This is a genomic window from Flavobacterium sp. PLA-DH12 (assembly GCF_059511845.1).
In genome coordinates this window covers 57672-115342 of sequence record NZ_JCAMPD010000010.1, presented here as the reverse complement: position 1 = coordinate 115342, position 57671 = coordinate 57672, and the positions used below count along the sequence as shown (strand labels likewise).

The window sequence follows — 57671 nt, the reverse complement described above, 5'->3', positions numbered from 1 at the left end:
TCCGGCGTAAGATTGAAAATCTAAAACTCCAGAGCTAAATTCAGTGCGACGAAGCTGAGCGTTTATTCGAGCCAAAAGTTCTTCAAATAAAAAGGGTTTTGCGAGATAATCATCGGCTCCTGCTTTTAATCCTCTTACTTTTTCTTGCGGAGTATCCAGCGCGCTTAAAATAAGTATTGGAACAATTATTTTTCGATTTCTTAAAACTTCACAGACTTCAAAACCAGAAATATCCGAAAGCATAATATCAAGAATGATAATATCATAAGCATTTTCCATTACTTCGTTAATGGCATCAAAACCTTTGCTTACATTTTTTACCTGATATAATTGTTCTTCGAGTCCTCTTGTAATAAAAGAAGCAACCCTCGGATCGTCTTCGACTAATAATACTTTATTCATTGTTTTTGAAGTAAATTAGGTAATATAATATTCGTTAGAAGTTTTCTTTTCAATCGTCTTCTGATCGTTTAATTCTAAAAGTGTATTCTCTATCATCAAAGACATTGCATCCAACGGAAGATCATTTGGCTGCACACCAAAAGGCTCTTCCAATTCGTCGGCAATTGCTTCTAATGCTACAAAAGTGTAAGCAATAAAAACGATAACAAACGGTGTAATCCATCCCAAAGTTTCAACGAAACCAAACGGAAGAATAAAACAGTAAATATAAACCGTTCGATGCAACAATACACTATATGTGTAGGGAATAGGAGTGCTGGCAATTCTTTCGCATCCTCCAACAATATCAGAAAGTTTATTTAAGTTTTCTTCAAATGCCAATTGCGCCAGACCATCAATTTTGCCTTCTTCTTTTGCTTTTTTTACCCATAATCCCAATTCTCTTAATATTATAATGGGCTTAAAATGAACGTCTTTTAGCTGTTCTTTAAAATCTGAAGAAAGCAAACGATTTAAATCGGCTGTAGCATCAGTATTTCTTAACTGATGTTTTAATGCATAAACAAAAGCACTTAATAAATTAATAAAGTTTTGACTTTCAGATTTGTTGTCTTTGGAATTTAAAAGTGTAATGCTTTGTCTTGCAAGAGATCTGGTGTCGTTTAATAAAGCGCCCCACAGTTTTCTTCCTTCCCAAAAACGATCATAGCTGACATTGTTTCTAAAACCGAGAAATATCGCAAGTGCAATTCCGAACAGAGTAAAAATTGCCGGATTTATATGCAGATTATATTCGAGCAGAAAAGATTTGTAATAGACAATAAGAAAAGAAAACAAAAAGAGTAAAAGTAATCGTGGAAGCAGCTGAGGCAAAACAGAACCTTTCCACTCGAAAAGCATTTTGAACCAGTTTTCTTTTTTCTTAATAATCATTATGCAGGATAAATTGATGCATTAAAAGTAATTAAAAGTATTTATTCACGTGAGTTTTTTGAGAATAAATCTTCTAATTAAAAACGCTAAAAAATTACTCATTCCGTAGGAATGTCTGGTTGTTTGATTTTTTTTCAAAATCCATATCGTAAATCAGGTGTCCCTACAGGACACAATGGCAATGCGTTTTTTTTTCTACCGATCAGATATTCCTAGCGGAATATTTTATTTTAATACATAATTGATTCAGCTAGATTAATGAGTTCATTTTGTGTTTTCATATCAGAATCATTAGCAAATAGAATGATTCCAGAGTTAGTTTCTGGAGAAAAAACAACATAAGAACTAAAACCTAAACTTCCGCCTGTATGCGAAATTCGTATTGGGCCATTTTCAGGTTTGGTTATTTTCCAGTTTAGCCCAATTGCACCTTTGCTAATATCTCCAAAAGTTGGCTGATGGCTCAGTTTGGCATCTTCATTTTTTTCATTTAAATGATATTTGATATATTTCAGCATATCTGAAGTCGAGGAAGCGATAGAAGCGGCGACCTGCATATCCTCCCAATCTATAAAAGGCATTTTTCTTCCTTTAGCATCATATCCAAACGCCATTGAAGCTGGTATTTTATTCTCGCCCAATAAAACGGTATTTTTCATTTTGAGCGGATCTGTGAATTGCTTTTTTAGCAATGTTGCAAATTTTTCTCCGTAAACCGTTTCCATAATATGTCCCAATAACTGAGCTGCTGTATTGCAATGTCTAGCCAATGTTCCTGGAACCGTATCTAATTTCACTTGGTGCAAATCGGTATAAAATTGCTGTCTGCTATATTTTCTGTGCAAAGCATCCAATATATAAGCAATAGAATCTGGGTTGGCTTTTGCAAAAAGATCTTTGTTGTCGGGCATCCAGTTTGGAAGGGCAGAAGTTAGATTGGCAAGGTTTAAAAGCGTAATTGGTGTTCCTTTAAATTGAAGATTTGGATAATCCTGTTTCAAATATTTTCGAATGTCATCTGTCAGATTTACTTTTTTGTTTAGAACAGCTCTTGCCAGTAAAGTTGAAGAAAATGTTTTACTGTTTGAAGCCAGCTCATAAAGTGTATTTGAGGTCGGAAGAACTTGTTTTTCTTTTTGGGTTGAGCCATAATTATAGTAATACTCTTTTCCTTCTTTGATAATTCCTATAGAAAGACCAACTCTACTATTATTGGACATGAACGGAAGAACAGATTTATTGACAAGCGAATCCAATTTGGTTTTTAATAGATTGTCTGCAGGAACTGAACCTTTTTGAGAATAAGCCATTACATTACATAGAATTAGGCTTAATGTGATTAGAAAATTTTTCATTTTAAAGAAGCTGATTTTTATGTTAGTGGTAATTCGATTATTTACATTAAAGCTTTGGCGGAACCAAATTGTCTAAATCTGAAAGACGGTAGAATTTAAGATCATTTAGTTTCATGTATCTGCAGATAAATTCTAAAGTTTCTATTTTGGTCTGATAGTTTTCGGTTATTTCCTTAACAGGTTTGTGACCGCATAGAATTAGAATTTTATTGTTCTTTTTGGCATAATCTAATAATTCTAATAAATAAGGAATGCTAAAATGGATGTGGCTGTTATCTATATCAAAAGCGAATACAATTTTTGAGTTATTAAAATAACTGTCTTGTTTTTCTGGAAGTTCACCACCAAATGCTCTTCCTCTAATAATTTTAAATAGTGGAGACAATGCCTGATCTAGAGAATCTGATCTTTCGCCATAAGGATAAGCAAAAGAAGTAACGTTGAATCCTTTTTTCTTCATAGAAATAATCATAGGATCGATTTCCTGCTTCATGTATTCTTTAACTCCATACTTTTGCGTAAATTTAACAGCGTTGTAATGATGGTAACCATGTCCTGCAATTTCATGTCCGTATTTTTGCATTTCAAGCAATGTTTTAATTTCAGGTGCTCCAATAGAATCTATTCGGCAGACATTAAAAGTAGCTTTCCAAGAATATTTACGTAAAGCTTGATCTGCTTCCGACCATTCGTCGACATAAGCATCATCAAAAGATAAAATGACACCCGCTTTGTAGGCTGGTTTTGCGACTGGTTTTGCTTTTTTATTTTCACATGAAAACAAAGAGAATAACAATAAAAGTAGTAGGGTTTTGGGAAAAAATATCTTCATAGATTTCAGATTTCTAGTGAATTAAACTTAGAATATAATTCAAATCAAATATAAAGAAATTTCTTAATAAGCGATTATTGGGGTAATCTAAATGATTAAAAAGTGAAAGGATATTTTAAGTTCTGAAAAAATAAGAGTTGTTCGTTATTTTACAATTTTCCGTTTTTGCGATTCTCGTACTTTGTCAAAAAATATATTAAAAATGAAAACAAAACTTATTTTAAGCGGATTGTTGATGCTTACCTTTTGGTGTAATGCACAAACTAAAGAGTCTAATTTGAAAGAAGCCAGAAAGGCAATTGAAGCCAGTAATGCGATTTTTGCAGATCTCGCCAACAAAAACGACGGCTCTATTTTAACAAGGTATACAGAAGATGCCTGTCTGTTTCCTCCAAACGGAGAACCAATGTGTGGTGCGGCACAAATCGCTAATTTTTTTAAAGCTGCTCCGCAAGTGCATGTTAAGTTCACCATTCAGCATCTTTATGGAGACGGAAAAACGTCTGTAACAGAGGAAAGTTTTTATGAAATGACTAATCTTGAAGGTAAGAAGTTAGACGAAGGAAAAATAATTGTAATCTGGAAAAAGACAAAAGACGGTTGGAAAATGCATCGCGATATGTTTAGCAGCAATCGTCCGTCAAAAGCTTAGAAACCAATATTTACGGCCTGCTGAAAATCGGAACCATTTTGGATAAGTGAATTTCTTGATGAAGAAGGCGTGATTCCGGTAAATTTCTTGAATTCTTTTATAAAATGCGCTTGGTCGTAATAACCGCATTCATAAGCTATTGTAGTCAGCGATTCTTGGGTGTGAAGCACCATTTGAAGGCTTTTGTTAAACCGAACAACAGCGGTAAATGCAGCTGGACTTAGACCAATATTGGCTTGATAGAGTTTTTGAATGTATCGTTCTGATAAGCCTGAATCTTTTGCTAAAGCAGTTATATTAAAAGGTTGGCTATCGGTTAAAATCTGATGGCTTAACGCTTGTACAACTGTTACTTTTTTTAATCGGGTTTCGTTCTTTTTCAGCTGTTGCAGAAAATGAGATTCTAAAAGACTAATCTTGGAGGTAAGTTCTCTTGCCTCCATTATTTTATGATATAAATCTCTGTTTTCGCCCAAAGCTACATCGTACATATCGGTAGCATAATTGGTAAATTCAGACAAAGGATCTGAGAAAAACAATGCGCTCGCGTGCGGATAAATACGTACAATCAATACCGAAGTGCCTTTTGCAACTGTAAGACGTGTTGGCAACGTAAGATGTCCAAGCAATTCTACGGATGGCGTATCTTTTCGTTTTCCGTTTATAATTGTCGCCGCAGCGCCTCCTGAAATATTGATAATTAGATCGACATAACCACTTGGATAGAAAACTTCGTTATCGAGATTCTTTTCTATAGTAACAACCGTATAGTTTTTTATATAAGGCGCTAATAGTGGCGAAGGCAAAATCTGCATTGGATTCTAGAATTTTATTTCGGTATTAATTTGTTGATTAATAGTGGATTCTAAATTAATAATAAATTCAATATCAACAGAAGCTTGTCGAATTTTTATCTTAAATTTAAGATGAAACATTGGATACTTAAAAATGAAAACAATTACTATCAAGAGAGTTTACATCTATAAAGAAAAAGACGATACGTATCGAATATTGATTGATCGTTTGTGGCCACGAGGAATTAAGAAAACAGATTTGGCTATTGATGAATGGAACAAAGAGATTGCACCTTCGCCTAAATTGCGAATATGGTTCGATCATAAAAAAGAACGCTTTGACGAATTTTCTAAATTATATATAGAAGAATTAAAGTCTAAAACTGAAGAAGTAGAGCATTTAAGGAAAATTGCAGAACAACAGCCATTAACTTTATTGTATGGCGCAAAAGATCCCGAGATTAATCATGCTGTTGTGCTGAAAGAATTTTTACAAAAGTCATGAGAATCATTTATCAATAATCACCCATTTCTCGAACTTTCCGTGATGACTTATTGAAATATCTCGCAGCATATTGTTCATTTTCAAATAAGGAATGCCGTTTTCGTCTTTTACAATTTCTTTATTTTCAACTTCAACTACATTATTTATATTTTCTTGATCATCCACTGCGATTGTATGAATACTTTCTAAAGAAAATATAGTTTTAGTATAATACACATTTTCATTACAACTGACTTTTCCAAAAGCCAAACTAGCACTTAAAGTATCCAATGAACAGGAAAGCTTTTTTGGACTGTATTCCCGAATTTTAGTCTTACGATTATAAATTTTATAAGCTGCTTCTTTCATGCTCCATAAAAGCCAAACCATCGTTTCGGGTTGGTCAAAATCTTTTATGTATTGTTGCTCATTTGCAGTAAAAAGCTTTTCAACAAAACCTTTGCGCTGCCAACGACTTTCAACACGTGACTGCGCAAGATCTATTACATCATTGCCAATCATTTTTGGGCGAGTTTCGTTTCAATAATTTCTAGGGCAGTTTTCACGTCAAGCATACGCTCCATATCGGCATTATCGATTACGATATTAAAATTTTCTTCAAGATCTAGTACAATATCAACTAGATTGGCTGAGTTTATATTGAGATCCTTTATAAAATCGGTTTCTTCGGTTAAGTTATCATAAGCTTCTTGATTGGTAACAAAAGGCTTTATAATTACTTTTAATCTTGCGGTAAGTTCTTTTCTATCCATTTTAGTTTTCAAATTTTTTAAATAGTATACAAGCGTTTACATCGCCAAAACCAAAACTGGCTTTAGCAATTATTTTTGGGCTGACTTTAATTGTTTTTAAAAGTACTTTTGAAGAATCAATAATCGCTACAATTTCAGGATGAAGATCGTCGCAGTTTTTATTTCCAAATATAAATCCTTCATGAAGCTGTAGAACCGAAGCAACACTTTCAATACTTCCTGAAGCGCTTAAACAATGTCCCGTCAAACTTTTTAGAGAATTAATATACGGAAAATCAGAACCACTTCTTTCTAGTGCTTTTGTCCAATTTTCAATTTCCAGACTATCTTTTGTTGTGGCTGTTAAATGACCATTTATAGCGTCAATTTCATTTGGGCTGATTCCTGCATTTTCGATAGCCGTTTTAATGCATCTTTGTACGGCTATACTATTAGGAGCTGTCATGGTTCCGCCGTCTCTTTGCCCGCCAGAATTGACATTTCCGCCCAATATTTCGGCATAAATTGTAGCTCCACGTTCCAATGCAGTTTCTAGATCTTCAATGACAAAAGCTCCGGCACCGCTTCCAGGAACAAATCCTGCAGCAGAAGCACTCATAGGTCTTGAGCCTTCTTCGGGTTTGTCATTAAATCTAGAAGAACAGACACGTAGCGCATCAAAACCGCCCCAAATATAAGGCCCGCTGTCGGAAGTGCTTCCTGCCAGAATACGTTTTGCCTGTCCAGATTGTATACGGTCGTAAGCCATTAAAATAGCTTCTGCACCAGTAGTACATGCCGATGAGTTGGTCGTAACCTGATTTCCTAATCCGATTTTACCGCCCAGATAAGCACTAACGCCGCTATTCATGGTTTGTGCCACAACTGTACTTCCTAATTTTCGGGTTTGGAATTCATCAATTTTATAAATGCTTTCGCGAAATTTGTCTATTCCAGAAGTTCCCGATCCAAAAATAGCTCCGCTGTTCCAATCTGGATTTTCATTTATTGGCAACCCAGCATTGTTCCAAGCTTCCATGCCAGCGATTACGCCATATAAAATTCCTGTGCTGTTAAATCCGCGAAGTTCTAGTTCTGTAAAATACTGCAATTTTAATTCGTCAGATATTTGAGGCTGACCTGCAATCTGACAAGAGAATTGCAATTCTTCTAGCTGTGCATCATGGCGAATTCCCGAAATGCCATTTTGCAGCGCATGAGTAAACGCAGAAATGCCGACACCGTTTGGCGCCGCGACTCCAAGACCTGTTATTACCACTCGTTTTTTCATAATTTCTTTGTTATCATTCCTGCTAGAACACCACGGCAAACTTCTTGTCCCGCTTCGTTTTTCATAACTGCATTGCATTTTAATTTTCCAAAACGGAAAAACAATTTCTCAGAAGTAACTGTTACTTTTTCATTTGGATAAACAGGTTTTAAAAACTCCATATCGGCAGACGTAAAAGCAATCACGGTATTTTCGCCTAAATCATTTCCTAACAAAAATATTCCAAGACAAACCATTCCAATTTGCGCCATTGTTTCGGTCAGAATTACACCTGGAGTTACAGGATTATCTTTAAAATGTCCTTTGTAAAAATCGAGATCTTCGTTGTATGTATAGGTTCCTGTTACGCTGTTTTCATCAGCATGAAGCAGTTCATCGACAAACAAAAAAGGTTTGCTGTACGGAAGTTGTGCTATTATATCAGTTAATTTCATAAGCCTTCAAATTACCATTGCAATAAAACTCTTTGTGCTGAGAATCCTGGACCAAAACTCAGCATTAAACCTTTTTCTCCCTTTTTCGGATTTCGATTCATGATGTTTTCTAAAACATACAAAACTGTAGCGCTCGACATATTTCCGTATTCTCGGAGAATTTCTTTAGTATCATCAATATTTTTCTCCAGTCCTGCAAAAAGCGATTCGACCGTTGTTACAATTTTTTTTCCTCCTGGATGAAATATCATATGATCAATATCTTTAATTTCGAGATTATTCTGTTTAAGAAACGGATGAATTATATCGCCAAAATGAGAAGCAATTGTATCTGGAACTTCAATATCGAGAACCATTTGCAGTCCGCCGTTAGTGAGTTTGAAACCCATCATATGCTCAGCGTCATAAAAATGATACATCTGTTCATCAATAATTTCTGGCCCTGAATCTTCTTCTTTAGAAGATAATAAACAGCAGGCTGCGCCATCTCCAAAAATAGCTGCGCTTACAATATTTGGCATCGAAAAATCATTCAGCTGGAAAGTTGCCGTTGGCGATTCTACTGCAATTACCACAGCACGTTTGCCTGGATTTGATTTCAGAAAATTCTTTGCATAAATAATTCCTGATATTCCGGCCGCACAGCCCATTTCGGTAACGGGAAGGCGAACAATATCTTGTCGTAATTTCATTTTATTAATGAGATAGGCGTCAAGCGAAGGAATCATGATTCCGGTACAGCTTACCGTAATAATATAGTCTAAACTCTGCGGATTCCAGCCTGTTTTTTCTAATGCTTTTTCTAAAACCTGATGTCCCAGAACAATCATTTCGCGACTGTAAATATCATTTTTTTCTTCGAATGAAGTAGCGGTAAAAACCTCAGAAGGTTCCATGATTGAATAGCGTTTGTCTACAGAAGCTCCTTCAAAAATCTTTTTTACTTTTTTGACAAAACGTTCTTCCTGACCTTCGAGCCATAGATCGACTAGCGGAAGTATTTCTTCTGTGGTACGGGAATATTGCGGAAGCTGTTTTACAGCTGTAATGATCTTTACACTCATATTTTTGTAATTATCCACTGGTAGCGAAAAGCCCATTTCCAGTTTATGGAGTAGTTTTTTAAATTTAATTTTTCGGATAAATGCTCCAGTTCGTTCTTTTTGAATCCTTTCAAAATAGAAATCAATCCGTCGTTGCGTGACATATCGTTGAGATTGAAAACAACACCAATAAGTTCAAATAATCGGTAAGCAATTTTACTTCGATGAAGATCGTTTACCACAATGCCTATAACAGTATTTTTGTTTAGCGTATGCATTACTTCTGCAATTTGGTTTGTTGTAAAATGATGCAGTGTTAATGTACACAAAACAATATCGTATTTAAGTTGATTAAAATCGTCACTAAAAATATCCATACAGCGGTATTCTATGTTCGGAAAATCTTTAGAAAGCTTTTTAGCATAATCAATCGTAAAAGCATTGGCATCGACACCAATAAGTCTAAAATTCAGGTTTTGCTTTTTTCCGTATTTAGATAGCATTCGCAACATATCTCCATTTCCGCAACCTATGTCGGCAATAGTAATAGTTTGAGCAGTATCGGCTTTTTTTAAAAGCTGCTTTATGCCATGCAGCGTAAGCTTATTACCGCCAAGTAATTGATTGATAGAAGCAATTTGATCTAAAGCGCCACTGAGTTCTTCGCCTTCAAGCGAAAAATCGTCCATTATTTCAATTTCTTCTGTTCTATATTTAGTGTCTACACTCATTTATTCAACTGTTATTGGTCGGCCGTGTGTTTGTTTTATTATAAGAGAAAGTAATGATGGAGCCGAAGCTGCAATTGTGGTCATTGCATGTGTGAAATTTTTGAATGTTAAAGCTTTGGCTAATATTCGTCCAAAGAATAATCTTTTGCTGAAATGCTTTTTCCATTCCTGAATGTATTTTTTCTCCAATTCGTGTCTGGATTTTATCTTTCCATAATAAAACTCAAGTATTAGCTCAGAAGCAATTTTAGCGCTATGAATAGCCATTGCCATACCGTTGCCACACATTGGATGAATGAGTCCCGCAGTATCGCCAATCATTAAAATATGGTTTTCTACAGGTTTTTTTTTATCAAAAGAAATCTGGCTTATAGTCAGAGGTTTTTCAAATAGGGAAGTGCTATTTTCAAATATAGCTTTCAGTTTCTTGTTTTTATAAAGAACCGATTTTTGGTAATCCTCAATATTCTTATATTTTTTAAAAGTCTCAAAATCGGCTAAGTAGCAAATGTTTATAATGTTGTTTTCAACTTTTGAAACTCCGCAATAACCGCCTTGAAAATTGTATAAGCCAACAAGACTTTCATCAAAATTTCCAGTGTAATGTCCTTTTACGGCTAACCAAGGTGATTTTTTAGAAATAAATGCTCTAGATAAATCCTGATCGATATTGGATCTTTTGCCATAAGCGCCCAAAACGATTTTTGCTGTAAGAATCTGTTCGGAAGTGTTTACCGTAAAAATATCATTTTGAAAAGAAATATGAGTAACTGTTTCTGTTAGAATTGTACAGCCTTTTTCTTTTGCTTTTTGAAATAGAAAATGATCCAATTCGAAACGGCTGATTCCAAAACCGCCCAACGGAAGTCTGGTCTTTGCCGTTTTTCCGTTTTGTGCCGTAAATTCGAAATTTGAAATCGCAGTAGGCTCAAGTTTCTTAACATCTACATCAAGCCAGAATAGATACGGAAGAATTTCATTAGAAATATATTCACCGCAAACTTTGTGTTTTGGATAGGCATTTTTTTCGATAAGAACAACCTTTAATCCTTTTTTGGATAAGTGCAAAGCGCCTGCCAGACCAGCAAGACCGCCTCCAATAATAAGTACATCAGGATTTGTTCTCATACTACCAATTTAGTTATTAATTTGGAAAGAACTTTATTAAATTCGATAAGAAATTAACAAAATTTCAACCTTTGTCTTAAAAGAGTAAAAATGTTTGGGCAGAGAAAATCCAGAAGAAAAATCATTTAAAAGATAATCTTTACTTTTGCCAAAAAATAGCAGCATTTATAAATGACGATACAGGATTTAGTTGGAACTTTTTCTATTTCAGGAAGTAATCAGGATGAAAGTAATGAAATTACATACAAAGGTGTTTTGACTCTAACTTTGGATAAAAACAACCGAATAAAAGCAGACTGGATTATCAATAGTTCTAAGCAAAAAGGAACGGGTTTTTTTAAGGATAATATTTTAGTGATCAATTTTAGTTATAAAGGAGATGACAATAAAACCTATAAAGGAGTTGCGGTTTACAGATGCATCACAAAAGATGTTCTAGACGGATTCTGGTCAGAAAAACATGGAAATCCGCTTTATTTAGGAAGTGAGCATTGTTTGAGAATGGAAACTACTGAACGATTAAATTAAAGAAAACTAGAAGTCAACTTTGTCAAAGTTCAAAACTTTGACAAAGTTTAGTGTTAAAAGTTTATGCTGGATTTGCTACTGTCTTGTATTTTTTGTTATAAAGAATAATAAAACCAATCCATATTACTAGTAAAACCGCAATTAAAATAAGTTCTCTCTCATGCAAGCCATCACGGAAGAAATTGTTTAATGAATGTACTCCTGCAACCGCTAGCAAAGAACCTGTAGAAGAATATACTTTTCCGATTCCCCATGTTCCAAAGAAAATAATTCCAAGGAAAATCATATTGTTTGGTGTTGTTTCTAGATTTAAATGCCAAGCAAACCAAAGAACGGCAATAATTACGATAGAAGTAAATTTAGGAAGTGATTTTAGCTGTTCTTGCAAAAATCCTCGCCATCCTATTTCTTCCAAAAGTCCATAAACTAAAACAGTAAACATTAATAAAATTGGGAATTTGCCAATTGTAACATAATATACACCAGCGATTAAAACTGCTGGAAGTATCCAATATACAGCAAAAGGAAATATTGCGTTTTTGTATATTCCTTTTAAGGACATCGGGTTATGCAAAGAGAATATTTTTATAGCAGCCAGAGCGCCTAAAGCTGGTCCAACTCCGCGTAGCAGAATCACTAAATACGGATTTTCGATTCCGGATAATAAATTGGTTTTTACAGCTGCATATCTGCAGATTACTGCGATTACATAAAAAACTATAATAGCTCCAAAGTTGATTTTATTTTTCATGGTTTAAATTTGTTTGGTTTAGTGAAGCAAACTTATGACGCATAAATGAAAATAAAATTGACTTTGGGTAAGAAATCATTTTTCCATAACTCTTTTTCGAATTCGGCTTAAACTTTCTGCTGTTAATCCGAGATAAGAAGCGATGATTTTTAAAGGTGTTCTCTGAAAAATTTCTGGTCTTCCCTCTATAAGTTTTAAATAACGCTCTTGTGGGGAAAGTGTCAAAAGATTAATCTGTTCTTGCTGTTTGCGTACGTAGAGCATTTCAGAAATGGCTTTTCCAATTCGTAAACCTGTTTCAGATCTTTGATACAATTCATTTAAATCTGAATGAGAAATAGACCATAAAGTTAAATCTTCCAAAGCTTCAGATTTAATAACAGATGGCTGCTGATTTAGAAAAGACATATAATCGCTTATAAAACTATTTTCATACAATAAATTAATGCAAATATCTCTTTTGCCGTCCCAAACAAATAATCCTGCCGATCCTTTAATGATGATGTTAAGGTATTTCTCGACACCATGATAATCTTTTATGATTTCTGATTTCTCAAATTCACGGACTTTAATTTTCTCCGAGAATCCTTTCCAGATAGTCATATCGGCAGTAAAATAATTTTCGAAAATTCTTTTTACTTCTTCAGGAGAGGGACTTTGTGGCATCTTATTAAATTATCAGTTTTGAAATGCCAATATAAGTTTTATCTTTCAAAAGAAAAACAGCTGGGTTATCCTGTTATTTATATTTTTTAGAAGACTGTTAAGACAACTTTGTCAAAGTTCAAAACTTTGACAAAGTTTGACATTTATAACCACAATAATTGTCATTTCGACGAAGGAGAAATCTTCGCAAGAAACTCCGTTCCTATTGTTGGCAATCTTTGTCGAGCTACTTGTGGAGATTTGCTTCGCCAATTCGCTATCGCTCGAGTCTCCTTCGTCGAAATGACAAAAATGCTTAAACGAGCTCTATAGTTTATCTTTTGGGAAGGCTCATTAAATTAAAGAATTTGGCTGTAACTCATTATCGTATTTTTCAGGATCTGATGCAGCATATTCATTCTCAGGCTCTGGAATAACGTGAATTTTAGAATCACTAATCGAAATTACAGCCGAACAGACATAAATGCCAATTTTCCCTTCGTTGTATTTAAAATCCAATAAAGTCAGTTTTACAATGTCATTTATCGAAAGTTCGTAATAATTTCCATAACGGATAATCTTAAAAGAAATTTGTTTTTCTTCTCCAATTTCAAACTGATTGGTCTGAATGTTTTCGAAGATAAAATTATTCTTTACGTCTTTTTCATTAAATCCCCAAGCTCTAAATTGAACGAAACCATTCATAAAATCAATCGAAATATAATATCCCGTTCCTTCTTTGTCACATTCTATCACAAAACCTGTTTTTCCCATTCCTTCAACAGATAATGTTCCTTCCCATACAAAATCGTTTGATGGTTTTTCGAAGCCGTAAATTTCATAACCGCTTCGGCATCCAAATCGCCATTTGTTTTCATTTTCCAAAACAAAATCGGCAGTTGGATTTCCTAGAATTGGTAGGGGATGAGGAAGGTCTTTTTGAAATATGGTTTTCTGATATAATTTTTCCCAATAATAATAACTTTTCAATAAAAGACGTCCGTTTTTATCAACATCGAGTTCTTTTGGTGGCGGAATCACACGATGTGTATTGACATTTCCGTCGGCAAAATAGAAATTATAAACCAAGAAATGTTTGCCATCTTTGACTACTCTAGCAGCATAGTTTCCTTGCGGCATCAGAACATTATTATGAAATGCCGAATATTCTCCTCTAAACTCAGGCGAAGACCAATAACGAACTTTAATATCTTCCCTAATTGATCCCAAAAGATAATGTGTTCCCTTTATCTCGAAAACGCACGGACATTCGACATCATCATAAACATACGGAATATGAAGCGGTTTCTGCAGCACATAACCTTCTTTTTCTCTTTTTGCCACACCAATACAGCCTCTTCGGTATGTTGGTCCAGAGGCGCTTCGGGCACAGATTAACAAATAATCTTCTCCTTTGTATTGGTATTTGAACGGGTCACGAAAGCTAATCCATTGTCGCGGATTATTATTCTTTCCTTCATAATGTGGTGCTTCACTTTTAAACGGAAGTCCGTATAAATTTTCCTTTTTCCATGTAAGTAAATCGGTAGAAATTGCACGTCCTACTTTTTGCTCGATTCCTTTATCCTGACGTTTAAGTCCTGTGTAATACATTTCATAACCTTCGCTATCCGATTTTTTGCTGATGTGCATTGTCCATAACATATCATCGTCCCATTCTCCTGGATCGCCAACAAATAAGGCATTTTTTACTCGTTTCCACGAAAGACCGTCTTTAGAAACGGCATGAGCGATATAATCGTGATTGGGAATGATTAAATGAAATAAATGATGAATTCCTTTTTCATCTATAAACACATCAACATCTCCAATTTCCCAGTTGCTAAATCCCGAACCTGAATACATTTTATTACTTATTTTAAACTGTTAGTATATTTTTTTTGCCACGAATGCCACGAATTTTCACGAATTCTAATTTGAAGAACTTTGCCAAAGTTTAAAACTTTGACAAAGTTGTAGTTGTGATATGTCTTAGATTTTTGCATAATTAAAAATTCGTGAAAATTTGTTCAATTTGGGGCTTATTTTTTATGCTCAACGAATGAATTATTTTATGACTTTATAGTGTTTTAAACCTTCCAAAATTCCTTCTGAAGCCGAAGTTTTTGCAACATAAATACTTTTTGTTGTTTCGTAATCTGCCAGTTCTGCGCTTCGGTTACCAACAATAATTCCTTTAACAGGACCTCTAAACATATCGACATCATTTCCTGAATCTCCAGCGGCAATTACATTACTGAGCGGAATAGACCATTTTCGGCATAAAAACTTAATCGCATTTCCTTTTGATGCTCTTTTCGGAATAAAATCTAGAAATTGCCCGTGACTCGGAATAATATTCACTTTATACCAGCCTGTTCCTAAAACCGCAATTAATTCATCATGATTGTAGTTTTCTTTGTCATAGTAATAAGAGATTTTATACGGATTCTGTGCTTCTTCTTCCTGAAGTTTAATCCATTTAATTGCTTTTAGTTTATTGACAATTTCTTCTCTTTTCCATCTTCCAGAAAGAAATTTTGCCCAACCTTTATCCAAAATATAATCTTTTCCGTTGGTGTAATAAATTTCGGTTCCGACAGAACAGATGATGAAATCGGGCAGGGGAAATTCTTCTTCGTCGATGACTTTTTTCACTAAAGCTAAATTTCGCCCAGAGGCCATAGCAAAAGCCATTTTATCGGTACGATTAACAAGGTGCGCTTTTAGTTCTTTTAAACCTGGATTTGCCAGTTTTGGTTCAATTAAAGTTCCGTCAATGTCAGAAACTAATAAATGATCGATTTTTCTTTTTAATCTCTCGATGTTGATATTTGGATAATGCTGTTTTTTAATTCCAGCTCCCGAAGAAAGGGAAAGGTTTTCTTTTACAAGATCTACATATTGATTGACGTGACTCAGCCAGCTGTAGTATTTCTGGATATTGATGGCTCCATTATTCGAATAATATTTCCATTTATTTTCATCGGTTAAAATATTACGAAGCGCTTTTTTAATCTGACTTTCATCTTGCGGATTGACTAATTCTCCGTTTTGACAGACTGGAATAATTTCTGAAGGTCCTCCGTTTTTAGTTACCACAACAGGAAGTCCAGAACTAGCCGATTCGATAACAGTTAATCCGAAGTTTTCATGTAAAGCTAAATTCACAAAAACGCCTCTTTTTTCTGCGGCATAACGATAAATAATTGATACTTCATTTTCGACATCATGTTTTTTCGGAATGGCCATTTTTCCATACAAATCGTATTTGTCCATCAAAAGAAGCAAATCGGTTAAGACGTTCTTTTCAGATTCGGGCATTTTGGCAATGTCTTTTCGAATACCCGCAAAAATGACCAGATTGGCAATGCTTTGAAGTTCTTTGTCTTTTCCGTAAACTTCAATTAAAGTGTTCAAGTTTTTATGTCGGTCAGGCCTCGAAAGTGCCAGAATAATTGGCTTGTGCGGATTGGTTAGAAATTTCGAAATGCTTTCCTGAACCCAATATTTTCGTTGTATTTCTTCCATGTTTTTCTCAGAATCATTTTCCTGATAGTAATAAGGAACAAATTTTCGGGTATCAATTCCGGGAGAGATGGCGTGGTATTTTCCTAGCTCGAAGTTTTTGTAGGCTTTGTAGGTTTCAATTTCCTGTTCGGTAGAAGTAACAATAAATTCAGCGAGTTCTAGTGTTCTTTCTTCTGCCGCAATTCTGGTGCTGAATTTGAATTTTTTTTCGAGTTCTTCTTCTGTTTCTCCGCCTTCGATTAATTTTTTCTTTTTATAAAACCCTAATGAATGTCCGGTGTGAGCAAAAGGAATATTTAAAACAGCTGATAATTCGGCGGCGGCGTAACCCGCATCGGCGTAGTGGGAATGAATCCAATCTGGGAAAATATTATATTGTTTAATATGTTGCATTGCACCATTTACAAAAAGATCAAGCCCTTCCCAAAGCTGTTCTTTTGCTTTGTATTTTTTTCCTAAAAACGGAATTCTTCTAATGTCTAGTTTGTCATTTATAATCTCAACAGGCACAGCATATTCAGGCGAAAGAGCAGGATCATCGATTAATCTTGTAAAAAGATGAACATGTTCTACATCTTCATGCTGCGATAAAAATTCGGCTAATTCGTAAATATATTTGGTCTGGCCTCCGTTGTCTGCATCTCGTCCGATTTCTAAACCAGAACCTTTTAAAAGTCCGTGAATATTGATAAGAGAAATTCGTAATTTTTTCATCATTCTTCCTTAAATTATTTGAAATCACAAGTTACTGCGCCCATATTGATTAGGAAGAAATAATTCCATTTTAAATTTACATATTTCCCATGTTTGAAAGCAAAAAGGAATGATTTAAGTATAAAAAGGAGAAGGTTTTGTATAAAAGCAATTTTTTCAATTGCCTCCAGCTTTAGCTGGAGGTCGTATTGAATATTGGTGAAGGCTTTAGCCAAAAAGTATTATTTGGCTAAAGCCTTTTTATTGCATAAATTTTAACCTCCAGCTAAAGCAGGAGGCAATTCAAACACTAACTTTCTATATTTTATAACAAAACCCGACAGGTTTTAAAAACCTGTCGGGTTTGACTATTCTATCTAAAAGAATATTAGTTTTTATTAATCAGATTTTCGATATCAGTTATACGAATATCAGGATTTCCGCCTGTCGATCCAGCTACCAAAGCTCCTGTTGCGCAAGCAAAATTTAAAGCTTCTTGTGGTTGTTTTCCGTTTAAAAGCGAAGTGACTAAAGCTCCTAAAAAAGAATCGCCAGCACCAACAGTATCTTCAACTTTCACAGTATAACCTTCATTTTCGTATAGATGTTTATCCCATAGTAAAAGCGCACCATCTTTTCCTCTTGTGACACAAATTGCAGTAGCATTTGTTAGCGAACAGATAAAATTCATATTCTCTTCTATAGTCGTATAAGGCGAATCTAAAGCGGCGCTGATTTCAGTTATTTCCTCATCATTAAATTTGATAAAATTAGCAGACTGCATTAAATGTTGTAGAATTTCGTAATCGTAATGAGGTTTTCTTAGATTGACATCAAAAACTTTGTAGGTGTGCGTGTTGAGCAATTCTTCTAGAGCATTTCTAGAAACTTCATCTCGACAAACTAAGCTTCCGTAGATTAAAACATCGGAGCTTACAACTAGTTCTCTTGCTTCTTCGTTTAAGGTAATTTTATCCCAAGCAGAAGGGTAAAGAATTTCGTAAGTAGCCGATTTACTTTCGTCCAAAGTTACATTTACCAATCCAGTTGGAAAATGATCCGATTTTAGAATAGTATCGGTATTCAATCCTAATTTTTTGACTTCGGTTATAATTGCTTCTCCGTCTGCATCGTTTCCTACACAGCTAATCATATTTGAATCGGCTCCTAAAGCTTTCATACGAAGCGCTACGTTTAAAGGCGCTCCACCAATTTTTTTCTCATTACCAAAAATATCCCAAAGTACTTCTCCGAAAGCGACAGCTTTTAGTTTTTTGTCGTTGCTCATTTTAGTTTTTCTCTTACTTTTAAAAATTAAATCGAGCGATTAGAGTTTCACACGATTTCATAAAAATAAAAAAGAATAACGGTTTCTGCAACCCAATTCTAAAAATCATAACAATCTGTTCACTTTACGAGGTCTAAAATTTTAATTTATATTTGTTGAAGCAGTAGTCTTTTTTATGAAATAGAATTTATAGAGGTTAAAACGGGATTAAAAAAGTTTTTTTTCTTACAATCTTATAAAAACTATTTGTAATGAATTTAAAGTGAATCATAATAGTACTATAACAGTTTGCTAATAAAATTTCACTTTCAAAACTATTTAAAATTTAAATGAAATTATTTTACAAAGTTGAAGACAAGGAACTTCTAAAAGTTAGAAATGAAATTTTCAAAGAAGTGGGAATTCCTTCTTTATTAAAAAATGGTTTTGAACTTTCTCCATTTAAAACTTCATGGCATGGTCAATATGATCGAAGCAGTCGCGGATATACTTATGATTTCAGTAGATTATCATCAGAAAATTATTTAGAAAAAATTTCTATAAGTATACTTACTGGCGAAAAATGGATTCAAATTCATTTAAATATATATGAGCTTAGTCCGACTTTAAACTCATTATTGCTTTTAAAAGATTTTGATGGATTAGAATTTGGAACTCCAGATAAGATTTCGACCAAAATGAGATTGAGAAGTGATGAATATAAAGGTCCGCCATTATTCTACATGCTTTTTTTACCAGAACATAAACTTGGAAAATTTTATACTAAAAGTGGTTGCCAAAGTGAAGTCGGTAAACTTACAAAATTGATACAATTTGATATGCAAAACATAAATGGCTTTGTAGAAAAATGGCATAAAATATTTGTTCCGAAGAAAACTGATTGGGAAGGTAATCTTCTATAATCGTAAATCTTTTTGAGACGTGAGAAATCTCCATCTTTGATTTTAATTATTTTTTAAGAAAGTTTTAATCTTTCTATAAGAATCCAGTTCTCGTTTATATATTTGTAACCAGTCTAAATAAGGATAAATTACGAATTTTATATGAAAACAATTTTTAAAACACTAAATGACAAATATTTATGTCAAGTGTTTATTGCTTTTTTGATCATTTTTTTATGTTCAGAACAAGCCTTCTCTCAATCGACTGTGGGTACAATTTCTGGTAAGGCAATCGTTAAAGACGGAAATTATTTACAAGGTGCAACAGTTAAAATTTCAGAATTAAATAAAACGACAACTACCGATTCTGATGGTACATATCAATTAAAAAATATTCCGTTTGGAACTTATTTGGTTGAAATAAAACTAAACGGTTACGAATCAACCCCAGCTTCAGTTATTGTGGATCAGAATAATACTGAAGTGACACTTGATTTTGAACTGACTTATACTTCTCAAAAATTAGAGGAAGTAATTGTAAGTTCTGGAGGAAATCGATTTGCTAGAAAAGAAAGTGAAGAGGTTTCTAAAATGAAACTGAAAAACATGGAAAATCCGCAGGTTTATACCATTGTAAGCAAGGAATTGATGAAAGAACAAGTTATAACAGATTATAACAGTGCTTTTAAAAACGTTCCAGGTGCTGGTATTGCCGAAGTGAGAAATCAAGGAAGAACAACTAATATTTCGAGAGGATTTGCTACACCGCAGTTAGTAAGAAACGGAGTTGGAAGTTTTACCTATAACTCAATTGATCCGTCAAATTTAGAGCGTATTGAGGTAATCAAAGGACCGTCGGCAACGTTGTTCGGAAGCACGATTTCTTCTTTTGGAGGATTGTTTAACAGAGTAACCAAAAAGCCTTTTAATTTCTTTAAAGGAGAAGTGTCGTATTCAGCAGGGGATTGGGATTTGAATCGTTTAACTGCTGATATCAATACACCGCTTAACGAAGATAAAACAGCTCTTTTCAGAATCAATACGGCATTGCATAGCGAAAGAAGTTTTCAGGATGCAGGATTCAACAAAAGTTTTTTTATTGCACCAAGTTTTTCTTATGAAGTAAACGAAAGATTGACATTATTGATTGATGCTGAGTTTAGTGCTTCAAAAGGGACTTCGCCAACGCGATTAACTCCGTATACAAAAGCAGATGCTACAGCGCACAGCATTGAAGAATTAGGAATTCCTTACAATCTTTCTTTTGCCAATAATACAGTTAATTACACAGGTCAGCAATACAACATTTTTGCGCAGTTGAAATATAAAATTTCAGATGAATGGACTTCACAAACTATTGTTTCGCGCACAAGATCTTCATCTGAAGGCTATGTTGTGGCTTTGACTATGTTAAGTAATGAAACATTAAGACAGCAAGTTACCAATCAGGATTATCCTTATTACGGAACCGATATTCAGCAAAACTTTAACGGAGATTTTAAAATCGGAAAATTGCGAAATAGAGTAGTAGCAGGATTAGATTTTTACAGCCTTCGCGCAACTCGTAATGATGCAACGGTAAACATGCCAGCACTTAATTTTAGAAAACCTGGTGATGCTTATAACAATTTTACTTTAAATAAAATTGAGCCTTTATTTCAAAATGCTACTTATACCAACATGGTATCAAACAACGAAAGAACTTATAGTGCTTACGTGTCTGATGTATTGAATGTTACCGATAGATTATTGGTAATGGGAGGTGTTAGAGCCGATCGTTATATTAACAAAGGAGTGTATTACCCAAGCCGTGATTCTATTGCAGGAAATTACAATCAGACGGCATTTTCTCCTAGATTTGGAGCGGTTTATCAAGTGGTTAAAGATAAAGTATCTGTTTTTGGAAATTATATGAACGGATTCAATAATGTGGGTGGATCTGATTTTTACGGAAATACTTTCAAACCAAATCAGGCAAATCAGTTAGAAGGTGGAGTTAAGTTTGACTTTAATAAAATTAGCGCAACTTTTAGTTATTATGATATTAAAGTTACCAATGTTACACGTGATGATCCTGATCACGTAAACTTCCAGATTCAAGACGGAACACAATTGAGTAAAGGTTTTGAGGCAGAATTTATTGCAAATCCGATTAAAGGTTTAAATATTGTTGCTGGTTATACTTATAATGATAGTGAATATACAAAAGCAAATCCGAGTATTAATGGTTTACGACCTACAACAGCTGGTTCGCCTACAACAGCCAATCTTTGGGCAAGTTATAGATTAACCGAAGGAGCAGCTTCTGGTCTTGGATTTGGATTTGGTGGAATTTATGGAAGTGAGTACTATCAAACGAATACTTCAACATTTAAGTTCAGTATTCCTTCTTATACCGTTTTGGATGCTTCTGTGTTTTATGACAGACCAAAATTCAGATTAGGCTTAAAAGTTGACAATCTTACGAATGAGAAATATTGGTCATATCGTTTAGCTGCTCAAAACCCAACAAGAGTTACAGGAAATATTACGTTTAAATTCTAAGAATACAATTCGTCATTTAAAATGATATTTCTACATTTGGATTTTATTGCAAATTATGACCAAAGGTTTTAAAAATACTATCAGACAAATACATTTGTGGCTCGGTTTAGCATCGGGCCTCATTGTTTTTATAGTGAGCATTACGGGTTTTCTTTATGTTTTTGAAGAAGAGATACGTCATTTTGCCAACAAAGAATATCTGCACGTTCCCGTTCAGGAAAAACCTTTTATAGGTTTGAAAACTATAATTGAAAATTACGAACGTCTTGAGCCTAAACAGAAAATTACCGCTTTAAAAATCGATAAAGCAGAACCGAATGCTGCAGTTCAAATTTCTGCGAAAAAGAAAAAGACCTATTATTTCAATCCGTACGATGGAACTTTAATCAATCAGCAGGGAGCAGATTGGCTGAATACGGTTCTAGAAATACATCGTACTTTGTTGTTAGGAGAAGTTGGCGAATTTATTCAAGGTTGGGCAGTGGTAATTTTTATCATTATGCTGATAACGGGATTAATTTTATGGTTCCCAAACCAAAGACGCTTGCTTAAGCAATCTTTAAAAATAAAATGGAACGGTTCGTTTAAAAGAATCAATTTTGATCTGCATCAGGTTTTAGGATTTTATGCTTCTATTTTTCTGCTTTTAATTGCCTTTTCTGGAACGTATTTTAAATATGATGCGGTTAAAAAAGGAGTTAGTTTAGTAACGGGAACCAAGCTCAGAAAAGGAGATGAAGTGGTTTCTAACGCTAAAATTGATTCGACTACAATTCCTGTTCGATATAATAACATTTACGAAAGTGCAAATGCGAAATATCCAGGCGCAACTTCGGTTTCGTTTTCAATTAGAAAAACAGGAGAATTGCGATTAAGAATGACGTATCCAAATGATTGGGCAAGAAACCAAAACACTATTTTCTTTGACGGAAAAACAGGGCAGATGCTCAGAACGAAATTATACAAAGACAACAACGCTGCTGATATTTATGAAGCTAGTAATCACGATCTGCATACAGGAGTTTTCTTTGGTCTTACAGGAAAAATAATCTGGAGTTTGGTCAGTTTGATTGGAGCTTCTTTGCCTATAACTGGATTTATAATTTGGTGGAAGAAAGGGAAGAAGTCTAAAGTTAAAAAGGTAAAGCATAAATAATGTTTCTAACAAAAAAAACAATAGCGCGGATTTGCAATCCATGCCCGCAAAGATTGGTTTATACTTTATTTTAGTGATCTTTATTGTGTCAAACTGTTGTGGGCATGGATTGCAAATCCGTGCTATCGGGTATGTTTACAGTATCTTAAAATGCATACTATGATCTTTATCTCCATTGTACTTAGAAATATAAGCATCTAATCTACCAACTATTATTTCCAAAATAAATGAATGAATAAAAAATATTAAAAATGCAATAGATATTCTGTTGGACATCAGCTTATTCGGTTCCATACCAGTCAATTAATTTATTATTAATTTATTATTAATTTATTATTAATTTATTATTAATTTATTTCAAAGCAATAATCTCAGAAATTTTCTTTTGATCTAAAAATATTTTTTTAGAATTGATTACTTTATAAACAATCCTTTTAATCTCATATTTTGTTTCTTTTCCTAACCCGACTTGGAAAGCTGAAATCTTTGAATTGTAACTATTTTTACTTGTATTAAAAGACTCTTCACTATTTACAATTAATCTACTTTCATTATTTCTGCAAATACGATATTTAAAAGTTTTATCTTTTGAAATAATTATTTTTTTTTCTAAAGATTGATCATCTTCGGCTGATTTTTTTAATACGTAATTTAGGATACCTTTCTTGTTGTATGAAAATTTTATATTCCATTTGTCTAAATAATCTGTCGCTTGTGATCTGTACGATTCCATATAAGCTTTGATCAACTTAAAATCTCTATGCTTATATTTTTCATTTGAGGATATAAACTTTAAATCTTCAAGGTTATAATCCTCTAAGAAATCTTCCAGAAGGTCTACAAGATCCTTAATATTAAGGCTTTGATTAACACTTTTATAAAGATATTTGTAATAAACTCCATTCAGATAAAAAATATCCTTATCATTTATTGAAATTGATTTTTCCTGAGTATTAAAATTCACCCTAATTTTATTTACGTAACTATTTCTTTTAAAACTCAAAAATAAAGTATCACTTCTTTTTATGAGTGTGCATATAGAAGGCGTCTTTTTTGTGTTTATTTCGGATCCATAAAAGTCATAATAAATTATTGTATCTTTTTTAAAGTTGTATGTATAAATTAAATGATTTGTATTGATTTCTTGCTTTTTATTGATTCTTTCATCATTTACATATTCACTCTCATCAATAATTTTGTTAAGAATATAGACTGTAGTGTAAAATTTTGATGATTGTGCCAAAACATTCATATTAGACGTTAATAATATGAATGATATAAAGTAAGTCATTGAAATCTTTTTCATAATTAAATTTTTATCTTTTTCCCGATAGCGCGGATTTGCAATCCGTACCCGCAACGGTAATACACAACACAAATTATCAAGACAGAAGCTACAAAGAATCATACAGCTTTTGTTTTGTATTTAAAATAAAGAACAAACCTATCTTTGAGGGCACGGATTGCAAATCCGCGTTATCGTTTTTTTTTTTATTTGTTTACAAAATTGTGACTTAGAAAATTTTCTTATACTTATTTGTTTTTAAAGACAGTTTTGATTCAAGTATTTTTTTCTCAATTACTTTTCCTTTCTTATCAATTTTGAAGCATATATAGATATATCCACTGCCTATTGTCGAATATGAAAAATTATTTATTTCGATTATTACACTTGTATAATTTAATCTCTTTAATGCGACGAACTTAATAGGAATGAGATTTATAAAATCTTTGACAGTAATATTTTTAACATCATAATTATTTATCGTGACAAATGGATTTTGAGAAAATTTTAATTTTTCAAGTAGTTTTTTTGGTAATGACTCTTTATTGCATTCTGAGGTAATTACATTTTCAGTTTTTAGAAAAAAAACAATTTCATTGTTAAACAGATTCTCGTGAATTTGATAAACACTTAAAGAATCATTAATTGCTATTCTACATGATTTTATTTCCTTTTGAATAAAGTAAGATGCATTCTTTTGCGCAATTAACGTATTAAGAAAAAGACAGAAAAAAAACGTTGTAATTCTCATAATTTATCTGTTGAGCTATTTTTAAAACTGAAATGTGTTTGTTTATGGATTATTTTTATCTAATAATGTTCTTATTGAGTCAATATCTGTTCTTTTGAAATTAGAAAGAGAAAAGCTTGTGTCAGCATATTTTAATGTTTTTCTATATTGTTTCTGACCCTATGACTCAACATTTATGCTATCTACATAAAATTCATTAGACTTAAATGAAACATATGTTTTGGTATAAGAACCGTTATTTCCTATAAGATCTTTAAATATAATAAAGCCACTTCTATTAATTTTTATTTCTTCGTAATAAATAGGGGTATTGCATTTTAAAACGTTTTTAAAAATTTTAAAAATTTCACTCTTTTTATTTATCGTTTTGCTTATCAAAAGCATAGGAAAATCAAATTCTGAATTATCAGGAAAACAATTCTCTTTATTGCTTTCATAATAAGGTTTTAAAATAACAATTGTATCTACTGTTTTATTATTGTCAAAATCAAAAGGAATAGGTTGGTCTTTATAATAATTTGAGAATACAATTCCATATTTATCTTTGTACCCAGTTATTTGATCCAAACATTTTTTTTCTGATAAATTGTTTTTTTGTACATTAATGGTATCTTTTGGACTATTACTTATACTTTTATCTACAATCTTAGAACAAGAAATTAAGAATAAAATGATAAAAAATAGATAAAAAGTAAATCTCATAATTCTTTAATGTTTAAATATTTTAGATGAATAATCTTAATTATTAGTCAAAGTATTCTTTTATTTTTCTCCCATCCTTTTTATTAATTACTATAAATTTACATGGTCCGTTTGCTGAACACCCACTTCGAAATAATAACTTATTTGAGTAATCTTTAATTAATTGATAGCCTAATCGATATGTATAGGGATATAGATTTACATCTACTTCATTAATTGCAATTTTAGATTTATGAGGTTTCTCTAGGGTTAGCCATATTCGATCGCAATTAAATTGCCAATAAAGAATATAATTCTTCTGTAGTTTGATTGTATCACAATTTATATTGCTTTCATTCATTAATTTATTTTTATTACAAAAGCAATTTTTATCCTGTGCCGAACAAATACTAATTTGAAATATTATTAAAAATAGTATATTCTTTATCATTTGATAGCTTCTTTAGGTTTTGAAATATTAACTTCTTTCCAAAATATTGTCAGACCATATTGAGCTGTCGACTGATCTTATTTTTATAGATTTTGTACATTTAGATAGTGTTTTTTATTCTTTTTCAGACTAACATAATTAAACGGTTTAATCTAAATTAATTTTAGAATAGCAATCTATAATAGTATCTGTTGAAATACTATCTCTAACTAGTGTTTTTATTTTTTCAATATTTTTATTTTTATAATAATAGTATCTTTTGTAATTAATTTTTTTATTAAAATAGTTGGCTCTTAAATTAATCTCTTGAAATTGTTTTTTTTTATTTTTCATAATTCCAACAGAAATAACCTTAGAATTATCAGGTAAATAATCAATTTTATTTAATTGAGGAAGGATGAAATCGCAATCACTAAAGAAGTCTTCTTCTTCGTTATTCTTCTTAACTTTACAGTTTTCTTTAATAATTTGTTCAATTTCTTTGTCTTTTTTTAAAAAATCTAAATTTATAATAGGTTTTATATTCATGCATCCATCTGAATTTTGGGAATATTTAATATCTGTAATTGAAGTAGTGTAGTTTACATATCGTATATTTCCTCCGTCAATACGTTTTTTTTGCTCTAGACTATATATGAATTGGTTGACTAACAAATCATTGTTATCGATTGTAAATGCAATTGAGTCACTTTCTTTACTATTACCATAAACTCTTGCATATTCTTCATTATTTGCATGAAAATAATGATAGATTTCCATTCCTTTGTTATTAGAGTGAATTACCAGATAATCACTATTAGAAACTTTGCACGAAGTTGCTAATAAAGAGACAAGAATAATAACTAACTTAACTTTTTTCACGTGGCTTCTTTTTTCTTAATTTTAATTCTTTCCAAAAAATAGTGCCTAAATAAACAGCCGTTGATTCAAGTGCTATAGTTTCAGAGGTCGAAAATCTATTTTGAGGGTTGATTCCTGGTGTATATTTCTCTTGAGGTACATTAAAAGTTCCTCCTAGTTTTTCAACACCATCTTTCCATTTTTTGTAATGTTCATCTGAAATAGTCCATCCCATAGTGTTCATATGGATTTCAAATTTACCTGTAGAAAACCGATCATCACTTTCTAGAAATTGTGCTTGTTCGGCTCCATCCCACATAGTAGCTCCGTTACTTGCATCATTTTCAGACGTAAGGGAATATATTAAAGCACCAATAGCTAACTGCATTTTGGTACTATTTCTTTTCTCAATTTCTGTTTTTCTAAACAATTTTGCTTGATCACTATCTATGCCATAAGCAATCTTATTAATCTTATGAACGCTTGCTATCGCAAACATTTCCATTGATAATTCTGTGATAAAACCAATATTATTTCTATAAGCTGAACTTTCTCCATAAATAGTTGAGCTTGAGCTGATAAACTTTTTATGAGTGATATTCACATCATTCTCTTTCAAAATTTTGGCGTTATTATATGTAACAAAATCATCTCCATTTTTGTTTTTCTGAGTAGATTTTCCATCACAAACATAAACATCTTCAACACTTCCTTCAAAATCAGGTTCATTAATTTTTCCCTCAAAAGTTCCGTCTTTATTATAAAAATGACCATTTACATAAACTATCCGATCTTCAAGTAAAAAAGTTGGAGCATCAATGGGGTTTCCGTAAGAATGACTTTCTGCTGTTTCATTAATAAAGCCACCTGCATTAAAAGTAATATTTCCCTGCGAATACATATAGTGATTTCCTTTTGTGTATATTGTGGTTGTCCCTTTAACAATTCTTATTCTGCTCATAATTAATTCTGTCTGGTTTGTTCTCCACTATTATTTTGTATTTCTTTTTGGGCATTTTTATTCAAATCGCCTTCTGTGTAATGATTTAGTCCTTGTTTGCTATTATCATGTCTGTCTTTTTCTGTTGTAGACTTAAAATCCCCTTCAATATACTCCATAAAATCTCCTGTTACATTTAGCGTACTATTGCCTCCAACATTGATATTATGCATCATTCCAATTGTTGTAGATTTATCTACTGTAGCATTTTCAGTAATATTTACTCCCGCATTCGTCGTAACACTCTCAGAAGCATTTATAATTAGGTTTTTACAGTTAAGTGTTAGGGTTTCAGGTACAGTTATAGTTGTACTTTTAGTTTCCTCATTTAAATGAATTTCATTCCCACTTGGGTCAGAAAGCCAGATGCCTACTTTTTCAATAAACTTGAAAAGCTGCCCAAAAGGGAGTTTCCAGCCTTTAATTCGGTTTTTGGTATCAAAGAAATCGGGCATTTCTTTTCCGTTATAATAGGTGCCAGAAACATAGGGGCGTTCTGCATTGCCGCCTTCAAAACTTACCTGAACTTCTTCTCCTATTTCAGGCCTGAAATATAGCCCTTTTCCAGAGCCAGAGTAAGGCTGTACCACACGCATCCAATCGCTTTTAGTTGCCCATCCATTCCAGAAGAAATCCACTTTTATGCGTCCCATTTTTTCAGGGTCATTATTGTCAATTACTATTGCAGGCTGGCTTTCGGCAGAAGCAAATGCATTTACGTCTGTGTAGTGTGGCGCTGCCACATCGGCGGGAATAGCTTTGAATTTGCAGGTATAATTTCCGTTTACTTCAGAGCAATGAATAATTTCAATTGCCAGTAAATGATGTTCTACGTTTTTGTTTTCAATAGAAAAAGTCTGTCCCAAACCTATAGGCAGATAGGAGGTGCCGCTGTAGAATATGCTGTTGGCATCACGTCCTGCAGTCTGCATTTTTACCATTTCATCAATCTCGTCCTTATTCTGAGCATTGCTGGTATATGCGCCGTTTTCGAGCCCGGGTCTTACAATATAAGGCTGTTTAAAAGCGGCTAGAGACGCAAATCGGTCTCGACTTCCTTGAGAGGTTTTTTCTGCACCATTTTTTATGGTAGAGGCGCTATTATAGTCATAACTGCTGAACGAAGTTTTATGTGAAACTAAATTGGCTTCGATGCTAAAATTATGCAGTGAAGATTCGTTTATAAGTTTTACATTGGTGTTTTTAATCTGACCAAATTGCATACGCATTCCGTCAAAATAGAGCCATTGCGCATGGCGGGCAGAAAGGCGTTTGAGGAAATCAAAGCTTGTTTCGTTGTACTGGGTTTTAAAACTGAATTCTTTTGTATAGGTAGGCACAATGGCTTCTCTCTGATAGAATTCTCCCGAACTCTCTTCTGCAAAAATTTCGAGCCCAATCTGTTGGAGGTTTTTCTCGCGAAAGATTCTGGATTTTGGCATATCATCAAGGGCAATGGTATGACTTGTTCCTGTTACGTGCAGTCCAGCGGGGCTTCCGTGCAGATCGATAGAACCTAATTTTGTAATTCTGCCTTTAGACATTAAGCGTATTCCGTTTACTTTGAAGGTGAAAATTACCTCGCTGCCAATGTAATCGCTAAAAGCTTTCTCCTGATCTTGTGGTGCAATAATAGGTTTTCCCGTGTATTGCCAAAAGAAAGAAAAATGGTGGTGGTCTGCCATTTTTTGAGAAAGTTCAAGATTGTAATAGATAACATTTTGGGTAAAGCCTTCTACGGTGATATGCACCTGCTCTGTGAATTTTGACATTTTTAATATTTTTAGTTGGTTTATTTGTAAAAATATATTTACAAAAAATAAAAACTTGCACCTAAAAGCCATTTTTGTATCAAAATAGGATACACTTGAAAATAAAAAATCAGTTTATAATTTTTTATCTGATAAACTTTTCAAAATATTCTGTTGCCATTGCTATCACAATTTCTTTAGTGGTAAAAATGTGTTTTGCACCATCACTTCGGGTAATGGTATCGCCAAGCTGCGGATAATAGATTCTCCCATTAATCTCTACAGATTCTGGAATTGTTGACCACGTATCAAAGTTTGCAACTTTGAAACTATATAAAAAGTTATCATAAACAATAAATAAAGTTTCATTTTCAGTATCAACCAAAGCTTTCTCACGTATTTCATTTAGAACAAAAATTTTTGGACTGTAATTATGAGTCATTATTTCCATAGTATTTCATTTAGTGTTTATGTCTTTTTTTATTTCTAAAACTATAATTACAAAACTTAAAAACATAGACAGAAAAGACTTTTTTGTATCAAAATAGGACACGCTGGAAAATGATCAGTTGCTATTTTTCATACTTCTGGAGGATATATAGAAAGATTTTGTGGAGTTTTTAACGTTCTAAGATGCTAAGTCTCTTCGTTTTTAAACAAAAAAAATGCGGCCAATTTTGGGCAGCATTTTTTATTTGATTTTTTTATATTGAATTAACCATGCGCTTCAACTGAAACATCATTCCATTTTTCCCAGCTTTCCAATCTTTGATCGTAGCTTTGTTTTACAAACGGAAATGCCACTTTTCCTAATAATAGTCGCAAAGGAGGGTTTTCATTTTCTACTAATTTTACCACTATTGGAGCGGTCGCTTCGACTTTACCAAAAATGTTTTCTCTTTCAGCCAAAGCTTTTTTGATTTCGTCATAATATGGCAAACTTTCGCTGGTAATTCCAGTATGCCAGATGTTAGACTCGTAACCGTTTGGTTCCAATAAAGTAACGTTGATTCCAAATTGTTTTACTTCAGAAGCTAATGTTTCGCTCAAACCTTCAATAGCAAATTTAGAAGCGCTGTAAAGTCCCATTCCTGTTGGTAAAGTTGCTAATCCTAAAATAGAAGAAACTTGAATAATATGACCGCTTTTTTGCTCTCTCATTATTGGAATAACAGCTTGTGTTAACCATAATGTTCCGAAGAAATTGGTTTCAAATTGTTCTCTAGCTTCTTGTTCGTTTGCTTCTTCAACCGCGCCTGTAAGCGCATAACCTGCATTGTTGATCAAAACATCAATGGTTCCAAAATGCTGTTTTGCTTTCTGAACTACTTCTAGAGATTCTAAACGATTGTTTACGTCTAATTTTAAAGGTAAAATTGCGCTTCCGTATTTTTCTTTTAAATCGTTTAACGTTTCTAGATTTCTAGCTGTTGCTGCTACATTGTATCCTTTAGCTAAAAAAGCTTCTGTCCAAGCTCTTCCAAATCCTTTTGAAGCTCCTGTAATTAAAATTGTTTTTGACATGGTATTTGTTTTTTATAATTAATTAAAAATTTATTTATGACCAATCGGTCATTTTTATGGTAAAAAAAAATTATATCAATTTTTCAGATATAATTTTTTTAAGCGTTTTCTCTATTGTTTTCATGTTATCGTTATTGCCAGACACTCGAGACATTAAATGTCCTCCTTCAAGCATGGCAAAAAGTGTAATGGCAAATTCTGATGCATTCCAATCAGAATCAAATTCTTTATTGGCAATTCCTTTTTCTATAATCGAAGTTAAAAGCACTTGTCCGCGTTTGATAGCAGCGTTTACTTTTTCTTTCACAATTGGGTTTGTGTCGTCTGCTTCGGTTCCAAAGTTTAGTAAAGGACATCCGCCAATTACGGGTGGATTGATTGGGTTGCTAAAAAAATCGATATAAGCAAAAAGCTGCTCTTTGGCGCTTTTGCCTTCTCTAAGTGCATTTTCAAGTTTAGAACTTAATATTTTCATATTATGATCTACAGCTGCGCAGGCCAAAACATCTTTGTTTTCAAAATGCACATACATACTTCCTTTAGACAATTTCGTAGCCTCCATAATATCGCTCATAGAAGTAGCTGCAATTCCTTTTGTATTAAAAATAGGAGCGGCTTTTTCTATAATAAACTGTCTGGTTTCTTCACCTTTTGTCATGATGGATTGTATTTAACGATGCAAATATATGACCGATTGGTCATAAAAACAAATAAATAATGTTTTTTTTATGTATTTGATTGTTTTTTAAAGAGATAAAACAGCTTCGAACATTTCAAAACAGTAATATTTAAAGCTGTTTTGTCTCAATTGAGTTTATTGTAAAAAACTAATTCGCACGATTTCTTTCCTCTTCATTTCCAAAGTTTCGTTCTTTAGATTTCACATTTTGGTTCCCGAATTTATAACTCAAAGCAATTCTAAAAGCTCTTGAATCGCCATAATTTTTCATTGTGTTTTTAATTCCGCTTGAATAATAAGAAATTAAAGGTTTTTGGGCATTCAATAAATCTCCTCCTGTCAAAGTGATTGAAAGGTTCTTTTTTAAGGCTAGAAATTTCACGGAAATATCCAAAATATTCAAAGTCGAAATATTAAAAACTTGGTAGCGTCCTGGCAACTGTAAACCATAATTTAAACCCAGAAAAAGAGTTTTAGACTGATTTACTGTAAAATCGTTATTGCTGTAAATATAACCGTTGTAACCATCTACAGAAGCAATTAAATTGGTTCTAGATTTTACATTTTGATAATTTAAATTAAATCCCATAAAGCTGTTCCACCAAGAATATTTATTGAAATTGTAGTATGTTGAAAGTCCGATTTGGTAAGTGTCAGCATAGTTGATTGGTGTACTTTTCGTGATATTCGTTTCAGGATCGATAATTGCTAATTCTTGCCCGAAATTAGAAACCTGAGAAAAATAGATTGTATTTACCCATTTTTGATTTCGGATATAAGAAAACTCAAAATTATCTATAATAGAAGGTTTTAAGAACGGATTTCCCTGAGAATAGTAAAACGGACTGGTTCTAATAACAAACGGATTTAAGTAGTCAAAATCTGGTCGGCGGATTCTTCTGCTGTAATTTAAAGAATACGAGTTGTTATCATTTGCATTGTAAGTCACATAAGCCGTTGGAAACAATTTGATATAATTGTTTTTATTGGTTTGGTTTAGATTTTCAGAATAGCCTTCTGTTTGTGTAGCTTCTGTTCTTAAGCCAATTTGTGTTTCCCATTTTTCGTTTAATTTTTTATTTGCAGAAAAATAGATTGCTTCATTGTATTCTTTGTATGTGAATATATTAGAATAATTGGCATTCAGAATTGGAGTTCCAGTTTCGTTGTCAAAAACGGTCAGATTGTTTTTGGTGTTGGTATAAAAACCTTTTCCTCCAAAGCTTATATTCGCCCAAGAATAAGGAAACGAAAAGTCAATTTTTGCCGAGTAATTTTTCAATTGGTTCAGGTTAGAATTAATTGCTGCAAAATAAGTTCCCGGAATATTCTCCTTTTCTCTGTCCAATTCATTACCCGAAAAACCTCTAAAATCATTTTTTTGATAATTGAAATAATCCAAATCAACTGTAATGTTTTTACCTTCATTATTTAAATTGAAAACATTATTCCAGTTAACCGAATTCATTTGCGGTTTGTTCTGTGCATTTACATCAGATAATATATAAGAATTGATTTCTCCAGCAGTATTGTAACGAGTTGTCAACGGATTATTTGCTGCATTTCTGTCATTAAAACTCCCTAAATATTTTATTCCAGAAGTCCATTTTTCAGTTAATTTATAATCGGCACCAAAACCAATGCTCAATATATCCGTTTTTGATTTGGTTTTAATATCTTGTTTCCAAAGCTCATTTGGATAATAAATTCTATTATCTGAAGTAGTGCGAAATTGATCTGTTCCTTTATTAATTGAAGCCTGAAGCGACAATTTATTATAATTGTAGATAAATAATCCGTTTATGTTTCCGCTTGCGTAACTTCTTTGTACATAAGTAGAGCCAAGATTTGCAGTCCAAGAATTCGCTTTAGCGGTTTTTAGTTTAATATTGATTAAACCGCTGTTTCCTTCTGCTTCATATTTTGCTGGAGGCGTTGTAATTACTTCGATGCTTTTTATGTTATCAGCAGGAATGGATCTAAGAAATGCAACGAGATCTTCCTGCGTCATTTTGTTCAAACGATCATCAATCATAACCAAAACTTCTCCTTTTCCAACAATAGAAATGGTTTCGTTCTGAACTCTCACTGTTGGAGTAGATTTTAACGCATCCAAAGCTGTTCCGCCAGTTGCAACAACAGAATTTTCGACATTAAAAACCAATCGATCTACTTTTTGTTCTACCAGTTTTTTTCTTGATTTTATAGTTACGCCGTCTAATTGCACTAATTCTTTCACCTCAACTATTCCTAAATAAAGATCTTGATTTACGATTATTTCTTTATTGCTGAATTCGGTTCCAAATTGTTCTATAATTAATCTATAGTTCCCTTTTTCAGGATTTAAAATAAAATTACCTAAACTATCAGTTGAAGCTTGTTGATATAAAGTTTTGTCTCCTTTTAATAAAGATGCCGTTGCAAATTCCAGCGGTGTTTTATTCTGATTGATGATTTTTCCTTTTACTGAAAATTGTTGTCCGAATACGTTAATTTGAAATAGAAATAAAAGTGATACGAGAATGATTCTGTTCATGGTTTTGAATTTAATTACAGGGCAAAACTGTTAGAATTAAAATCTAAAAACCACTTTTATCGACAAACCCCTTCGATTAATCTGCAAACCCGTTAAAATGCTTTTTACTGAATGTATATCTTTGTTTTAAAAATATACCGAATGTATAAAGGAACCATTACCAAAAGGCTCGAATGTCTAATTCATATTATTTATTGGCTTTTAATTTCATATTTCACTTTCGTGAAAAATCCGATTGGAGCACGATTTTTTGTACCTGATCTATTTCTTTGCACTTATTTTATTGTTTTCATTATTACGTTTTATTTTCATTATTTGATTGTAATGAAAAAGGTTTTTAAAGCTTTCAATTGGAAAAGGCTTTTTGCGGGAGTTTTCGTTTCATATCTTATTTTTACTTTTCTAAGATTTGTTTTAGAGCAGATTATAACCAAACTTTTGTTTGACAGAGTAAATTATACCGACGTTAATTTTCTGAGTTATATGCTCGATAATTTGCATTATAGCAGTATGGCAATTATTTTGAGTTCGTTTCTTTGGTTCGTGATTTATTCGATTCGTCTTCTGGAATACAACAAGCTCATTTTGGAAGAAAATAAGAATACCGAAATCAAATTTTTGAAAGCTCAGATTAATCCGCACTTTGTATTTAATACTTTAAATAACATTTACTCAATGGTTTATTTTCAGTCAGATAAATCATTGATTGCAATTGATAAATTGAGTCAGATTATGCGTTTTACAACTTACGAATCACAGAAAGAAAAGATTAAACTTTCAGATGAAGTTGATTATATAAAAGCGTATATTGAACTCGAACAATTACGTCATCAAGACAATGTTCGGGTTGATTTTAATGTCGAAGTGAAAAATGAATTTGGAGAAATTCCGCCATATATTTTGTCGCCTTTAGTAGAAAATGCTTTAAAACATGGAGAAGTTTCAGACTTAGAACCAATAGAAATTCAACTAAAAGTTTCTTCTGAAAAATTGATTTTTAAAGTGAAGAATAAAATCGGAACGCAGAAAAAAGATAGTTTGGGCGGAATTGGTTTAGATAATTTGCAAAAGCGTTTACAGATTCATTATCCCGAAAAGCATCAAATTAAAATCACCAAAGAAGAAAATCATTTTACAGCCGAACTTGAAATAGATTTAAAATGAATAAAAAAATAAACTGCATTATTCTGGATGATGAACCTTTTGCTGTAAAATTAATTGCCGATTATGCTTCTAAAATTTCAAGATTAAATGTTTTGTATGCAGATAGCGATGTCTTTAAAGCGATTGAAGTTTTAAATACAGAATCGGTCGATTTGATTTTTATTGATATTCAAATGCCGCAATTAACAGGAATTGAATTGATGCAGATGTTTAATCAGAAATATAATTTTATTATTACTTCGGCTTATCCGCAATATGCCCTAGAAGCTTTTCAGTTTCATGTGATTGATTATTTATTAAAACCGATTACGTTTAATCGTTTTTATCAAAGTGTAGAAAAGTTCATTCGTTGGCAGGAAACTTTTCAAACTCCTGAAAAAGCAGGAGATGATTATCTATTTGTAAAAGCGGATCGAAAGCATTATAAAATTGCTCTAAACGATATTTTGTATATTGAAGGATTAAGAGATTATATCCGCATTCATACGAATGACGAAAAGATAATGGCTCTGGAAAATATGAAAGATATTTTGGAGAAACTTCCATCAAATCAATTTATTAGAATTCATCGTTCTTATATTATTCCAAAGGATAAAATAAAGTTAATAGATGGAAACCAGATTGTAATGAAAAGCGGAAATGCTTTGCCAATAGGAGAGACGTATAGGAAATTGGTTAGTGAGTGGTTGATGTAACATATTTGTTATACATCTATTTACTCGAACAATTAATTTAGTATGTTTATCCTTTAGAAAAACTATCTATAAAAATTTAAATGAAAAAACTTTTCCTTGTATTAAGCTTTCTTTTTTTTAATATAAATTATGGACAAATTAATCTTTCAGTAATAGAAGGATACTGGATAAAGTATAAAGGAGAAATGAAAGATGGTAGTGATCTATCTGACGGATTTACAGAAGATTCAGGTTACATGGAATATAGAATTAATCAAGGGAAATTATGTATTAATTCGAATCCAGTTCATAAAGTAAATGAGAGCTGTTTGGATTTTACATTGCTTAATAATTTTATGAAAACATCTCAATATTCTGGATTTGTAGTTGAAAAAGCAACGAAAGATTCTTTAGTATTATGTGAGAAAATTGATGGACTAGCAGATGATAAACTTAAAAGATCCTATTTTGTTAGACAAGAAGTCATAATTTCAAAATTCAAAGAAGAGAATAAGAATGAGAAAAATATAGTTGCTTCAAAATTATTTTCGCCAAAAACAAATGGCACTATTGAAATAGATTTAAACAAAGCTTTTAAAAATAATTATTCAAATTTTGAGTTAGTTGGAAACTTGAAGATTTATCCTGATAAGAAAAGGATAAAGACAGAAATTACATTTTCAACACAAAAAGATTCGTCAAGGATAAGATTGGTAAAAAAGGTCATTGATGGTTCTTTTGAAAAATGGAATTTAAAAGATTTAAAAGATTATGAATCAATAGAAATTCCGTTTGTTCTAAAAAGTGAAATTACAAAAACATTTTGGGGAATTTCGGTAATATTTTTCACAACGGATTTAACTGAATTTGATAGAATCTATGGCGTGAAAATGGAAGATATTAGAAAATCATCAGATTACTTTAATAAAGGATTAATTGCTTATGAAGAGAAAAAATATTTAGAATCTATTGCTTATTTTTCAGAATCATATAAATTTAATTCCAAGAATATAGATGCTCTATATAATAAAGCTGCCATATATTTTGAATCTGGAGATAAAGAAAATGCATGTAAAGTATGGCTAGAAATTTCTATACTTGGTCAAGCAGAAGGAAAACAATTGTTCTTAAAAAATTGTGAATAATTTTTTATTAGACTAAAATTTCACACCAGCTAATGCTTTTTTATGATTGGAAAATTTAGGTATATTTACAAAAGAGAAAACTCTGTTACTAATTTTAGAAGACAGATTCTAATTCATTTATATTATATAGTACCAAATGCATATTATCTATCAAAGCCCCAAAATAATTATACGCGAATTTTTGCCTGAAGAAAAACAGACATTCTTAGATCTTTTTGAAGATAATCAAGTGACGCAATACCTTCCTGATACTTCACCTGAGAGATATGTCGAAATGTTTAGCGAACTCCTAGAAAATTATAAAAATAAAAATCTGAGCCGATGGGCGATATTTGACCCTGCGGATAATGGTTTTATAGGAATGTGTGTTGCCCGTATTTTTGTGCAAAATACAGATCAGGTAGAGATAGGATATGTGCTTAGTAGGGCATACTGGGGAAAAGGCATTGCTACAGAAGTATGCAGGGCTTTAACTCACTATTGTTTTGAAAATACAAATACAAACGAAGTGGTTGCCATAACAGATCTTGAGAACAGTGGATCGCAAAATGTGTTGCAAAAAGTAGGGTTTAAGCGATTAGGCAATCTGATAAGAAATGAAGAGGAAATTGCTTATTTTAAAATTGAGAGATTATAATTTTATTTATAATGGTATTAAAACTTTAATTTTGTTCCAAATGACTTTATAAGATAAAAACAGCATTCAAAGTATATATTGATGTTGGGTCGAATTCTGTTTCATTGAGGTAAATAAAATAAAGAAAAGCCTGAGAGTATATAGTCTCAGGCTTTTTTTATGCTTGGAAAATCTTTTCGTGTTTTTTGTTTTTACAAAGTCGTATTGCTTTTAGTGGCAGTCCTGTTCATTTATTTTCTTGAATACAGGCTAAAATCACAAGTAGTAAACTTAATATTGAGAAAACGGTTCTTATGTTGTTCCAAAAATCCCAACGTTTTTCAAATATATTTCGCATTTGCTTTGCGGCTATTTCTGTCGAACTTGAAATGTCGAAAACTTCTAGTTTGTTGTTCAGCGGAACGTTTGCAAAAGCCGTTACCAGAAAAACACCTAGTAAATACATCAATGTTGCGGTAATCAAAAATATAAATGAGTTTTGATTGTAACGTGAAATACAAGCAATAACAAGCATTATTAAAGCACCAAAAAAACAAGTGAAAAATAATGGATTTTGAATTTCTTTATTTATGTGCTGCATAGCACTAAGAAATTCTTTATCGTTCAATTTTCCTAAACCTAACGTAACAGAAACAGAGTAGGAAAAGAAAAGACCAGCCATTAAAGCAGTAAAAGTTGTCGCAATAATAAGTATAATGTCAGTGAGTTTCATAGCCCTTAATTAGAAATGCTAACCGCCTTTTTCAAATACTCTTTTGCTAAAACCTGTTGCAGCATGAAGTTCGCAACATCTGCTCGTGAAATTTTCAAATTGAGCCCTTTTAGATTTCCATCAAACCCAATTTTAAATTGGTTGGTAATTTCTCCGTCTGTAAAAGCACTTGGTCTTACAATGGAATAATCCAAATCGCTGTTTAAAATATAGTACTCCTGCAGTTTATGATCTGCAAAAGCTTTTTTTAGCAGCATTCCAAACATGATGTGTTTCCAGACAAAATTTAGGTTTGCGTAACTTTCGCCCATTCCTAATGTGGTTTGGCAAATCAATCTTTTTATTCCAGTATTTTCCATTGCCTCAATGATCGTTTTGGTTCCCGCAGCTCTGATTGTTCCTGTTCTGCCATCACCTAAGGCGCACAAGACCGCATCTTGATTTTTTAATGCGTTTTCTACTTCTTTGCTATTCAACACATCTCCTTTGTATAGCTTTAAATTAGTATTGTCTGCATGCTGCATTTTTTGAGGATTACGAACAAAGGCTGTAACTTGATGGCCTTGTGCTATTGCCTGTTTTACGAGTTCTTGACCTACTGTTCCTGTTGCTCCAAAAATTATAATTTTCATTTTATATCATTTTTTAAGTTAATGATACAAAGGTGCGACAGGGACTTTTTAGAAAATAGAATAAAAACGACAGTACGGCTATTTACTGAATTTTTTTGGTGTTTTGCCTGTAAATGCTTTAAACACTTTGATGAAATGCGATTGATCTGCAAAGCCGTTTTCGTAAACGATGTCAGTCAATTTTGTGTAATTCTGTATGGATAATTGTTCCAATGAAGCTTGAAATTGCAATATTTGCGCAAACTGTTTAGGCGAAAGTCCTGTTTCTTTTAAAAATCTTCTTTCAAAAGTCCGCAGATTGATTTTTTGCTTCTCAGCAATGGCTCGAATAGGCACTTGTCCCTTTGCATCTATAATTTCTGCAATTGTCTGACGTATCTCTAGATCGAGATTTTGTTTTTTGGTTTCAAAATAATGTAAAAGCAGATTGGAAATAATGTCAATTTTTTCATTTACAGTTTTGCATGAAATCAATTCCAGATTAAGTGCTGTAATTTTGTTGTCTGCATTGTCCAAATAATAGCAATTGTCATTTATGCTTTGTGGAAGAATACCAAAGAAGGTTTGCAGCACAAAAGGATACAGCTGAAAAACGAGAATAGAGTAAGATCCTGAAATTTCTAGCACAATGGGATTGATGGTTTGCCCGTAAACAAAAATTTCAGGCATTTTTTTATCGTGAGGTTTCACCGTCAATCCATTTTCGGACTGATGGAACATCAAACCTGGAAAACCATCTGCAAAAAATGGCAAACTCGTTGTAGCGTTGTTCTCTTCGCTTTCAAATACCCAAATATTTTTTACAAAAAGCGAAATAGATTTATCTGGTATTATGGTTTGAAAATTCATTTTTGTATTTGTAACAAGGGTTTCGTAGAATAATTGCGAAGGTTCTTATGCTAAAAAAACAGTTTGTACCTTATGTTTATTCCAAATTGGCTCACCATCAAAAATAGCCATTTTGATTTAATTCTACCACTGTTAGTTTTCTGTTTGCTATAATATGATTATAATTAATTATTTGTAAATAATTGAAATATAGTATATTGATTACTTTTTTTGACTAAATTTATATAAAAAATGTAATATGGTTACAGCTATACTTAGAGAACATCCTGAACTGGCACTTTTTTTATGCCTAGCTCTTGGATTCTTAATCGGACGCATTAAGATAGGAACATTTAAAATAGGTGTTGTATTAGGGACTTTATTTGCTGGAGTGCTAATTGGTCAGTTGGATATTGAAATCCCAGGTATTGTAAAAACCATTTTCTTTGATTTTTTTCTCTTTTCTACAGGGTATAAAGTTGGACCTCAATTTTTTCAAGGTTTCAAAAAGAATGCATTTCCACAATTATTACTCACTTTGGTAATTTGTTTGTCGTGTCTTTTAGTGGCATATTCAGTTTCTACTTTTTTAGGTTATGATATAGGAACGGCGGCTGGATTATTAGCAGGTGCGTTTTCTGAATCAACCGTGATTGGTACCGCTTCAGATGCTATCAGCCACTTAAATCTTGCTGATGCAGAAAAAAGCAGATTAATCAATAATATTCCCGTAGCCTATTCTGTAACTTATCTAGTAGGAGCAGCGTCTTTTGTTTTCTTTTTAACCGGAATTGCTCCAAAACTGCTTGGGATTAATTTAGTTGAAGAAAGTGAAAAGCTGGCAGAAACCATTTCTGGTGAAACTGAGTATGGTCCAGGAATGAAAAGCGCCTATCAGAGATGGATTATCCGAGCCTACAGAATAACCAATGAGAAATGGATAGGAATCAGTATAAGCGAGTTTGAAAGATTAATATCTAACAAGAATATTGTGATCCAAAGGATACGCCATAAACATCAATTGCTAGACCCCAAACCTGATACAATAATTTATAAAGATGATGTTTTGGTTATTATGGGGCAGCACGGAATCATTTTAGACAGTCTCTTTTCTATTGGGCCAGAAATCTTAGATGAAGAATTGTTAAATTTCCCATTAGCACATTTAGATGTTACAATCACCAACAAAGCAATTGAAGGGATAACAGTAAAAGCTCTTCGAAAAGCCAGTTTTTATCATGGATTAATGCTAAACAAAATAACGAGAGAGAATCATGAAATACCGCTTGAGTCGAGAACGGTTTTAAACAGAGGTGATATTTTGAATCTTTCAGGCCGACCTGCGAAACTGGAGGAAGCAGCGAAGGAAATAGGCTATCTGGATCGTTTAACTCCGGAGACCGATATTATTTTTGTCGGTTTAGGTATTGTTCTTGGCGGACTTTTAGGTTTGCTTTCGGTAACATTATTTGGAGTTTCGGTAACTTTAACAACAAGCGGTGGCGCGTTGGTAATGGGGCTTATTTTTGGCTGGCTGCATTCTAGAACTCCAGTTTTTGGCAGAATTCCAGAGCCTGCCTTGTGGATTTTTGACAACGTTGGCCTTGCCGCGTTTATTGGTCTTGTAGGTTTAGCTGCCGGGCCAAGTTTTATTTCTGGTCTTAAAGAAACGGGCTTCGGTATTTTACTTGCTGGTGTGGCCGTTGCAATAATTCCTCATATCATTGGACTGTATTTTGGAAGGTATATATTAAAAATTAATCCTTTAATCTTACTTGGAGCACAAACAGGAGCAGGAACATCAACAATCGGATTAAAAGCTGTTCAAGATGCATCTGGAAGTAAATTTCCTGTTTTAGGCTATACTATTCCCTACGCATTAGCTAATATACTACTGACTGCTTTTGGGCCTATACTTGTGGGGATGATGTCTTAACTAAATGAACCAATCGAATGTTGGTGTGAATTTTTAAATTCCACCATAACGAATTGTTGACCCTAAAACCAGCATTGCAATACCAATTGAAGTAACCGTTAATATAATAACAGCCATTTTGTTGATATTATTGGGGCTAAGTTTTGGAATAATAAAAAATTGTGCACAGACCGCGCAAAAGAAAGTACAGAAAAGCAATATCAGTTTTATTGAAACTACTTTTTCAAATCCGCTGGAAAAGTGAAACCAGGTTTCGGCTTTAATTCCAAAATCATACGCCATCCAGATTCCAGTTATAATAAGTAAAGCAAGAGAAGACATGCCAAGTTTTTCATACTTCTTTTCAAAGTTTAAAATAATCTTAGGGTCTTTTTTCTTCAACGCTGTCGGAAGATAGCAAATAGCCAAAAGTAAATGACCGCCAACCCATATTGTAGCCGCCAATAGATGGAGTATTAGTACAAAATGATGCAAAGTCATAACGTGTTCATTTTGAATTATCAATCTCTAAAAATAACTTTTATTTTTGGAGTAGAGAAGTTTTTAAGTTGTATTTCCTTGTTTGAAACGTCTAGTTTTGAAAGCGTTGGCACATTATTCATAAAATGCTGTACATAATAATTTCCTTCAAAATTCTGATTCTCTAAGTATTCAATCATTTTTGCAAAATCTTTTTCATCAATCAAAGAAGAATGAAAAGTGGTACGAACTTCAAATGGAAGGTTCGAGTGAATCAAAAGCTTTAAACTTTCTTCAAATTCTGAAAATAAGCCTGATTGCGTTAGGTGTTTAAAGGTATGAGGAAGACTTTTGAAATCTAACGCGACATAATCAATTAATTGATCATGAATCAGGCTGTTCAATACTTTTGGGCTGGAACCGTTGGTGTCTATTTTCACCGCAAATCCCATTGTTTTGATTTCTTTTATAAAATCAATTATTTTTTTGTGTAAAGTACATTCGCCACCGCTTAATACTACACCGTCTAATAATCCTTTTCTAGTTTTTAGGAATGAAAGAACAGAATCAAAATCTATTTTTCCTTTTCCTAAAACAATATCTGGATTATAGCAGTATAAACACCGCATGTTACAGCCTGCAAACCACACAATGCAGGCCGTTTTATGCGGATAATCTAATAAAGTAAAAGGCGTGAGGCTAAATATTCCTTTAATAGATAATGGTTTCTTCGAAATGTGTACGCTGTTGGTGTTCACCTTTTTTTCCAATATTAAAACTTTCTACAGGTCTGTGATATCCCATTACACGTGTATAAACCAAACATTTACTTCTTTGCGATTTATTTTCTTCTAGAATCTTACGCGTTTTCGTTTTCATAAGCCAAGTGTTTTTGATTGTTTTTATTGAGTAAAATTTCGTCGCATTTTGGACAATATTCATGTTCTCCGTTTAAATAGCCATGAATAGGGCAGATGCTGAAAATTGGTGTTACGGTTATATAGGGCAGTTTAAAGTTGGTGAGAACTTTTTTAACGAAGTTTTTACAAGCTTCTGGACTGCTTATTTTTTCTCTCATATAAAGATGCAAAACTGTACCTCCAGTATATTTGCATTGTAATTCATCTTGAAGCAATAAAGCCTCAAAAGGATCGTCGGTATGATCGACTGGAATTTGTGAACTATTGGTATAGTATATATTTTCATTTTGTCCCGCTTGCAGAATTTCTGGAAAACGTTTTTTGTCTTCTTTTGCAAAACGATACGTTGTTCCTTCTGCTGGAGTTGCTTCTAGATTGTAAAGGTTTCCAGTTTCTTCTTGAAATTCTTTCATTCGCAGTCGAATATGATCGAGAATTTCGGTTGCAAAATGAATTCCTGAGGTATCCGTTATATTTTGTTTTCCTTCAGAAAAATTTATAACCATTTCGTTCATTCCGTTTACGCCAATGGTAGAAAAATGATTTCTAAAATGTTTCAAATAACGCTGTGTATACGGATAAAGTCCGCGGTCGTACATTTGCTGGATGAAGATTCTTTTCTTTTCTAAAGTCGATTTAGCTATTTGAAGCAATTCATCTAAGTGTTCAAATAAAGTAATGATGTTTCCTTTATGCAAATATCCGAGACGCGCCATGTTGATGGTTACGACGCCAATACTTCCCGTCATTTCGGCACTTCCAAAAAGACCATTTCCACGTTTTAGCAATTCTCTTAAATCGAGCTGTAAACGACAGCACATACTGCGTACCGCATTTGGTTTGTAAGCATCTGGATTTTCGATTCGATTTCCATTTTCATCCAAAAGGTATTGGCTTCCAATAAAATTCTGGAAATAAGATGAACCAATTTTAGCTGTGTTTTCAAAAAGCAAATCGACATTTTCTCCATTCCAGTCAAAATCTTCTGTAATATTTACTGTTGGAATAGGGAACGTAAACGGCTGTCCGTTGGCATCACCTTCTGTCATAATGGTGTAATATGCTTTGTTGATAAGATTCATTTCTTTTTGAAAATCAGCATATTTTAAATCTATCAATTTTGAAACGCCTCTGTTTTTAGCTTCCAGAATCAGATTTTCATCAGTGATCTTTAAAAATAAATGTTCGTCATTTCGGGTCGGAATCTGTTCTTTTAAATCTTCTGGTACATTCCAATCCAAAGTAATATTCGTAAAAGGCGATTGGCCCCAGCGTGCCGGCACATTTAGATTGTAAACAAAACTTCTAATTCCTTTTAAAACTTCATCATAAGAAAGCTGATCTTTAAAAACATAAGGAGCCAAATAGGTATCAAATGAACTGAAAGCTTGAGCACCAGCCCATTCGCTTTGCAGAATTCCTAAGAAATTAGCCATTTGCCCTAATGCTTCTCTAAAATGAGAAGGAGGTCTGCTCTCGACACGGCCACGCACGCCATTAAAACCTTCATTTAACAGCACACGCAAGCTCCAACCAGCGCAGTATCCGGTAAGACAATCCAAATCATGGATGTGTATGTCGCCATTCCTATGAGCAGAACCTTCTTCTTTATTATATATTTTATCCAGCCAATAATTGGCGATTACTTTTCCAGCGGTATTGCTGACTAGTCCTGCGTTTGAATACGAAATATTCGCATTCGCATTAATTCGCCAATCTGATTGGTTGATGTATTCTTCAACAGTTTGCGTACTGTCTATGTAAGTGGTGTCATCGTTTAAACCATTAATATGTTCTCGCTGTAATTTTCTTGTATGGCGATAAATTATAAACGAACGCATAGCCTGGAAATATCCATTTTCAAAAAGTACTCTTTCTATGATGTCCTGAATTTCTTCTACAGGCCAAGAAAACTTTACCTCAAGACCAGAAAGAACAGTTTTGAAAATTCTTTTGTCGACAGGCTGACCGACGCTCTGAAAGGCTTTTTGAATGGCATCCTGAATTTTATAAGCTTCAAAAGGCTTATAATCTCCATTACGTTTGATTACATATTTTTCCATGGTTTCATTTTTATTTATGACACTTTTTCAAATGTTTTTTCGAGCTCAATTGCTTTAGGAAACAAGATGTTGTTTTCCAGATGAATGTGCTTTTTTAAATCTTTGTCAAATTCTTCTAGCATAAGAAAAGCAACTTTATAAGTGTTGCATGAGTCAGTAGGCGGTGTGTAATTATTGGTTAATGCCGCAATTCTTCTAAAGCGCTGCCCTTCTGTAACATGATCATCTTTTAAGGTTACAATTGGCGCTTCAATAGATAAAAAAGGCGGTGTTTCCAGTTCTGTACCTTTACTGTGTGCGGCTTTCATTTTTTTAATAAAAGGAAAAACAACCAACTCTTCTCTTTTCATATGAGCCGTGAGATCCAAATACGTTTTTGAAAAAATAGTATGAATTTCATGTAGCTCAGGATGAATCGCACCGTGAACACCGCATAATTTATTTAAATATTCTAAAATGATAGGAGACTTTTCTGTAACATATCTATGATGAGTTTTTGTTATATAATCTGCAATCATGTCTGCAGACCAGCTTTTATAATCAAAAGACTGATTGGCAGAACTGCTTCTTGCTTTTTCAATATGCTCTATAAGAACACTTTCTTCTATATCTCTTTTTTTGCAAACTTCTTGGATAGTTCGGTATCCTTTGCAGCAAAAATCAATATGAAATTTTGTAAAAATGGCTGCTGTTTTGAAATCATCTGCGACGATTTCACCAATGGTTGTTTTGCTTGTTAGTTTCATAATGGTTGGGGTATAGATTAATTTTGGTTTCAGCATATTTTTTGGTCTGCTGCAGCTTTACATTGTTTAATGATCAATAAAGAAGCCGCAATCATGTTTGAAAATTCGATAAATGGAATCGTAATTTCGTGTGCTTCTGTAAGCGAAACGGCATAATTATGAAGCTCTTTTATTTTTTCAAAAGCTAATTCAGCATCACGTTCTTCACTTGTATAAAATGAAGTAACCAGTTTTTGCAATTCTTTTTTAAGTATTTCAAAAGCAAGATAATCATCAACTTGATGTGCCTTTGGAAATTTCGGAATTAGTATTTGTGATGAAAAGATAAATTCGGCAATAGTTTTATCTACATTTTCTGAAGCCTGATGAGCAAAGACCAAACCTTCAAGAAGAGAGTTTGATGCGAGACGATTTTTACCATGAAGACCTGTTCTAGCGCATTCCCCAATTGCGTAAAGGTTTTTTATTGACGTAACTCCATTTTGATCCACTTTAATTCCACCACACTGATAATGTGCTGCAGGAACAACAGGAATCAGATCTTTTTCTGGACGAATTCCTAACTCATTGCAATGAGCTGTAATTACAGGAAATTGATTTGAAAAAGCTTTTGGATCTAAATGTCTGCAATCTAAATAAACATGACTTTTTCCGCTTATTTGAAGTTCTTTACTAATGGCATTTGAAACCATATCTCGCGTAGACAATTCGCCTCGGATGTCATATTTAAATAAAAATCTTTTTCCTTCCTCATTTACAATATGTGCGCCAAAGCCTCTTACAGCTTCAGAAATCAAAAACAGCGGATTTTCTTTTCCTGTATATAAAGCTGTTGGATGAAACTGAATGTACTGCATATCGACAATTTCTGCGCCAGCACGAGCCGCAATTGCCAATCCGTCTCCTGTTGCTATTTTCGGATTTGTTGTGTTTTCAAAAAGCTGACCGCATCCGCCTGTGCTTAAAACAACAGTTCTTGCTCTAATGTATTTAATTCGATTGTGTTTCTTTTCAAAGAAAAATGCCCCGGTACAAGTAGTTTTAGCTTTTTTTGTTTCGGTATTTAAGTCAATGACCATATGATTCTCTAAGAGCTCAATATTGGGCATTTTCTTGATTATTTTGAGCAGTTTCTGCTCGATTTCCTGTCCGGAGCTATCTTTATGATGCAATATTCTGTGTTGTGAATGCCCGCCTTCTAAACCCAGATCCCATTGTCCTTTTTCATTTTTATCAAAAGAAGCGCCTATTTCGATTAATTCTCGAAGTCTGTCAGGAGCTTGTTTGATAACCATATTAACTACTTCTTTGTCACATAGGCCGCCTCCAGAACGAAGTGTATCATGTATATGTTTGTTAAAACTGTCTTTTATAAGGTCTGTTACTACGGCAATACCGCCTTGAGCGAGTTGCGTATTGGTATTTTTGGCTGTTTCTTTCGTCATTATAACAATAGATAAGTCTGGACGTTTTTTTGCCGTTTTCATAGCAAAAAATAATCCTGAAATACCAGAACCGATGATCAATATATCTGTTTTAAGCATGTTATTTTGATTTAAGGTTATTGCGTATTTTATGATAATTCGAGCATTCTTTTAATAGGCTTTAAGGCTTCTATTCTCAGCTCATCTTTAATTAGCATTTCTGGCCTTTCATTTTTGAGGCACAAATACAGCTTTTCGAGTGTATTCATTTTCATATAGGCACATTCACTACAGGCACAGGTATTATCTTCTGTGGTAGGAGCCGGAATCAGCGTTTTATCAGGTACAGCTTTTGAAAGCTCATGCAGGATACCGGCTTCTGTGGCCACAATGAAAACGGCAGCAGGATCCGTTTTAATGAAATTAATAATCCCCGAAGTTGAGCCAATGTAATGTGCTGCTTTTAAAATATCGTCTTCAGATTCAGGGTGTGCTGCAATTTTTGCAGTCGGGTTTTTGTTATATATTTCAATTAGTTTGTCTAATGAAAAGGCTTCATGTACAACACAAGAGCCTTTCCATAAGACCAGTTGGCGTTTGGTTTCTTTTTGAAGGTATTTGCCCAAGTTTTTATCTGGAGCAAATATGATTTTTTGTTCTGCTGGTATAGATTCTATTATCTTTTTTGCATTTGCCGATGTGCAGACTAAATCGCTCATAGCTTTTATTTGGGCAGAACAATTGATGTAAGTGACTACAATATGATCTGGATGCTGTTCTTTGAATAGTTTAAAATCTTCAGGAGGACAGCCATCAGCAAGCGAACAGCCAGCGTTCCAATCGGGCAGTACTACTTTTTTGTTTGGGTTTAAAATTTTTGCTGTTTCTGCCATAAAATGAACTCCTGCAAAAACAATAATATCTGCATTTGTATTTTGAGCTTTTTTTGCCAGTTCAAGACTATCTCCAATAAAATCTGCTATTTCCTGAATATCCTCATCTTGATAATAATGAGCTAGGATAACAGCATTTTTTTCCTTTTTCAATCGGATTATTTCCTGTACTAAAAAGTTCTTGTTCATTTTTTTTCTTTGTATTTTCGGCTTTGGCAACCTATAAAGCTGTTGGGTATTTATTTTTTAAGCTTGTATCAAAATATATTTTAATACATAATTTTAATAGGGTAAATATATTATCATCATTTTTTTCAAAACATGATTCTAATCATACTGTTTTACATTTGTTTTTATATGTTAACCTGATTGATTGGATTTTAATGAAAATTGAAAGTGAGATTTACAAAGACATTTCGTCCCATTCGAGGAATTTTATTCCAGTCGGCATAAGTGGTGTAATATTTGTCAAAAATGTTTTCTACACCAGTTTGTATTTTTATTTTGTTTTGGCTCCAATGGAAAGTATAGCCTGCATTAAGTCCAAAAATGAGATAATCTTGAGTTTTAGTTTGTCCGTACACTTTTGCAAATTCATTTTGAGCCAGATTTCCTAAAACATTAATTCCAGCATTAAAATTTTCTTTCTGAAAATCGATTCCAGCGCTGTATTTAATCGGACTTATAAATGGAAGATTATTTTCTTCATTATCTTTTCCAAAACTATAAGTCAGTTGCGATTTAAATTGCCAATTTTCCAGAAAATCATAAGTCAGATTAAAATCAGTGTTGAATATTTTGGCATTGTCAATGGCTTCATATCTTTTTACTCCAGAAGCACCAATAGTCATAGGAAGTGTATTAGGATCAATTTTACCTATTATATAGTTTGAAAAATAGAAGTAGGATCCTGTGATTTTTGCTTTGATTTGCGATGTTTTATACCCAACAGAAAAGTTTCCTTCGAGAGCATTTTCATTTTTTAGATTGGGATTTCCGATATAATCATAAAAATCACTGCTATTATACAGATAAAATCCGTAGCCTTCAGAAACCGAAGGAGCTCTTTCGGCATAAGCCAAACCAAATCCGAACTCAAGCTGTCCTTCATTTTTGGTATAATTTGTGGCAAAGCTTTTTAGAAAACGGTTTTTTGAAGCATCCATATCAGGGTAAAAAATTCGGAGACTCGCTAATCCGAAATCATTTGCTACGGTATTATTCTGGAATCCGAGATTTGCGCCAATTCTCAGATGATCTTTTTCGGAAATAGTAATATTATCTTCTAAAGACAATCCGTTGTACAAAGTTCTGACATCCGGCCACGTATACATAAACATCAGATTTTCGTTAGGATCTGAAGGATACATTGTCATCTCTGCAATTGACTTATTGTAAAAACCATTCAAGTCGGCTAGAAAACTATGGTTTTTAATTTTTCCGTTAATTCTCGAATAATAACCATAAGTATCAGACCATCCTGGCATATCCATGTGTATCGGTATGCTTGGTCTTTTGGTATCGTCCATTTTGTGGGTTATAGAATTGAAATATCCTTTTGTTTCCCAGTTTGTTATAAGGTTAGATTTTGGAAGATATTTATAACTTAGAGATACAATTTTAGCTTCGGCGAAAGAAACATCCATAGGAAGGGCAGGGTAGCCCACATTTGTCGCTTTGTCATAAATTACAGAAGCTTCCAAGAGATTTTGTTTGTTAATAAAATATCCTGCACTGGTAGAAATATTGTATTTGGTAAATTGAGAAAAACTGATTTCTTTATTGCCTCCTGCTTTATAATTATCGGCATCACGATGCATAAAATCGATATGGGTATAAAATCTAGAATCATTATAGCCTAAAGACGCACCAATAATTTTTTGAAGATTATTGCTTTCAAAACCAGAATTTAAACTGCCGTTCCAGCCTGTATTTTTATCACTAAACTGATTGCGTTTTAAATCGACAGATCCGCCAATTCCGGCACCGTGACAGCTTGCCTGCTGTCCAGATGCTACGCTGGCTTCGGCCAAATTTGAAACCTCAACATAAGAAGTAATTGGATCCATTTTGTCGGTACAGGCGCCAAATATGCGTATTCCGTCAATCGTAATCACGGTACGTTCTGTAGCCATGTTATTTATAACAGGTTCCCAGGCATACGCCCCTCTTTTAATCATATTTACTTTTGATGATTTTGAGAGATATTCTTCTACAGAGGTTAATGATTTTGATTGTTTTAGATGTAAAGAAGGTTTACTTCCAATGACAATTATTTCTTTAAGCTTTACGGTTTCAAGACTGTCATTTGGTTTTTCCTGCGCCCAGCATATTGTTGAAAATACAGCCAAGAAGGTTGCTGTTAGATTTTTCATCATTTCTTACTTTAACAGAAAGAGACAAATTGTTTTATGTCTCTTTCTAATTATTTTTTAGATTTAAAATTCAATTTCAAAATAGAGACTGCTTTCTGTTTTGTCAGCAGTAATAGCTTCTCCTTTTAGAATTTCATCTTTTTCATTGAGAACCTGCAGATTTATTTTCCAATATCCTGTCATGGTTAGAGATAGTTTTCCTTTATAGAATCCATTGGTTTCAGATTGAAGCAAATCTGTATTGTTTGGAGAACCATGATTACCCATACTTGGCATTCTTGGATCGATTTTGATTTTGAAATTATTTACAGCCTCAAAAGTTATCATATCCTTCATTTTGTAAATTCCTACTGTCATGTCGTTTATTGCCACTTTTGGAGAAGATGGTGCGATATAGGCAATTACATAATTGCTTCCGTCGCTTCCTTTAAAAGAGCTTACAGTTCGTTTTGCCGATGCAGGAACATTTATTTTGTCTGCTGCAGTATACGCAACATTATTAACGGTGTAATTAAAACTGAGTTCCCAATACTCTGTTGCATTTTGTGCCATCTGAAAAATGATATCGCCTTCGTACAAAGTCTTTTTGTCTGATGCTTTAGTAACAACTGATTTAGGACAAGAATGCTGCATCATGCTCATGTGCATAAGCGGTGCCCATTCAAGTTTAGCATCGGTAATATAAGTACTGGTTTTCTTGTCTTTTATTCGAAGTGAAATATGATTGTAACCCTGCACCAAAGAACCTGTTGATGAGAATAATTCTATTATATGAGTGTCATTTGCGATTTCCTGTATTTTATGAAGTCCGCTTGTTTCATCAACTGGAGTTGAAGAAGAATTGTCGTCAGAAGAGCAAGAGAATGAGGTAATTGCTAGAAATAAAATGGCTGTGTATTTTAAAATTTTCATGAGATTTTAATTTAAATAATGATAATAAAAGGTCTGCCGAATGAATTCGATAGAAGGAAAAGAATGAAATAAAAATCAAATGAAAATTGGAGGGCGCAAGATATTGACAGCCTCTAAATGAGAATATAAGTTGTTGTAAAATGCATTTACTATAAAAGTAGGAGCTCTATTTTTTTCAAAAGAAAATACTGGGATTTTTACAATAAACAGAACCACAGTTTCTGTTGTTTCACTTTTCTTTTCGTTAGAAGCTGGAGTGTCATTTTTATAGCTTTTTGCTAATTCTTTTTTCAAATGACATTTTCCGTTACAATGAAGTTCAGGGGCATTTTTGTTTTCGCATAATTCAGTTGCAATGTAATGGTAGTTGACCACATAATCCAGAAATGGAAATGCTGGACGAAATACCACTGCAAACAAAAATATGTAAATGCAAAATTTCATTGCTTGTTGATTTTTGAGAATACGAAGGTATTATGAACTTTTTTTTGAGGATATGATTGTAATCATACTTTGAGAAAAACAAGTTTTGGAATTTTGATCAAAAGTTTAACAAGTAAAAAACAAAGTAATGAACAAACTATTCTTATTAACAATGTTTGGTTTTGTCCTGCTAACATCATGCGGGAAAGAAAAGTCAAAGACCGATCAGGATTTTTCTACTCCAACTGCAGCTGAGAAAACAGCTGAAAAAACAGCTGATGCAGAATCTTACGATCCAAAAAGAGGTCTTGGGAAGTATGAAACAGTTGAATTAGGAGCTTCTTTGGATAAAGCATTAGCTGAAAAAGGGCTTAAGACTGCCGAAGTAAAATGTACCTCCTGTCATAAACCAACAGATGAAAAATTAGTTGGTCCGGGATGGAAAGGGGTAACAGAAAGAAGAACACCTCAATGGATCATGAATTTTATTACCAATCCAGACCCAATGATTGATAAAGACCCAGAATTGCAAGCGCAATTAGAGCTTTGCATGATTCGTATGCCTAACCAAGGGTTAACAGAAGATGAAGCAAGATCTATTTTGGAATATATGCGCCAGAATGATGGAGTGAAATAATTAAAAGGAATCAAAATCAAAATAATAGCCTTATGAAAAATAAATTTTTAAAATCGATTTTCGTTGTTACGTTAGGGTGTGCTTTGTTTGTTTCGTGCAAACCGAAAGATTCTACAGATGCTGTTGAAGGCGATGCGGCCCAAAAAGTGTATGTAGCACCCGGAAAATATGATGAATTCTACAACTTTGTATCGGGCGGTTTTAGCGGTCAGGTCAGTGTTTACGGACTTCCGAGCGGAAGATTGCTAAAGGTAATGCCGGTTTTTTCTCAAGATCCGCAAAGCGGTTATGGTTACAGTGAAGAAACAAAACCAATGTTGAATACTTCACATGGTTATGTGCCTTGGGATGATCAGCATCACTTAGATTTATCACAAACCAATGGAGAAGTAGATGGACGATGGATTTTTGCTAATGCGAATAATACGCCACGTATTGCGCGTATTGATTTGAAAACGTTCAAAACAGCAGAAATTATTGAGCTTCCAAATTGCGGAGGAAATCACTCTTCGCCATTTATTACCCAAAATACAGAATATGTGGTAGGAGCCAGCCGTTTTAGTGTTCCTGCGGATAATGACAATGGAGATGTTCCAATTAATACGTACAAGAAAAACTTTAAAGGATATTTAAGTTTTGTGAAAGTTGGAAAAGAAGGAGAATTGGATCTTGCTTTCCAAATCGTAGCTCCGGGTGTTAATTTTGACCTTAGCCACCCTGGTAAAAAAGAATCTCATGGTTGGTTTTTCTTCTCATGTTATAATACAGAACAAGCCAATACCTTATTGGAAGTTAATGCTTCTAAAAATGATAAGGATTTTATCATGGCAGTAAACTGGAAAAAAGCAGAAGAATATATTAAAGCTGGAAAAGGAAAACGAATTCCTGCAAAGTATGCCCATAATACTTGGGATGAAAAAACTCAAAGTGCTAAATCTGAAATTAAGAATGAGGTTCTAACTCTCGATGCTTCTGAATTGAAAGATATTTGTTACATGATTCCATGTCCGAAATCACCACACGGCTGTGATATTGATCCAACAGGAGAATATATTGTAGGTAGTGGAAAATTGGCGGCTTTAATTCCTGTGTTTAGCTTTACAAAATTGAAAGATGCTATTGCTAAAAAACAGTTTGATGGCAATTATGCTGGAATTCCTGTAGTAAAATATGAAGCTGCTCTTCATGGAGAAGTTCAAAAACCTGGTTTAGGACCTCTTCATACCGAATTTGACGGAAAAGGAAATGCTTATACTACAATGTTCGTTTCATCTGAAGTGGTTAAATGGAACATCAAAGACTTAAAAGTTTTAGACAGAAAAGCAACTTATTATTCTCCTGGACACTTAATGGTTCCTGGTGGAAATACAGAAAAACCATTTGGAAAATACATGGTGGTTTACAATAAAATTACCAAAGACCGTTACTTGCCAACTGGTCCAGAATTGGCACAAAGTGCTCAGTTGTTTGACATCAGCGGAGATAAAATGAAATTGCTTCTGGATTTCCCGACTATTGGAGAACCGCACTACGCACAAGGTATTCCAGCAGATAAAGTTAGAAATAATGGACAGCTGAAATATTATGATATTGCAGCCAACAAACATCCTTTTGCGACTAAAGGTGAAAAAGAATCTAAAGTGGTTCGAGAAGGCAATAAAGTGCATATTTATATGACTTGTATTCGTTCGCACTTTGCCCCAGATAATATCGAAGGAATTCGTGTAGGAGATGAAGTATATTTCCATGTTACCAACCTTGAGCAAGACTGGGATGTTCCTCACGGATTTGCCATAAAAGGGGCAAACAACGCCGAATTGCTAATCATGCCAGGAGAAACCTTAACATTAAAATGGGTTCCTGAGAAAAAAGGAATTTTCCCATTCTATTGTACAGACTTCTGCAGTGCATTGCACCAAGAAATGCAAGGTTATGTGCGAGTTTCGCCAGCAGGAAGCAACGTTCCGATTACTTACAGTGTAGGTACCAATTTACCAAAAGAATAGTCAGTAACCATAAGGGAACAAAGTATTCTTTGTTCCCTTTTATTTTGAATTATTATGAAAAATAAAAAACTATCCCCTTTTTCTAAAGTTATGCTGTTTTTATCAGGACTTTTATTAATTGGAGCTGTATTTTTTCCTATTTGGAAAATTGAGCTTACGGCACCCCAATATCCTGAAGGTTTGGTATTAAAACTTCATGCTTCTAAGATTGCTGGTGATGTTGATATTATAAACGGATTGAATCATTACATTGGAATGAAAACTCTGCATACAGAGGATTTTATTGAGTTTAAAGTGCTGTCTTTTATTCTTGCAGGATTAGGAATTGTTTCAATTGCTTGTGCATGGAAATCAAATAGAAAAGCACTCTTTATTTTCTTCTTTTCTTTTGTGATTTTTGGAATATTATCTGCTTGCGATTTCTACAGATGGAACTATGAATATGGACATAATCTAGATCCGAATGCTGCTATTAGAGTTCCTGGAATGGCATATCAGCCGCCAATGCTTGGCTACAAACAGCTGTTAAATTTTGGTGCTTATTCAGTTCCTGATATTGGAGGTTGGATGCTGATTACAGTAGGAGCTTTGCTGTTTGCCGCTATTATAAAGGAAAAATATACTAAACCATCTGGTCGGCTCTTGGGCATTTTGCTGGTTCCTGCTTTTCTTTTTTCATGTTCTGGAGACAAACCTGTTCCTATTAAATTAAATGCAGATAATTGTGATTTCTGTATGATGGGAATTAGTGACGGAAGACATGGAGCCGAAATTATTACGGAGAAAGGAAGGGCGTACAAGTTTGATGATGTTGCTTGTATGGCACATTATTGTAAAGAGCATAAAGACATCAAAATAAAAGCATATTACGTACACGATTACAACAAAAATAATGAACTCATTAAGGTAGAAAATGCCTTTTTTGTTTCGGGTGGCACGATAAAAAGTCCAATGAATGGAAATATTGCCGCTTTTTCTAATAAGAGTGAGGCAAAGGCTTTTGAAGCACAGTCAAAAGGACTTGAAATAGAATGGACGGCAATTTTGAATAACTAGAAAACCGAAGCTTCAGGAATATGTTTCTATGTCTTGAAAATAATGATTCCTAAAAGGGCGTCTTAATTAAAATCTTAAATCATGAAATTTCATTTTTGCCTTTCATTCCTATTGTTTTTTAATTGTCTCTGGTCTCAAAAGATTGAAGTAGGTTCAGATAAGCCAGTTAAAACAATTAAAAAGGCAATAGAGCTTGCTAAAACTGGAGATACCATTATTGTCAATAAAGGCATTTATCGAGAAGGCAATATTATTATAGATAAAAAAATAGTTCTGCAGGGAAAAGACTTGCCAGTTCTGGACGGACAGCAAAAATATGAAGTAGTTTCAATAAAAGCCGACAGCGTAATTTTTTCTGGATTTAAAGTGATCAATTCAGGATATGCTTCCCTTAATGATCCCTGTGGAATAAAAATATATGATAAAATCGGAGTTGTCGTAAAAGACAATTTTTTAGAGAATAACTTTTTCGGAATTTATGTTCAGAAAGGATCAAACTGCATCGTAAAAAACAATACCATAAAAGCCTATCAAAAAGAAGAACAGCGTATCGGGAATGGTATTCATTGTTGGAAAAGCGACAGCATGCAGATTATAGGAAATAGAATTTCGGGACATCGTGACGGAATTTATTTTGAGTTTGTTTCTAATTCTGTTATCTGGCGAAATGTATCTAAAGCCAACATTCGTTACGGATTGCATTTTATGTTTTCCAATGATGATGCTTACATCGGTAATGTTTTTAAAAATAATGGCGCTGGAGTGGCGGTTATGTTTACCAGAAATGTAAAAATGTTTAACAATTATTTTGAAGAGAATTGGGGTGATGCCGCTTATGGTTTATTGCTCAAAGAAATTTCAGACAGCTATATTGTTGGAAATAAATTTATCCGAAATACTTCTGGAATTTATATGGAAGGAACAAGCCGTGTAAAACTGGAACGAAATATTTTTAAAGACAACGGCTGGGGAATGAAAGTGCAGGCAAGCTGTATGGATAATGTGATTTCGTTTAATAATTTTCTTTCCAATACTTTCGATATCAGTACTAACGGAAGCCTTGTTCTAAATCATTTCAATAATAATTATTGGGATAAATATGAAGGCTACGATTTAAATCGGGACGGAATTGGCGATGTGCCTTTTCATCCGCTGAGCCTTTTTGCTGTTATTACAGAAAACAATCCGTCGGCTATGCTTTTGTTCCGAAGTTTTATGATTACGCTTTTGGATAAATCAGAAAAAATCTTGCCCAGTATAACACCCGATAATTTTGTCGACGAATCTCCCGAAATGAAATCTTTTGTACTATGATTACTTTAAAAAATATAAATAAAAAATTTGGAAGGCTACAGGTTTTGCAAGATGTTAACCTTGAGTTTAAAGCTGGAGAATGCATTGCACTTATAGGTCCGAATGGCTGTGGAAAAACAACTTTGATAAAATCGATCTTAGGAATGGTATTGCCTGATAGTGGTGATATTTTACTTCATGAAGAGTCTATTTTAAAGAAGTTCGAATATCGAAATAAAATAGGGTATATGCCACAAATTGGCCGTTATCCTGATAATATGACCATTTCTCAGATTATAGAAATGATCAAGAAGATTCGGAATTCGAAGAAGGAATTGGATGAAGATTTGATAAAAGCTTTCAAATTGGATAAAATGAGCGACAAACAAA

The 57671-nt window shown here is 33.3% G+C and carries 56 protein-coding genes (2 of these 56 cut by a window edge); 16 read left to right on the top strand and 40 right to left on the bottom strand.

Annotation, left to right across the window (positions count from 1 at the left end):
* From AC5ZCW_RS18540 to AC5ZCW_RS18525, 4 genes are all read right to left on the bottom strand, one after another.
* Positions 1-402, bottom strand: partial view of a response regulator transcription factor gene (locus AC5ZCW_RS18540; protein WP_343544679.1) — the 5' portion only. The gene continues 297 nt to the left of window position 1, outside the view; only the first 402 of its 699 coding nucleotides appear in the window; the start codon lies at positions 400-402; its stop codon lies off the left edge, out of view.
* Positions 403-417: 15 nt separating this feature from the next.
* Positions 418-1335 (bottom strand): bestrophin family protein, encoded by a 918-nt coding sequence (locus AC5ZCW_RS18535; protein ID WP_496121179.1) that lies wholly within the window; start codon positions 1333-1335, stop codon positions 418-420.
* A 230-nt stretch (positions 1336-1565) separates the two neighbouring features.
* Positions 1566-2690 carry a serine hydrolase domain-containing protein gene (locus tag AC5ZCW_RS18530; protein WP_496121178.1) on the bottom strand — a complete coding sequence of 375 codons (1125 nt, stop codon included), beginning with the start codon at positions 2688-2690 and terminating at the stop codon, positions 1566-1568.
* 46 nt (positions 2691-2736) lie between these two features.
* Positions 2737-3522, bottom strand: a complete 786-nt coding sequence (locus AC5ZCW_RS18525) for a polysaccharide deacetylase family protein (protein ID WP_496121177.1) — start codon at positions 3520-3522, stop codon at positions 2737-2739.
* A 202-nt stretch (positions 3523-3724) separates the two neighbouring features.
* On the opposite strand from AC5ZCW_RS18525, the gene AC5ZCW_RS18520 reads away from it, so the two are divergent.
* Positions 3725-4174 carry a YybH family protein gene (locus AC5ZCW_RS18520; RefSeq protein WP_496121176.1) on the top strand — a complete coding sequence of 150 codons (450 nt, stop codon included), beginning with the start codon at positions 3725-3727 and terminating at the stop codon, positions 4172-4174.
* Here AC5ZCW_RS18520 and AC5ZCW_RS18515 read toward each other — a convergent pair.
* On the bottom strand, positions 4171-4989 hold the full coding sequence (locus tag AC5ZCW_RS18515) for a helix-turn-helix domain-containing protein (RefSeq protein WP_343544674.1): 819 nt from the start codon (positions 4987-4989) through the stop codon (positions 4171-4173). The two genes, AC5ZCW_RS18520 and AC5ZCW_RS18515, sit on opposite strands and share 4 nt — an antisense overlap.
* 133 nt (positions 4990-5122) lie before the next feature.
* On the opposite strand from AC5ZCW_RS18515, the gene AC5ZCW_RS18510 reads away from it, so the two are divergent.
* On the top strand, positions 5123-5473 hold the full coding sequence (locus AC5ZCW_RS18510) for a DUF488 domain-containing protein (RefSeq protein WP_496121175.1): 351 nt from the start codon (positions 5123-5125) through the stop codon (positions 5471-5473).
* 3 nt (positions 5474-5476) lie between these two features.
* Here AC5ZCW_RS18510 and AC5ZCW_RS18505 read toward each other — a convergent pair whose 3' ends face one another.
* From AC5ZCW_RS18505 to AC5ZCW_RS18475, 7 genes are read right to left on the bottom strand one after another with little or no spacing between them, the layout of a single operon-like run.
* Positions 5477-5974, bottom strand: coding sequence for a 4'-phosphopantetheinyl transferase family protein (locus AC5ZCW_RS18505; RefSeq protein WP_496121174.1), 498 nt, complete (start codon positions 5972-5974; stop codon positions 5477-5479).
* A complete protein-coding gene (locus AC5ZCW_RS18500) occupies positions 5971-6225 on the bottom strand; it encodes an acyl carrier protein (protein ID WP_496121173.1) in 255 nt (84 codons plus the stop codon). Before AC5ZCW_RS18500 ends, AC5ZCW_RS18505 begins: the two co-directional genes overlap by 4 nt.
* 1 nt (position 6226) lies before the next feature.
* Positions 6227-7495 carry a beta-ketoacyl-[acyl-carrier-protein] synthase family protein gene (locus AC5ZCW_RS18495; RefSeq protein ID WP_496121172.1) on the bottom strand — a complete coding sequence of 423 codons (1269 nt, stop codon included), beginning with the start codon at positions 7493-7495 and terminating at the stop codon, positions 6227-6229.
* A complete protein-coding gene (locus tag AC5ZCW_RS18490) occupies positions 7492-7929 on the bottom strand; it encodes a 3-hydroxyacyl-ACP dehydratase FabZ family protein (RefSeq protein ID WP_496121171.1) in 438 nt (145 codons plus the stop codon). The genes AC5ZCW_RS18495 and AC5ZCW_RS18490 overlap by 4 nt, the downstream gene beginning before the upstream one ends.
* Before the next feature lie 11 nt (positions 7930-7940).
* Positions 7941-8993 carry a type III polyketide synthase gene (locus AC5ZCW_RS18485; protein WP_496121170.1) on the bottom strand — a complete coding sequence of 351 codons (1053 nt, stop codon included), beginning with the start codon at positions 8991-8993 and terminating at the stop codon, positions 7941-7943.
* Positions 8990-9703: a methyltransferase domain-containing protein gene (locus AC5ZCW_RS18480; RefSeq protein WP_496121168.1), complete on the bottom strand. Its 714-nt coding sequence runs from the start codon at positions 9701-9703 to the stop codon at positions 8990-8992. Before AC5ZCW_RS18480 ends, AC5ZCW_RS18485 begins: the two co-directional genes overlap by 4 nt.
* Positions 9704-10831 carry an NAD(P)/FAD-dependent oxidoreductase gene (locus AC5ZCW_RS18475; protein ID WP_496121167.1) on the bottom strand — a complete coding sequence of 376 codons (1128 nt, stop codon included), beginning with the start codon at positions 10829-10831 and terminating at the stop codon, positions 9704-9706.
* A 171-nt stretch (positions 10832-11002) separates the two neighbouring features.
* On the opposite strand from AC5ZCW_RS18475, the gene AC5ZCW_RS18470 reads away from it, so the two are divergent.
* The gene (locus tag AC5ZCW_RS18470; RefSeq protein ID WP_496121166.1) at positions 11003-11359 is read left to right on the top strand and encodes a hypothetical protein; all 357 of its coding nucleotides are present in this window, start codon (positions 11003-11005) and stop codon (positions 11357-11359) included.
* Positions 11360-11420: 61 nt separating this feature from the next.
* Here AC5ZCW_RS18470 and AC5ZCW_RS18465 read toward each other — a convergent pair whose 3' ends face one another.
* The 5 genes from AC5ZCW_RS18465 to AC5ZCW_RS18445 all read right to left on the bottom strand — a co-directional run bounded on the left by AC5ZCW_RS18465 (position 11421) and on the right by AC5ZCW_RS18445 (position 18267).
* On the bottom strand, positions 11421-12110 hold the full coding sequence (locus tag AC5ZCW_RS18465; RefSeq protein WP_496121165.1) for a CPBP family intramembrane glutamic endopeptidase: 690 nt from the start codon (positions 12108-12110) through the stop codon (positions 11421-11423).
* 75 nt (positions 12111-12185) lie between these two features.
* On the bottom strand, positions 12186-12776 hold the full coding sequence (locus AC5ZCW_RS18460) for a Crp/Fnr family transcriptional regulator (RefSeq protein WP_343544663.1): 591 nt from the start codon (positions 12774-12776) through the stop codon (positions 12186-12188).
* A gap of 333 nt (positions 12777-13109) precedes the next feature.
* A complete protein-coding gene (locus tag AC5ZCW_RS18455; protein WP_496121164.1) occupies positions 13110-14621 on the bottom strand; it encodes a glycoside hydrolase family protein in 1512 nt (503 codons plus the stop codon).
* A gap of 201 nt (positions 14622-14822) precedes the next feature.
* Complete coding sequence (locus tag AC5ZCW_RS18450; RefSeq protein ID WP_343544661.1) at positions 14823-17003, bottom strand: HAD-IIB family hydrolase; 2181 nt, start codon at positions 17001-17003, stop codon at positions 14823-14825.
* A gap of 364 nt (positions 17004-17367) precedes the next feature.
* Entirely contained in the window at positions 17368-18267 is a 900-nt protein-coding gene (locus AC5ZCW_RS18445) for a carbohydrate kinase family protein (RefSeq protein WP_496121163.1), read from the bottom strand.
* 329 nt (positions 18268-18596) lie between these two features.
* Between AC5ZCW_RS18445 and AC5ZCW_RS18440 the strand changes: the two genes are divergently transcribed.
* From AC5ZCW_RS18440 to AC5ZCW_RS18430, 3 genes are all read left to right on the top strand, one after another.
* Positions 18597-19169 carry a hypothetical protein gene (locus AC5ZCW_RS18440; protein ID WP_496121162.1) on the top strand — a complete coding sequence of 191 codons (573 nt, stop codon included), beginning with the start codon at positions 18597-18599 and terminating at the stop codon, positions 19167-19169.
* 141 nt (positions 19170-19310) lie between these two features.
* On the top strand, positions 19311-21692 hold the full coding sequence (locus tag AC5ZCW_RS18435; protein WP_496121161.1) for a TonB-dependent siderophore receptor: 2382 nt from the start codon (positions 19311-19313) through the stop codon (positions 21690-21692).
* A gap of 55 nt (positions 21693-21747) precedes the next feature.
* Positions 21748-22848 carry a PepSY-associated TM helix domain-containing protein gene (locus tag AC5ZCW_RS18430; RefSeq protein ID WP_496121160.1) on the top strand — a complete coding sequence of 367 codons (1101 nt, stop codon included), beginning with the start codon at positions 21748-21750 and terminating at the stop codon, positions 22846-22848.
* A 352-nt stretch (positions 22849-23200) separates the two neighbouring features.
* Here AC5ZCW_RS18430 and AC5ZCW_RS18425 read toward each other — a convergent pair whose 3' ends face one another.
* The 10 genes from AC5ZCW_RS18425 to AC5ZCW_RS18380 form a co-directional block, all read right to left on the bottom strand.
* Complete coding sequence (locus AC5ZCW_RS18425; RefSeq protein ID WP_496121159.1) at positions 23201-24154, bottom strand: hypothetical protein; 954 nt, start codon at positions 24152-24154, stop codon at positions 23201-23203.
* Positions 24155-24362: 208 nt separating this feature from the next.
* Positions 24363-24884 (bottom strand): hypothetical protein, encoded by a 522-nt coding sequence (locus tag AC5ZCW_RS18420; protein WP_343544654.1) that lies wholly within the window; start codon positions 24882-24884, stop codon positions 24363-24365.
* A 159-nt stretch (positions 24885-25043) separates the two neighbouring features.
* Positions 25044-25586: a hypothetical protein gene (locus AC5ZCW_RS18415; RefSeq protein WP_343544653.1), complete on the bottom strand. Its 543-nt coding sequence runs from the start codon at positions 25584-25586 to the stop codon at positions 25044-25046.
* A 577-nt stretch (positions 25587-26163) separates the two neighbouring features.
* Complete coding sequence (locus AC5ZCW_RS18410) at positions 26164-26877, bottom strand: hypothetical protein (RefSeq protein ID WP_343544652.1); 714 nt, start codon at positions 26875-26877, stop codon at positions 26164-26166.
* Entirely contained in the window at positions 26864-27817 is a 954-nt protein-coding gene (locus AC5ZCW_RS18405) for a hypothetical protein (protein ID WP_496121158.1), read from the bottom strand. The genes AC5ZCW_RS18410 and AC5ZCW_RS18405 overlap by 14 nt, the downstream gene beginning before the upstream one ends.
* Positions 27818-27819: 2 nt before the next feature.
* Positions 27820-29628, bottom strand: coding sequence for a type VI secretion system Vgr family protein (locus tag AC5ZCW_RS18400; RefSeq protein WP_496121156.1), 1809 nt, complete (start codon positions 29626-29628; stop codon positions 27820-27822).
* Between the two features lie 124 nt (positions 29629-29752).
* Positions 29753-30058, bottom strand: a complete 306-nt coding sequence (locus tag AC5ZCW_RS18395; protein WP_496121155.1) for a hypothetical protein — start codon at positions 30056-30058, stop codon at positions 29753-29755.
* 263 nt (positions 30059-30321) lie between these two features.
* Positions 30322-31131: an SDR family NAD(P)-dependent oxidoreductase gene (locus AC5ZCW_RS18390; protein ID WP_343544648.1), complete on the bottom strand. Its 810-nt coding sequence runs from the start codon at positions 31129-31131 to the stop codon at positions 30322-30324.
* A 70-nt stretch (positions 31132-31201) separates the two neighbouring features.
* Entirely contained in the window at positions 31202-31789 is a 588-nt protein-coding gene (locus AC5ZCW_RS18385; protein WP_496121154.1) for a TetR/AcrR family transcriptional regulator, read from the bottom strand.
* Positions 31790-31958: 169 nt separating this feature from the next.
* Entirely contained in the window at positions 31959-34346 is a 2388-nt protein-coding gene (locus AC5ZCW_RS18380) for a TonB-dependent receptor domain-containing protein (protein ID WP_496121153.1), read from the bottom strand.
* A gap of 141 nt (positions 34347-34487) precedes the next feature.
* Here AC5ZCW_RS18380 and AC5ZCW_RS18375 point away from each other — a divergent pair, with 141 nt between their 5' ends.
* From AC5ZCW_RS18375 to AC5ZCW_RS18360, 4 genes are all read left to right on the top strand, one after another.
* On the top strand, positions 34488-35510 hold the full coding sequence (locus AC5ZCW_RS18375) for a sensor histidine kinase (protein ID WP_496121152.1): 1023 nt from the start codon (positions 34488-34490) through the stop codon (positions 35508-35510).
* A complete protein-coding gene (locus AC5ZCW_RS18370; RefSeq protein WP_496121151.1) occupies positions 35507-36205 on the top strand; it encodes a LytR/AlgR family response regulator transcription factor in 699 nt (232 codons plus the stop codon). The genes AC5ZCW_RS18375 and AC5ZCW_RS18370 overlap by 4 nt, the downstream gene beginning before the upstream one ends.
* Before the next feature lie 80 nt (positions 36206-36285).
* Positions 36286-37329, top strand: coding sequence for a tetratricopeptide repeat protein (locus AC5ZCW_RS18365; RefSeq protein WP_496121149.1), 1044 nt, complete (start codon positions 36286-36288; stop codon positions 37327-37329).
* Positions 37330-37465: 136 nt separating this feature from the next.
* Positions 37466-37966 (top strand): GNAT family N-acetyltransferase, encoded by a 501-nt coding sequence (locus tag AC5ZCW_RS18360; RefSeq protein WP_496121147.1) that lies wholly within the window; start codon positions 37466-37468, stop codon positions 37964-37966.
* Positions 37967-38192: 226 nt separating this feature from the next.
* Here the strand turns inward: AC5ZCW_RS18360 and AC5ZCW_RS18355 are convergent, their stop codons facing one another.
* The 3 genes from AC5ZCW_RS18355 to AC5ZCW_RS18345 all read right to left on the bottom strand — a co-directional run bounded on the left by AC5ZCW_RS18355 (position 38193) and on the right by AC5ZCW_RS18345 (position 40159).
* On the bottom strand, positions 38193-38678 hold the full coding sequence (locus AC5ZCW_RS18355) for an anthrone oxygenase family protein (protein WP_496121146.1): 486 nt from the start codon (positions 38676-38678) through the stop codon (positions 38193-38195).
* Between the two features lie 5 nt (positions 38679-38683).
* The gene (locus AC5ZCW_RS18350) at positions 38684-39310 is read right to left on the bottom strand and encodes an NAD(P)-dependent oxidoreductase (protein ID WP_496121145.1); all 627 of its coding nucleotides are present in this window, start codon (positions 39308-39310) and stop codon (positions 38684-38686) included.
* A gap of 78 nt (positions 39311-39388) precedes the next feature.
* On the bottom strand, positions 39389-40159 hold the full coding sequence (locus AC5ZCW_RS18345; RefSeq protein WP_496121143.1) for a helix-turn-helix domain-containing protein: 771 nt from the start codon (positions 40157-40159) through the stop codon (positions 39389-39391).
* Positions 40160-40397: 238 nt separating this feature from the next.
* Here AC5ZCW_RS18345 and aspT point away from each other — a divergent pair, with 238 nt between their 5' ends.
* The gene (gene aspT / locus AC5ZCW_RS18340; RefSeq protein ID WP_496121142.1) at positions 40398-42074 is read left to right on the top strand and encodes an aspartate-alanine antiporter; all 1677 of its coding nucleotides are present in this window, start codon (positions 40398-40400) and stop codon (positions 42072-42074) included.
* 33 nt (positions 42075-42107) lie between these two features.
* On the opposite strand, the gene AC5ZCW_RS18335 is transcribed toward aspT, so the two are convergent.
* The 10 genes from AC5ZCW_RS18335 to AC5ZCW_RS18290 form a co-directional block, all read right to left on the bottom strand.
* A complete protein-coding gene (locus tag AC5ZCW_RS18335; RefSeq protein WP_496121141.1) occupies positions 42108-42554 on the bottom strand; it encodes a copper resistance protein CopD in 447 nt (148 codons plus the stop codon).
* Between the two features lie 20 nt (positions 42555-42574).
* Positions 42575-43291 carry an anaerobic ribonucleoside-triphosphate reductase activating protein gene (locus tag AC5ZCW_RS18330; RefSeq protein WP_496121140.1) on the bottom strand — a complete coding sequence of 239 codons (717 nt, stop codon included), beginning with the start codon at positions 43289-43291 and terminating at the stop codon, positions 42575-42577.
* On the bottom strand, positions 43245-43412 hold the full coding sequence (gene nrdD / locus AC5ZCW_RS18325) for an anaerobic ribonucleoside-triphosphate reductase (protein ID WP_198858071.1): 168 nt from the start codon (positions 43410-43412) through the stop codon (positions 43245-43247). Before nrdD ends, AC5ZCW_RS18330 begins: the two co-directional genes overlap by 47 nt.
* The gene (locus AC5ZCW_RS18320; RefSeq protein ID WP_496121139.1) at positions 43393-45516 is read right to left on the bottom strand and encodes a ribonucleoside triphosphate reductase; all 2124 of its coding nucleotides are present in this window, start codon (positions 45514-45516) and stop codon (positions 43393-43395) included. Before AC5ZCW_RS18320 ends, nrdD begins: the two co-directional genes overlap by 20 nt.
* A gap of 14 nt (positions 45517-45530) precedes the next feature.
* Positions 45531-46262, bottom strand: coding sequence for an iron-sulfur cluster repair di-iron protein (gene ric, locus AC5ZCW_RS18315; RefSeq protein ID WP_496121250.1), 732 nt, complete (start codon positions 46260-46262; stop codon positions 45531-45533).
* Positions 46263-46291: 29 nt separating this feature from the next.
* Entirely contained in the window at positions 46292-47806 is a 1515-nt protein-coding gene (gene nadB, locus AC5ZCW_RS18310) for an L-aspartate oxidase (protein WP_496121138.1), read from the bottom strand.
* Positions 47807-47835: 29 nt separating this feature from the next.
* Entirely contained in the window at positions 47836-48768 is a 933-nt protein-coding gene (gene nadA / locus AC5ZCW_RS18305) for a quinolinate synthase NadA (RefSeq protein WP_496121137.1), read from the bottom strand.
* A gap of 191 nt (positions 48769-48959) precedes the next feature.
* The gene (locus tag AC5ZCW_RS18300) at positions 48960-50957 is read right to left on the bottom strand and encodes a TonB-dependent receptor (protein ID WP_496121136.1); all 1998 of its coding nucleotides are present in this window, start codon (positions 50955-50957) and stop codon (positions 48960-48962) included.
* Between the two features lie 60 nt (positions 50958-51017).
* Entirely contained in the window at positions 51018-51866 is an 849-nt protein-coding gene (locus tag AC5ZCW_RS18295; protein WP_496121134.1) for a hypothetical protein, read from the bottom strand.
* A 75-nt stretch (positions 51867-51941) separates the two neighbouring features.
* Positions 51942-52310 (bottom strand): hypothetical protein, encoded by a 369-nt coding sequence (locus tag AC5ZCW_RS18290; protein WP_281632773.1) that lies wholly within the window; start codon positions 52308-52310, stop codon positions 51942-51944.
* 127 nt (positions 52311-52437) lie between these two features.
* Between AC5ZCW_RS18290 and AC5ZCW_RS18285 the strand changes: the two genes are divergently transcribed.
* From AC5ZCW_RS18285 to AC5ZCW_RS18265, 5 genes are all read left to right on the top strand, one after another.
* Positions 52438-52926 carry a c-type cytochrome gene (locus tag AC5ZCW_RS18285; protein ID WP_496121133.1) on the top strand — a complete coding sequence of 163 codons (489 nt, stop codon included), beginning with the start codon at positions 52438-52440 and terminating at the stop codon, positions 52924-52926.
* A gap of 32 nt (positions 52927-52958) precedes the next feature.
* Positions 52959-54932, top strand: coding sequence for a Sec-dependent nitrous-oxide reductase (gene nosZ, locus AC5ZCW_RS18280; protein WP_343544628.1), 1974 nt, complete (start codon positions 52959-52961; stop codon positions 54930-54932).
* Positions 54933-54986: 54 nt separating this feature from the next.
* On the top strand, positions 54987-55988 hold the full coding sequence (locus AC5ZCW_RS18275; protein ID WP_496121132.1) for a nitrous oxide reductase accessory protein NosL: 1002 nt from the start codon (positions 54987-54989) through the stop codon (positions 55986-55988).
* A gap of 81 nt (positions 55989-56069) precedes the next feature.
* Positions 56070-57302 (top strand): nitrous oxide reductase family maturation protein NosD, encoded by a 1233-nt coding sequence (locus AC5ZCW_RS18270; RefSeq protein WP_496121131.1) that lies wholly within the window; start codon positions 56070-56072, stop codon positions 57300-57302.
* Positions 57299-57671 carry the 5' portion of an ABC transporter ATP-binding protein gene (locus AC5ZCW_RS18265; RefSeq protein ID WP_496121130.1) on the top strand. It continues 350 nt past the right edge of the window, so only the first 373 of its 723 coding nucleotides appear in the window; it begins with the start codon at positions 57299-57301; its stop codon lies off the right edge, out of view. The genes AC5ZCW_RS18270 and AC5ZCW_RS18265 overlap by 4 nt, the downstream gene beginning before the upstream one ends.

Excerpts from the sequence above, each read along its gene's own strand:
- nadA (WP_496121137.1), bottom strand. The coding sequence starts at position 48,768 with ATGAACAAGAACTTTTTAGTACAGGAAATAATCCGATTGAAAAAGGAA.
- AC5ZCW_RS18480 (WP_496121168.1), bottom strand. The coding sequence starts at position 9,703 with ATGAGTGTAGACACTAAATATAGAACAGAAGAAATTGAAATAATGGAC.
- AC5ZCW_RS18395 (WP_496121155.1), bottom strand. The coding sequence starts at position 30,058 with ATGGAAATAATGACTCATAATTACAGTCCAAAAATTTTTGTTCTAAAT.
- AC5ZCW_RS18465 (WP_496121165.1), bottom strand. The coding sequence starts at position 12,110 with ATGAAAAATAAAATCAACTTTGGAGCTATTATAGTTTTTTATGTAATC.
- AC5ZCW_RS18390 (WP_343544648.1), bottom strand. The coding sequence starts at position 31,131 with ATGTCAAAAACAATTTTAATTACAGGAGCTTCAAAAGGATTTGGAAGA.
- aspT (WP_496121142.1), top strand. The coding sequence starts at position 40,398 with ATGGTTACAGCTATACTTAGAGAACATCCTGAACTGGCACTTTTTTTA.
- nrdD (WP_198858071.1), bottom strand. The coding sequence starts at position 43,412 with ATGAAAACGAAAACGCGTAAGATTCTAGAAGAAAATAAATCGCAAAGA.
- AC5ZCW_RS18510 (WP_496121175.1), top strand. The coding sequence starts at position 5,123 with ATGAAAACAATTACTATCAAGAGAGTTTACATCTATAAAGAAAAAGAC.
- AC5ZCW_RS18270 (WP_496121131.1), top strand. The coding sequence starts at position 56,070 with ATGAAATTTCATTTTTGCCTTTCATTCCTATTGTTTTTTAATTGTCTC.
- AC5ZCW_RS18380 (WP_496121153.1), bottom strand. The coding sequence starts at position 34,346 with ATGAACAGAATCATTCTCGTATCACTTTTATTTCTATTTCAAATTAAC.
- AC5ZCW_RS18345 (WP_496121143.1), bottom strand. The coding sequence starts at position 40,159 with ATGAATTTTCAAACCATAATACCAGATAAATCTATTTCGCTTTTTGTA.
- nosZ (WP_343544628.1), top strand. The coding sequence starts at position 52,959 with ATGAAAAATAAATTTTTAAAATCGATTTTCGTTGTTACGTTAGGGTGT.
- AC5ZCW_RS18350 (WP_496121145.1), bottom strand. The coding sequence starts at position 39,310 with ATGAAAATTATAATTTTTGGAGCAACAGGAACAGTAGGTCAAGAACTC.
- AC5ZCW_RS18300 (WP_496121136.1), bottom strand. The coding sequence starts at position 50,957 with ATGATGAAAAATCTAACAGCAACCTTCTTGGCTGTATTTTCAACAATA.
- AC5ZCW_RS18285 (WP_496121133.1), top strand. The coding sequence starts at position 52,438 with ATGAACAAACTATTCTTATTAACAATGTTTGGTTTTGTCCTGCTAACA.
- AC5ZCW_RS18290 (WP_281632773.1), bottom strand. The coding sequence starts at position 52,310 with ATGAAATTTTGCATTTACATATTTTTGTTTGCAGTGGTATTTCGTCCA.
- AC5ZCW_RS18525 (WP_496121177.1), bottom strand. The coding sequence starts at position 3,522 with ATGAAGATATTTTTTCCCAAAACCCTACTACTTTTATTGTTATTCTCT.
- AC5ZCW_RS18520 (WP_496121176.1), top strand. The coding sequence starts at position 3,725 with ATGAAAACAAAACTTATTTTAAGCGGATTGTTGATGCTTACCTTTTGG.
- AC5ZCW_RS18355 (WP_496121146.1), bottom strand. The coding sequence starts at position 38,678 with ATGAAACTCACTGACATTATACTTATTATTGCGACAACTTTTACTGCT.
- AC5ZCW_RS18505 (WP_496121174.1), bottom strand. The coding sequence starts at position 5,974 with ATGATTGGCAATGATGTAATAGATCTTGCGCAGTCACGTGTTGAAAGT.
- AC5ZCW_RS18450 (WP_343544661.1), bottom strand. The coding sequence starts at position 17,003 with ATGATGAAAAAATTACGAATTTCTCTTATCAATATTCACGGACTTTTA.
- AC5ZCW_RS18385 (WP_496121154.1), bottom strand. The coding sequence starts at position 31,789 with ATGACAAAAGGTGAAGAAACCAGACAGTTTATTATAGAAAAAGCCGCT.
- AC5ZCW_RS18445 (WP_496121163.1), bottom strand. The coding sequence starts at position 18,267 with ATGAGCAACGACAAAAAACTAAAAGCTGTCGCTTTCGGAGAAGTACTT.
- AC5ZCW_RS18490 (WP_496121171.1), bottom strand. The coding sequence starts at position 7,929 with ATGAAATTAACTGATATAATAGCACAACTTCCGTACAGCAAACCTTTT.
- AC5ZCW_RS18295 (WP_496121134.1), bottom strand. The coding sequence starts at position 51,866 with ATGAAAATTTTAAAATACACAGCCATTTTATTTCTAGCAATTACCTCA.
- AC5ZCW_RS18415 (WP_343544653.1), bottom strand. The coding sequence starts at position 25,586 with ATGAGATTTACTTTTTATCTATTTTTTATCATTTTATTCTTAATTTCT.
- AC5ZCW_RS18430 (WP_496121160.1), top strand. The coding sequence starts at position 21,748 with ATGACCAAAGGTTTTAAAAATACTATCAGACAAATACATTTGTGGCTC.
- AC5ZCW_RS18500 (WP_496121173.1), bottom strand. The coding sequence starts at position 6,225 with ATGGATAGAAAAGAACTTACCGCAAGATTAAAAGTAATTATAAAGCCT.
- AC5ZCW_RS18320 (WP_496121139.1), bottom strand. The coding sequence starts at position 45,516 with ATGGAAAAATATGTAATCAAACGTAATGGAGATTATAAGCCTTTTGAA.
- AC5ZCW_RS18335 (WP_496121141.1), bottom strand. The coding sequence starts at position 42,554 with ATGACTTTGCATCATTTTGTACTAATACTCCATCTATTGGCGGCTACA.
- ric (WP_496121250.1), bottom strand. The coding sequence starts at position 46,262 with ATGAAACTAACAAGCAAAACAACCATTGGTGAAATCGTCGCAGATGAT.
- AC5ZCW_RS18435 (WP_496121161.1), top strand. The coding sequence starts at position 19,311 with ATGAAAACAATTTTTAAAACACTAAATGACAAATATTTATGTCAAGTG.
- AC5ZCW_RS18515 (WP_343544674.1), bottom strand. The coding sequence starts at position 4,989 with ATGCAGATTTTGCCTTCGCCACTATTAGCGCCTTATATAAAAAACTAT.
- nadB (WP_496121138.1), bottom strand. The coding sequence starts at position 47,806 with ATGCTTAAAACAGATATATTGATCATCGGTTCTGGTATTTCAGGATTA.
- AC5ZCW_RS18440 (WP_496121162.1), top strand. The coding sequence starts at position 18,597 with ATGAAATTATTTTACAAAGTTGAAGACAAGGAACTTCTAAAAGTTAGA.
- AC5ZCW_RS18495 (WP_496121172.1), bottom strand. The coding sequence starts at position 7,495 with ATGAAAAAACGAGTGGTAATAACAGGTCTTGGAGTCGCGGCGCCAAAC.
- AC5ZCW_RS18475 (WP_496121167.1), bottom strand. The coding sequence starts at position 10,831 with ATGAGAACAAATCCTGATGTACTTATTATTGGAGGCGGTCTTGCTGGT.
- AC5ZCW_RS18275 (WP_496121132.1), top strand. The coding sequence starts at position 54,987 with ATGAAAAATAAAAAACTATCCCCTTTTTCTAAAGTTATGCTGTTTTTA.
- AC5ZCW_RS18455 (WP_496121164.1), bottom strand. The coding sequence starts at position 14,621 with ATGTATTCAGGTTCGGGATTTAGCAACTGGGAAATTGGAGATGTTGAT.
- AC5ZCW_RS18425 (WP_496121159.1), bottom strand. The coding sequence starts at position 24,154 with ATGAAAAAGATTTCAATGACTTACTTTATATCATTCATATTATTAACG.
- AC5ZCW_RS18485 (WP_496121170.1), bottom strand. The coding sequence starts at position 8,993 with ATGAGTGTAAAGATCATTACAGCTGTAAAACAGCTTCCGCAATATTCC.
- AC5ZCW_RS18400 (WP_496121156.1), bottom strand. The coding sequence starts at position 29,628 with ATGTCAAAATTCACAGAGCAGGTGCATATCACCGTAGAAGGCTTTACC.
- AC5ZCW_RS18370 (WP_496121151.1), top strand. The coding sequence starts at position 35,507 with ATGAATAAAAAAATAAACTGCATTATTCTGGATGATGAACCTTTTGCT.
- AC5ZCW_RS18365 (WP_496121149.1), top strand. The coding sequence starts at position 36,286 with ATGAAAAAACTTTTCCTTGTATTAAGCTTTCTTTTTTTTAATATAAAT.
- AC5ZCW_RS18530 (WP_496121178.1), bottom strand. The coding sequence starts at position 2,690 with ATGAAAAATTTTCTAATCACATTAAGCCTAATTCTATGTAATGTAATG.
- AC5ZCW_RS18405 (WP_496121158.1), bottom strand. The coding sequence starts at position 27,817 with ATGAGCAGAATAAGAATTGTTAAAGGGACAACCACAATATACACAAAA.
- AC5ZCW_RS18535 (WP_496121179.1), bottom strand. The coding sequence starts at position 1,335 with ATGATTATTAAGAAAAAAGAAAACTGGTTCAAAATGCTTTTCGAGTGG.
- AC5ZCW_RS18375 (WP_496121152.1), top strand. The coding sequence starts at position 34,488 with ATGTATAAAGGAACCATTACCAAAAGGCTCGAATGTCTAATTCATATT.
- AC5ZCW_RS18470 (WP_496121166.1), top strand. The coding sequence starts at position 11,003 with ATGACGATACAGGATTTAGTTGGAACTTTTTCTATTTCAGGAAGTAAT.
- AC5ZCW_RS18420 (WP_343544654.1), bottom strand. The coding sequence starts at position 24,884 with ATGAGAATTACAACGTTTTTTTTCTGTCTTTTTCTTAATACGTTAATT.
- AC5ZCW_RS18460 (WP_343544663.1), bottom strand. The coding sequence starts at position 12,776 with ATGCCACAAAGTCCCTCTCCTGAAGAAGTAAAAAGAATTTTCGAAAAT.
- AC5ZCW_RS18360 (WP_496121147.1), top strand. The coding sequence starts at position 37,466 with ATGCATATTATCTATCAAAGCCCCAAAATAATTATACGCGAATTTTTG.